This is a genomic window from Levilactobacillus tongjiangensis (assembly GCF_003946345.1).
Taxonomy (GTDB): domain Bacteria; phylum Bacillota; class Bacilli; order Lactobacillales; family Lactobacillaceae; genus Levilactobacillus; species Levilactobacillus tongjiangensis.
Map to the genome: position 1 here is coordinate 56,151 of NZ_RHNY01000007.1, position 57,671 is coordinate 113,821.

A 57,671-nucleotide genomic window follows, 5' to 3' on the forward strand; every position below is an offset into this window, starting at 1 on the left:
GGAATATCTTGCGAGTTGTTGTAACTTAATTGATTACGGTAACCATAGGCAAATGGACCGGCAAGGTAGAGGACTGCCAGAACGGCAATCCAAGGTTGCCAAAGACCAAAGCGGGCAAGACTATGCCAAAGCTTGTGGTCCTTGAGTGCTGGCCGCGTTTTCTTTGGCCAGAACAGGCTGTTACCCAGCATTCCAGTAAAGACAGGAATCAGAGTGACACTGGCGATCCCAGTAATGGCAAAACCAATCCCGAGTAAGCCAAAGGCCCGAATGGTTGAGAAGTCGAAGAGCATTAAGCTCCCAAATGCTAAGGTTAATGTCAGGGTACTGATCAGAATCCGGTAACCCAGGTTCTGAACAACTTCTGTCGTAGCAACCTGACTTGCTTCACCATCGTCAACGCGGTTCCGTAGTTCGCGGAAGAACCAGAAGCTCGTCAAAAGGGTGAAGAGGCTGATGCCCATCAACAGGAAAATCGGCGTAAATTCAGAGTACGCAAAGTTCCAGTGGTAAGCCAGGTTAGTTGCCAAGCTCAGTGTGGAGATATAACTGATTAAAATGGCTAGGAACGTGATGATAGGGGCAATGATTGAGGCGAATAAAATCCCCATGGCAACTAAGGCAATCAGTAACGTCATCAGGATAACAATTAACGTGTATGATGCAATGTGTTCATTGGCTGCGTCACTAACGATTTCAGGACTTGTTACGTAGGTGTTCAAGCCAATGGTCGAAATCTGACTGGAAAGTTGATCGGTGATTTGCCGAACAGTTCCCTGATTATGACTGACCTCTAGCTGAACAACTTCGGTCGACTGGTCCTTAGAGAAAAGTTGCGGTCTTGCGGTTGGTGTATTCGTCATCGTGGTAACTTTCTTGACGCCGTAATACGTCGAACGCTTTTGCAATTCCGTTACAGACTTGTCAATTGCACTAAGTTGCTTAGCGGTTAACTTGCCGTCCGGGTTATTGTAGACCGCATTCACGGTGTAGGTCCCGTTTAAATTACGCCCCCAAGTGTTCTTGATCTGGGTCGCTTTTACGGGTTGACTCGTATTTGCCAATTGTGGCTGGCCATCATACTGAATGATGGTGCTGACGTTTGGTAGGGTAATAATGGCCGCGAAGACCACGATCAACCAGAATACGAGTGCAAAGATTCGGTTGTGGTGAAGCTTTCTTATCCGTTCTTGCATATGTAGTCTGAGTCCTCTCTATGTAATCAATTTCCCGCCGTGCAAGCAGGGTGTAGTCCATGTTTAATTTTACCATAATAGGAAAAATTGGGGCTGTTTTCAGGTGGATTTAAGAAAAGTTAAGAAACTCTTTAGTTGACTTAAAATTCTCAACCGGTAAAGTAGGGAATCGCGAATTCAATTAGAAAGAAGCGAACACCATGTCAAAACACCATCAATCTTATCAAAGTCCGTTCGCAGCAATGTTGACGGAACAACGTTTTCCCTTTGCCAGTCAATTGGCAGCTAAGGCCCACCTTGACCCCAGCCAAGTTATGTTCGCTTACTTACAGATCACAGCAAACGTGCCCACGACGTTAGCAGCCGTTCCCCGCCAAAAAGAAATTGACCGACGGTTCCAGCAATTTTTGACGGACGCTGCTAAGCCGGTGACTGACGATTAACTAGAGGCGAAATGGTTGAAGCGGTCCGTTGATTCGCGTAAACTGGATTAACCATTAAAAAGTTACTTAACAAACTAGGCCAGCTGATCAAATAATTGTGAGCTTATCGAAGTTCGGGTAGCCATGAAGGAGGAAGATACCTGTGTGTACCAGCATTTTACAGATTGCGAAGGACGGTAGCCACATTTTGGCGCGAACCATGGACTGGCACGCATTGTACGTGCAGCCGCTGTTTGTTCCGCGGGATTATCAGTGGGAGAGTGTGTACGATAATCACGTACACACCAACAAATACGCCATGATTGGTGGCGGTGGCGCCCACCATCACGAAATTGATGTGTCCGATGGCGTCAACGAGATGGGGTTGAGCGTGCAAAAGTTAACGTTCGCTAATGGCTCCAACTTAGTTGATAAACCCACTTACGGCCAAGTTCACTTGGCACCTTACGAATTTTCCTTCTACTTGCTGGGACATTACGCTTCCGTTGCTGACATTGAGGAACACATTGATGAAATTCAATTGATGAGCGGCAAATACGCTGTCAATGAGATTGGTGATTCCGAACTCCATTTTGCAGTGGTCGACCGGACGGGCCGGACCGTGGTTATTGAACCGACCCATTTTCCCATGCGTGTGCGGGAGAATCCGTTAGGCGTGGTGACCAACAGTAAAGACTTTGAGCTTCAACTTGAGCGCCTCGGTCAGTACGTTAACTATACCGATGACTTTGAAGCCGGGACGTTACCGCTTAACGCGACGCGGGTCTCCACTGGGCGTTTTTCTGGCAAGCCAGTTCCCAGCGGGTCCTTTACGCCGGGTGGCCGGTTTGTCCGGGCGGCTTATTATAAAGAACGTGCCGACTTACCAACCGATGAACCAGGAGCAATCGTCAGCGCGTGGCACCTCTTGAACAGTGTCACGGTACCGAAGAGTCATCAATACCGGCCAACCTACTCGGTTTATCGAGCGGCAACTTGTTGTGAGTCATTGACGTATTACTTTCAACCATACAATCGACTCGGTTTAGTTCAGTTAAAATTGACCCCAGAGATGTTGACTTGGACGGAGCCTAAGTTCTACAAAGTTGCCAATCAACTGACGGTCACACCGCTCAACTGATCAGTAGGAGCCACAGCACATTAGCAGTCAAGAAACCTACCAACACTCCCCGATGTAAGCGAGGATGCAACATGATGATGGCTAAAAATTCACGAGCCCAGGCACCCGGTAAATAAGACCAGCGGACGTGGGCTGGGTAGCCACCAATTCGAAGGCCGAGTTCACTAGCCAGATGTTCTGCACGGAATAAGTGATAGTTACTGGTGACGATGATGACTTTCCCACCGCCATCGGGTAATTGGGACCATAGCCGCTGACTGTACAAGACATTGGACAGGGTGTTCGTGGCTTGTTTTTCTTCGATAATGTCCTTGGCATCCCAGCCACGGGCGACTAGATAGGCTGCCATCGCCGTTGACTCGGGACACGTTTCATCAGGACCCTGCCCACCAGAAACAATCATGGTGGGCTTTTTGGTTTGACGTTGAGCAAACGCTAGTGCCGTATCCAAGCGACTGCCGAGCACCCGGCCAATCTGGTCACCATGCTGGAGGCCGGCTCCTAAGACGAGCAGGGTATCCGCCCGTTTAGCCCGCCACCAATCAGCGCGCAAGGCGCCCAAGACGCTAGCGGCGAAGAGAATTCCCAGGTAGGTACTGAAGGCGGGGATGAAGGTTAACCACGGCCAGAATGAGGAGCCAAAGTGGCCGCTGTTTAGGCTGTACCCCCAACCCACTGCAAGAATTACCCATAGCCAGATGCCAGCAATTAGACCGTACGTGAGGTGTTCTTGTTTGCGGAAGACCAGGTGTGGGGCATTGAGAATCAAAAGTAGGGTGAAGATTCCCAGACCACCGACCAGCGCGATTAATGTCCAGCCGACGTGCGCCAATACCTGTGCCCAGAGATGCTTCGAAAAACTGGCAACGATGATGATCAGCGCGCAACTGACCGTGGTGACCACAGCACTGGTTAAGCCGCGGGGTTGCCAAAAGGTAAAGAGCGCGGTGAGACAGACTAGCAAAACGATGGTACTAAGAACCATTTTGACACCCCCTTAAAGGTTAAGATTTATTGACACTTTCAGATTCTTCTATTTCTGGTGAGAATCTTGTTATAATGAGAAATACTGGCCTGCGTTCGCTGAATGCAGGGCAGACACAATTAAGTCTATTATAACGGAATTGGAGGGACCAAGGTGGCTAAACGGCGAAGAAAACCTAGGAATGCAAGAAAACGACGACCAAGCTCTGCTAGAGCAACCTGGATTTTTGTCCTGGTCCTGCTGGTCTTGGGTGGTGGCATGTTGATGAAGGACCACATTCAAGCGGTGGTACAGCCACAACCAACCGCTCATCAAGTGACGGTTAAACCGGTTTCTGGTGAGACGCCAGCGCAACAAGCGTTTATTCAGAAGGTCGCCACGCCGGCCGTAAAGGTTTATCGCAAAAATGGCCAGGTCCTGCCCAGCATCGTGATTGCCCAGAGCATTCTGGAGTCGAGTTGGGGAACGTCCAAAATCTTTCAGCAGGCGAATAATCCCTTTGGTATCAAGGGAAGTTATCATGGTAAGACCGGGTCGTTCGTGACACACGAGTACGTGAATGGGGAACGGATCAAGATTCACGCTAACTTCCGAATTTATCCCAATCTAACGGTTGCCATCCAGGATCACGACAATGTCTTAAAAAGCCGCTATCTACCGCAACCAGCGAAGAATTATCAAGAAGCTTCGCAGAAATTGCAGGCCGGTGGGTACGCCACTGATCCCGATTACGCGCAAAAGCTCAATAGCTTGATTGTCAGCTATAAATTAAATCAATTTGATAAATGATGCGGCGTTGTTTGCCGCTTAGCTTAACTAAGAAGGACCTGAGATACGTATGTATCCCAGGTCCTTTTGAACTTTAGTATGGTTTGACGCTCTCCGGACGCCAGGGATTCCGCCAGCTGTGGGGACGCTTCAGCCAAAAAGCGAGCTTCTCGCTCGATTTGAAGCTACGAAGAACCCGTATCTTCAAATGCGTCCGTGGTGTAAACTGGCAAAAATCACCAGTTACCGCCACTTTCACAGCTGACTATATCCCTGGCCTCCTCCGGCTTCGATTGCGTTTAACACGGTAGCTGCTGAAAATTTTACACGCACTGTTTTATTTACAAACCAATCGATGGTAGCGGAATACCGTGTAAGCCGAGAGGTCGCCAGATATGGGCTCAGGCGCGTCCGCACCGTTCCAGCCCATATCTGGCGACCGGTAAGGTGGGAGGGTACACACAGTTTCTTAATTCTCGTTGTAGTACCGGGCCAAATCATAGAGGGTGGTGGCCAACGTGTTGATTGACTTAGTTGGGCCCTGGTTGGCAAAGAGAATCACACCAGACTTATTGCCTTCTGAACCGTAGAGAATAGTGTTGTAGCCGGAACCACTGAGAGCGCCGCGGACACGCTTGATACCACCACTGTAGTGGTACAGGCCGCCGGCGTAACTTAATTTGTAGTTGTCCGAGAGGGCGTAATATTGGCTCTTGGTTAAGATTTTGCCATTACGGAGACCCTTTTGAATCTTGTAGTAATCCTCTGTCGTTGAGTAATAGTTACCCGCACCCAACAGTGAGGACATGAGTTTTTGTGAGACACCATTGGCAACATTGTTTTGGCCATTGGTGTAGCTGTATCCGCTGGCAACAACACTCGCACTAGGTAAGTTATCCCAGGCAAAGGTATGCTTGAGCTTTAAGGGTTGAATAATCCTTTTTTGAACTAATGTATCGTAGTTCTGACCGGTGACCTTGGAAGCCACGCCAGCTAACAGGGTGTAGTTGGCGTTGGTGTAGTTAAAGCCTTGGGTTCCGGTGACTTTGAGCTGCCCCAACGTATAGTTGATTTCTGAAGCTTGGGTAGTGAGTAGCGAACCAGGTGTCGATTCGTCCATGTCGATGCCGGAACGGTGATTTAAAAGTTGGCGTAATGTGATACTGCCGCTGCTTCGAACGCTGGGGTAGTATTTACTGAGCTTGTCATTGAGGGAAAGCTTACCACTTGCCGCCAATTGTTCGATGATGGCCCCCGTCATGACTTTCTGAAGGGAGGCAATTGGGAACAAAGTATTGGCGTTATTGGCGAGCTTACTAGTGGCGTCGGCATAACCCACGCTGACGTGACTGGCCCCACTCGAGTAGTTGTTAAAGAGCATCGCGCGCCCTTGAACATGGTAATTCTGCAGCAAAGCCGCTGCGTTTTGCGAACGACTGTACTTTTGGAGGGCCTTTTGATTGACCCAACCAATCGTTTTGCCGTACCAGGCAAACTTGACGTAAGTACTCCCATCGGATAGCTTGGCGGTCTGGGTCACCTTGACGAACCGGTGCTGCCAGTTCTTACCACTAGCATCGCGGGTCTTTGCAGACCGTTGCGTGTAATAAGGCGCGTAGTAATAAATACCGTCATTCCGGCTACCTTGATTGACGAACCGGGCGTTATAACTGGTCTTGGTCGTCGCTGTAATCTGTAAGTAGCTCTTCGCAAATACTGATTGGGCGGGTAAGCAGCCAGCAACCAGTAAGATTGTCCCGATAAGTAATACAAGCTTTTTCAAAGTAATCATCCATTTCCCCTTAGAGTATCTTTCATCTTACCGCGATTTAGTTGCGGTTGCGTAACAGATACGTAGCGGTTTGGTAACATTTTGAACGTTTTAAGCTATATATGAGTAAATTCAACTTACTAATAGGGCAAGTTAGTTTGCGAATGATTGACTTAATGTGTCGCATGTTAACGGAGAGTGTGGTAAACTAATGCAAAATAATTTATGCAGTTTAAGGAGCTGACGCAAGCGTTGCTACATTTTCTTGGCCAATTGTACGGGCCATTCTTTGATATTCACAATTGGGAAACAGTGATTACTTCGGGAAACGACTGGCTCATCATCTTTTCATTGGTGTTGATCGAGTGTTTGTTGTCCGTGGACAATGCTGTGGTCCTTGCCGCGCAGACACAGTCCTTGCCTACCAAAAAGGAGCAGGAAGAATCCCTGTTCTATGGGATTTGGGGGGCATATATCTTCCGGTTCATCATCATTGGACTGGGAACTTACCTGATTAATTTCTGGGAAATCAAGGTCATCGGGGCTTTGTACCTAGTCTTCCTAGTCTTCCAGTACTTCACTAAGACGCGGGTAAAACATACGCGCAAATTAGTGAAGGATAAAAAACGTCGATTACTACCACTGTTTTGGTCGGTAGTCTTACAGATTGAAATGATGGATATTATTTTCTCCGTCGATTCTGTCTTGGCCTCACTGGCCATCTCGAATAACCCGGTTATTGTCTTAATTGGGGGCTTGATTGGAATCCTAGCGATGCGGGGTGTGGCTGAGGTCATCATGAAGTTGATGCGCCGGATTCCTGAGCTGGAACCCATGGCCTACATTTTAATCGGCATCATTGCTGTGAAGTTGTTTGTGTCCATTCCGGCAATTGATATTGAGATTCCCGCCACGCTGTTTGGTATCATCGTCTTGGGAGCCATCGTGTTGACGCTATTGATCCACGTGATTCGCAAGCGGCGGCATCCACAGACACAGACCAGTAAGCCAACTAAGAAGACGTCCAATTCAACTGAATCGTAAGTAATTGAGGTGGCCTTGCGGGGCCTCCTTTTTTTTCGCGGATAAGTGGATTCAGGGGTATACTATAGAAAAAATAATAAAATGGGGTTGGTGGCTATGAGTAAGAAATGGCGTAGTTGGTGGTTATTATTGGGCGTGATGGCTCTCGGAATTGCTGGGTTCACAGTGACAGGACAGGCGGCAACCACGGGGAAAGTGGTCGTGACCTATAAAGTGGCTGATGGGACCGTATTGGCACGGAAGACGCTGAAGGGTAAGGTTGGTCATCAGTATAAAACCTCTAAGAAGAACCGGTGGGTGAATCCCCAAATGTACGCGTGGAATCAAAAGCAGCCGCGGCATTATCGGGGGAAGTTTACCAAGAAGACAATACGGGTAACGTATAAATTTCTGACACCAACGGCCTTCTTCCGGCTCTGGGGTGGGGATGGCACACAGATGACCAATATTCAGATGGATGGCAATCATTTGATTTTTGACGTCTCAACCAGTCTGAAGGGCGCCCATTTCTTGCGGGCAACGAACTTCACTAAGGGGAAAGTCACGGTGAACAACAAGTACCGACTGACCCGGGGGAAAGTTTTCAAAGGAAAAATCAGTGATACGACGTTTAAGTCGTTGGTGATTACCAGAAAACGGGTCCAGGCGACATTCTGGGCATATAATAAGCTGTATACGTATAAGTTTACTGCGAAGCCGCTTAAATTAGTGCACCCGTAGTCAAAAAGCTATGTAAAAAGGGAGGTAGCGTTTATGCAAATTGGATTTATTGGGACGGGCGTCATGGGAACTGGGATTGTGAAAAATCTCTTGCAGGCTGGTCGGTCAGTGGTTGTCTTCAACAGAACCAAGGCGCACGCCCAAGCCGTTTTGGACGCCGGGGCAACCTGGGCTGATACGCCGCAAGCTGTCGCTACCCAATCTGATATCGTCATGACGATGGTGGGTTATCCCAGTGATGTGGAAGCCGTTTATACCGGTGATCACGGAATCTTTGCCGGAATTCAAGCTGGCAGTGTGGTGGTCGATATGACGACGAGTACGCCAGCCTTAGCCGTCAAATTAACTGAAATTGCCCATGACCACGATGCTCAAGCACTGGACGCCCCCGTTTCTGGTGGCGACGTCGGGGCTAAGAACGCGACGTTAACGGTCATGGTCGGAGGCGACCAGACCGCATACGACCGGGTCTTGCCAGTCTTTGAACAGTTAGGGCAACGCGTGAGTTATTTTGGCGGCGCAGGTAAGGGTCAGCATACCAAGATGGCCAATCAAATCATGATTGCTGGGACGATGACTGGGCTGACGGAAATGTTGGTCTACGCCAAGGCGGCCGGCTTGAATCTGCCACAGGTGCTCGCCACGTTGAGCAGTGGTGGCGCCGACAACTGGAGCATGGACAATTACGTTCCCCGAATTTTGAAGGGGGATTACACCCCCGGTTTCTTTGCCAAGCATTTCCTCAAGGACTTGCGAATTGCCTTGCAGGAAGCTGATCGGATGGCCCTCGATTTGCCCGCTACCAAGCAAGCCAAGTTGCTCTATGAAGCTATGGTAGAAGACTTTGACCTTGGCGACGATGGGACACAAGGACTGATCAAAACTTACGAACAGAAATAATGACATCAATGTTATTATAATTATATGCAAGAAAGGGTTTGAGACAAAAGTCTCAAACCCTTTCTTGCGCTCCAAACGTATATGGCCGAAACGTGTGACAACAGGCAGTCAACTCCGCTTAACCCCGATAGACAAACAATCCAAGACCGGGATTATTCGTCTATCGACGTTAATGCTCATTGACTAACCGCCTTTTGTCGCACTCTTTCTATTGGTCAAATCTTAACGCAGCCTGCCCACTTTGGTTGAATTAAAAGGTCTTTTTAAGGGTCACCACTGGTGCACCATCTTCATCGAAGGGGTCACCAATTACTTGATAGCCACAGCGTTCGTAGAAACTTTTGGCTGTCAGTTCGCCGTCAATCAGGCCGGAGAGAAAGCCGTGTTTCTTTGCCCAAGCTTCACCGGCTTGAAGAACTTGCCGGCCAATACCCTGACCGCGAAGTTGCTGGCTGGTACAGACCCGGCCGAAACGCATTTCCGTGGCTGACTGGGGTTCTAAGCGCAATGTACCAACGGGCAGTTCTGGCCGTTGGTATGCTACGACGTACAAGCGTTCAGGCGTGTCGCGGTCGTCGAACTCAACGTCGCGGGGGATGCCCCGTTCAGTGACGAAGGTGGCCTGACGTAGGGCCAGAGCGGCTGCTCGATTGAAGGGGGCGTTTGAAATCACAATTTCCATGATGAGCTCCTATTCGATCTCAGCGAAGAAGCTGTAGAGTTGTTCGCTAGTCAGGGCTTGTTTCTTGTCGCCCGCCACGTCGTAAGTGACCTTGCCGTGGTGTAGGACAATCAGTCGGTTACCGTAGGTCAGGGCGTCTTCCATGTGATGGGTGATCATTAAACAGGTCAGATTGTCTTGGGAGACCCGCTCGTTGGTTAGGTGCATCAAATCCTGGCCAGTCCGGGGGTCAAGAGCCGCTGTATGTTCGTCCAGTAACAGGATTTCAGGACGCTTGAGGGTGGCCATCAGGAAGCTCAATGCTTGGCGTTGACCACCGGAGAGGTTACCGGTGGCCGTCGTCAACCGTTCATCGAGGCCGTTGTGCATGGTGGCCGTCAGTTCCTTGTAGTGGGCCATGTGCCGGTTTAAATTACGGGGTATGAGGCCCCGCCGCTGTCCCCGGCGTTCAGCAAGCAACAGGTTTTCGGCAACGGTCATTCGAGGAGCTGTTCCTAGTTTTGGGTCCTGGAAGACGCGACCGAGAAAACTAGTCCGCTTTTCCACGGAATCGTGGGAGATGTCTTTACCGTTGAGAAGAATCTGACCGCTGTCGATACTGAGGTCGCCCCCAATGGCGTTAAACAGGGTTGACTTTCCCGCTCCGTTAGAACCCAGCACGGTGATGAAATCGCCGGCATTAATGGTGAGGTTGAGGTGGTCCAGAATCGTAATTTCTTCTGGTGTGTTGCGATTAACCTTTAAGACCACGTTTTTAAGCTCTAGTAATGGTTTAGTCATTGGTATCCAACCCCCGTTTCAAAATGTGCTTGAAGTTGAAAATGTTCTTGAAGACTGGCAGCATCATGCAGATGGCCAGAATGATGGAAGAAATCAGGTTGAGGTCGTTGGCGCTGAAACCCAGCTTGAGAACCAGCAGGAGGACGAATCGGTAAAGAATACTCCCCAGGGTGACCGCAACCAGTCGTTGATTCAGAGTCAAGTCACCGAAGGCCACTTCACCAATGATGATGGAGGCCAGGGCGATAACGATGATGCCGATACCCATGTTGACGTCAGAGTAGCCGTTGTTTTGAGCAACTAGGGCGCCCCCGAAGGCGATTAACCCGTTGGAGACCATCAGTCCCCTGATTTTCATGTTGTCGGTGTTGATGCCGAGTGACCGGGCCATCGTCTGGTTATCACCAGTGGCGATGAAACCTTGGCCGAGTTCCGTTTGTAGGAAGTAGATGACCAGGGTCGTGATGACGATCATGACGACCGCACCTAACACAACGCTGTCGAAGTATTGGGGCAGGGAGGCCAAGAAGTGGTTCTTAAACAACGTGGATTTCCCTAACAAGGAAACGTTGGCCCGACCCATGATTCGTAAGTTAACTGAGTAGCAGGCGGTCATGACTAAGATGCCGGCCAACAAAATAGGAATGTGACCCTTGGTGTAGAGCAGACCGGTGATGAACCCAGCAATGGCGCCAATGGCGAAGGCCAATAATGTGGCGAGGAGCGGGTTCATCCCGTTACTAATGGCAGCAACAGCCGTAGCCGCTCCCAAGGGGAACGTGCCTTCAACGGTCATGTCAGCAAAATCTAGAATTCTAAAGGTCAGGTATAACCCAACCCCGAGGACGGCCCAGAGTAGGCCTTGCCCGATTGCGGATACTGCTAAACTCATTTGAAGACCTCCCCATGTTCTTTAGCTTCTTTAACAACTGATGCTGGCAACGTGATACCCAGCTTCTTGGCTTGTGATAAGTTAATGGTCATTTCACCCTTGCGTTCAAACTCGATTGGTGTGTCAGCAGGTTTCTTACCCTTTAAAATAGCGGCAGTCATCTTACCCGTTTGAACGCCGAGCTTGTATTGGTTGATACTCAACGTTGCTAATCCACCGGCCTTGACCATCGTATCGACGGCTGGGAAAACGGGGACCTTCTTGGCATTGGCCGTGGAGACCAACGTCTGCATGGCACTGGCCACGGTGTTGTCGGTTGGCACGTAAACGGCGTCGACTTGGCTGACCATCTGTTGGGCAACTTGGTTTAAGTCGTTGGTGTTCGCGATGGAGTAGGCCTTCAGCGTCACGTGTTGTTGTTTACAAAGCGCTGCGAATTGGTGATATTGCGCGGTGGCTGAGTCATCAGATGAAGTGTAGATGATACCTAACGTCTTCATATTTGGCATGATTTTTTGAATCAATTTTAATTGTGACTTGAGTGGTGCTTGGTCAGAGACCCCGGTGACATTATTACCAGGATGTTCATTGCTCTTGACCAGGTGGGCACCCTCAGGGTCGGTGATGGCTCCGAGAACGACGGGGATGTTAGAACTGGCATTGGCCAGCGCTTGCGCGGATGGTGTGGCAATGCCGATCATGGCATCGGCGTTCTCGTTGACGAAGCGGGCGCTCATCGTTTTCAGATTACTCTGATCATTTTGCGCGTTTTGAAAGTCGATCTTCACGTTCTTACCAACGTGGTAACCCTCTTCAGCTAACCCGTGAATGATCCCTTTATGAATGGCATCCAGGGCCGGGTGGGAAAGGAGTTGTAAGATACCGACTGTTGGTACCTTGGCTTTCTGAGCTGTTTGGTGTTTCTCTTGAACAAAGGCGAAACCGAGAAAAACAAGTAAAATGGCAATGAGTCCGTATAGTCGTTTCATTTTCTAATCAACCTCACTTATTCTGGAATTGGCAGTCGATACAAAAAGGGCACCCAGTCCGGCCGGGTGCCCAAAGAAAAAGGCCCGCAAAACCGGATAGTAAACATCCGTGCGGGCTATTGCATCAGAAAGTTAGCCGGCGCAGATGCGAGAATCGCTCTGGGAGCTCAAGTCGCATCAACACTGATGAGACTTGATTACCGGCTTTGCCAACGTCCATTAAGTTCAATCGCAGACATTTGCATATAACTTTCCTTCCTTCCGTTTTGATTAAATTTAGTGTACGGCATTGCTTAAAGACCGTCAACCTTAATTTTCATTTTTTTGAAAGTGGTGTTGGTGGGGTGGCTGAGTTGCCCGCCTCCGGTGGCCGGGACTGGGGACCGCTGTGGGGACCGGCGCAAGCCTGAGAAGCGGTCTTGCCCCTCGGTTAGAAGCCTCGGATAATGCCCCGAGTCTCCTAGCCGTCCCACAGTGTAACCTGGCCCAAAACGCCAGGCAACACTGTTGTCACTGCGGTCCCCAGTCCCAGTCACCTGCGGCTACTTTGAGCTGATGACAATTAGTTATGCGTTGAAAATTACGGGCCATCGTGATGATTGTTTCTATAACAGTAAGCTGCATTGATGGATGAAGGGAATACTGACTGCCTTTCAGAGGTGTCTGTGCTGACAAATGTGCTGTTACCCGGTTGCACTAAACCGCTCTGAAATTATTGTTGGTCGTCACCCAATTTTTGGTATACTGGACGATAACGGTTGATGGTTAAGCACAAGTTAAGCCGGAGGCGGGCAGGTTGGGGCCAAATGTGAAAATGGCGTTAGTTAGTGGGTTGCTAGCTTACGGCATGGGCGACTTTGAAGACAGGTGGGTTCTCCTGGCTTCAAATCGAGCGAGAAGCCCGGTTCTCAGGCTGAAGCGTCCCCACCGCAGGCCCCAACCTGTCCGCCGGAGCGCGACCATTACAATTACAATACTTAAAACAATTTTGAATCAGTACAGCAAGGAGGCTGCTCATGAAGATTGCAATCCTGACGGACACGTCGGCCGGTATTGCCTTTGATGAGGCTAAACAACGACACATCCACCTGTTATCAGCACCAATCATGTTTGGTAACCGGCAGTATCACGAGTACGAAGACTTGAGTACCGCGGATTATTATCGGTTGATGCGGCTATCTAAGTCTAAAAAAATGGTGCCAACCGCACCGCAATTGTCCATGCAGACGATTCAGGCGGCTTGTGCTGAGTTAGCTCAAAATGGGGTGACTGACGTCATCATCATTGGGCCATCACTTGGTATTTCGGGCTTTGTGAATACGCTGGCCGCGTTCGTGGAAAACATCACTAGCGTCCACGTGCATCCCTGGGATTCACGCGGTATCTTAACCACCATGGGTGAACAGGTTCGCTTAGTTGCGGCTTTGGCCGACCGGGGGGCTACCATCGATGAAATCTTTGAGCAGTTGACGAAGCTGCGGGCCACCACCCACAGTGCCTTTGTGATTGACTCCATTAAGCCACTGTTACGGACCGGTGCGGTAAATCCTAGCCATAGTCCTGGTCCGGCACCAATTTTACCCGGCAAACCGATTCTGGTCTTCGAATCGAACGGGAAAATGCGGGTCGCTGGGAGTGCTTTGCGGTTGAAAGGGGCTCTCAGCGATTTCTTAGATGATTTGGCAACCGACATTGCTGGGGTCGCTCCGGTCAAGGCAACAATTCTGAACGCTGACCAACCGGAGACCACCGCACAATGGGTAGAGACCGCTCAAGAACGCTTTCCTACCGTGACTTTCGAGACGGCTTTGATTGGCCCTAGTTTTGGTGTTCACGTCGGTGATGGTGCCATGGGCCTTGCTTGGTGCCAAGATTATCGCAGCCTGCTAGCTCCTGAAAATGAGAATTAAATTAAAATTAGGGTTGACAGGCCCATTTCAAAATGGTTAACTGGTAATTGTAAATTGATAAATGAAAGGGATTATGACTTATGAAATTAATCAGCCTAACTCATTTAAATAACCAGTTTGCCTTTAGCTTTTTCTTTAGATAGCGTTTGTATTCATTTCGTTGGATACGAACGCACCGCACAATTGCGTTTGTATCTATCGATTAGCTAAAGTTTTTCAGCATGACTTAGCGCCAGATAGATACGGGTTAATCTATCTGGAGAAATAATATCGGGCCCGATATACACCAGGTAGATTCTACTCAGAATCTATCTGGTGTTTTTTGTTTTTCTGGCAGCCCTGGACGCAGGGTTACCGCACTGGAAACTGGTTATAAATTTACCAATTAGTCTTAACTAAATAACGTTCCGTGACCGGGACGACAACGAAATCACATATTCTTGGAGGAATTGATTATGAAAAAATTACTTATGAGTGGCATTGCCTTATTAGGTTTAGGATTGGTTTTAGCAGGGTGTTCCAGCAAGTCGACCGCCAGCAACGGCAACTTAAAGGTTGGGATGTTGCAGGTCGTGCAGCACGGGTCACTCGACGAGGCTCGGCAAGGATTCAAAGCCGGTTTGAAGCAGGAATTGAAGGCCCATCACAAGTCGACTAAGGTGACCTACCACTACTTAAACGCACAGGGTGATCAAGCTAACTTGAATACCATGAGTCAACAATTGGTTCAACAAAAGAATGATTTATTAGTTGGTATCGCCACCCCGGCCGCTCAAGCCTTAGCCAAGAAGACGAAGACCACACCAACGTTGGTCACCGCTGTGACTGATTTAAAGTCAGCTGGGCTGGTCAAATCTAACAGCAAGCCGCAGACCAACGTCAGTGGAACGAGTGATATGACGCCGGTGGGCCTGCAACTCAAGTTATTGGCTAGCATGGCCAAAGGCAACAAGCCACTGGGGGTGATGTATAACTCTTCGGAAGAAAATTCCGTCCTACAAGTGAAGATTGCTAAGGCGTACGCCAAGAAACATCATTTGAATTTGAAAATTGTCAGCGCCACTAGCACCAACGATGTTACCAGTGTGTTGGCTGGCTTGACCGGCAAGGTATCCGGTCTCTACTTACCAACCGACAACTTGATGGCAAGTGCCATGAAGACCATCGGCCAAAAGGCTAAGGCTGCCAAGTTACCAGTCGTCACTGGATCGATTGAAATGGCGCAAGATGGTGGGACCGCTACTTACGGCATCAACTACTACGACTTGGGCAAGCAGACCGGGAAGATGGCCTACGACGTCTTAGTCAACAAAAAGAAGCCACAAAACATGGCCGTTCAAGAATCTAAGAAATTGCACTTATACATTAACCAGACCAACACCAAAGCAATTGGCATGAAGCCTAGTCAAATTACGAAACCTTAGAAAGGGGTAACTTCTATGTTAATCACCAGTATCGGGCAGGGCCTCCTGTGGGCACCCCTAGTCATCGGCGTTTTCATCACGTTCCGCATCTTAGATATTCCCGATTTAACCACCGAGGGGAGCTTCCCTTTGGGGGCGGCTGTGACGGTCAGCGCCATGTTGAGTGGTCAGTCCGCAGTCACTGCCAGTTTACTGGGCTTCCTCGCTGGTTGTGTGGCCGGTTGGGTCACCGGTATCCTCGACACCAAGCTACACATGCCATCCTTACTCGCCGGTATTTTGACGATGACCGGGCTGTACTCTGTCAACATGCACATCATGGGTAAGTCTAACGTGCCGCTGTTATCACAGAAAGTGTTGACCAACTACTTACCAGCGACGTGGTCGGTCGATTTGCAAACGATTGTCGTCGGCGCACTGGTCACGGGGGTCGTGGTGGCTGTCTTGATCTGGTTGTTCAAGACGCGGTTAGGATTGTCCTTAATGGCCACTGGGAACAACGCGGCTATGAGCTCAGCCAACGGAATTTACACGGACCGGATGGTCATTATTGGCTACATGGTTTCCAACGGGTGTATCGCCTTATCCGGTGCCCTGATTGCGCAAAGCAACGGCTACGCTGATATCGGGATGGGAATTGGGACCATCGTGATTGGCCTGGCCTCGGTCTTGGTCGGTGAAATCTTCTTACGGGGCCGGCAGATTTGGTTACGGCTGTCCGCCATGGTTCTGGGGGCCATCATCTACCGCTACTTATTGACAGTGGCGATGGGGTTAGGTTTTCCAGTCGACGACCTCAAAATTCTTTCGGCGGGAATCTTAGTCATTGTCATTTGCCTGCCGATCATTCGTAACAAGTACCGGACGCGTCAACAACTTAAACGTTACCTCAAACAGTTAGGAGCCGATGAACATGAAGCAGAACCAATCAGCAGTCTTAAGCGTCAAGCATCTCCAGAAGGTCTTCTTTCCCGGGACACCAAATGAACGGCACGTCTTAAAGAACGTGAGCCTGACGATTGAGCCGGGAGACTTTGTTTCAGTCATTGGGAATAATGGGGCTGGGAAATCAACCCTCCTGAACACGATTGCGGGGACGTTAACGGCAGATGCGGGGGACCTCACGTTGGCCGGACACAGCGTGACCAAAAAGTCTGTGGCATACCGGGCCAAATGGTTATCCCGTGTCTTCCAGGACCCTAAGATGGGGACGGCGGGTGAGCTGAGTGTGGCACAGAATTTAACACTGGCTCAGCGGCATACACATAGTATGAGTCTCCATTTGTACCGCAACGCGAAGCAAGAGGCCGCGTATCAGGACCTATTACGGCCCTTACAAATGGGCTTGGAAGACCGACTGACGACGCAGGTGAAGTACTTATCTGGTGGGCAACGTCAGGCGCTATCCCTGTTAATGGCAACATTGAGTCATCCGGAATTGCTGCTGCTAGATGAACACACGGCGGCGTTAGATCCACAAACCAGTGCTAAGGTGATGGAGCTGACACAAAAGATTGTCGAAACGAATCATTTAACAACCATGATGATTACCCATAAAATGAGTGACGCATTGACCTATGGCAACCGACTCGTCATGGTACAAGATGGGCAGGTCAAGCTAGATGTCCGCGGTGCCGAGAAGCAAAATCTTCGGCAAGACGAACTGATGGCCCTGTTTGCTGAATAGTTGTGGTGTTAGTGGTGGGGAGCCGCCTGCGGCCGCCAGGTGCCACGCTGTTGGGCCCGGTCGAAGCCAAAGAGCGGTCTTCGACCTCGCCTCGCAGCCTCGAAAACCCCGAGTCTGTGAGGTCGGCCCAGCTAGTAAGCCAGCCCAGAACGCTGACTAACTAGCTCGACACAGCGTAACATCTGGCTGCCTCCGACTTCAATGTGACTGTAGGTTCGTCAGTAGAGTGGGAACCGTGTCATGATTCTTACTTGGTGGCAGTGGGTGTGAGTGATGCTGGTACGATGAATTGGAGCTACTTGCCGGTGGATGTGTCAGGAGTTATTGGTAGTCACTCTTTTGTACGCGGTTGGCTGATTAGAACGGTTCAGACTATCGGTGGGCGTGGCCTGACCAAAAACATCTAGTAATGTTTTCTGCATGGTTGGCGACTGTAGCCAATTGTTTAAGATGTCGACAGCAAATTGTCTTTGATTTACAGTAAATCTTAGCCTGAGGTTGGCAGGGATGGTGGCGGCTGTGACGGTGATGTTGAAGCGGGTGGGATTCCCGGTTCTACATCACGGGACGAGCTTAAAGACCGCGCGTTCTTGGCGGGGGCTTTAAGTCGAGGAGCAAGACCGCCTTTTAGGCTTGCTCCGGTCCCCACAGCAGGCGCCATCCCTGCCAACCGGAAGCGATAATTTAAAGCAAACAAAAAGGTGAGGACCGCCAAGTGGCGACCTCACCTTTCATGTGTTTAGGGTTATATGAGCGACATTAAATTGTTGAGAAAATGCAACGCAGTACTATACCGAACGTCTTTGAAATGCAGGTACGCGATCCCCAGGACCCACCCGAGGGCGGAGTACATCAGCAGCGTAAATGAGATGTTGTTCGCGTGCATGAAGCCAAAGATGAGGCCCGAGACCAGGACGCCCAAGAAGTTCATGAGCCTGGTATTTTTGCTGAAAAAGTAGTTCAGGAAGATTCCGCGAAAAATCATTTCCTCGACGAATGGAGCGAAGAGAATTGCGTAGGCCAGGTTCCAAAATGGAAATTGCATGACCTGCTGATTGATGGCCGTTTGGTTGGCGGGACTACTCAGAATGTGGAGACTGGTCAGTACGATCCAAAGCCGTTGGATGGCCATCATCAGGACGAAGAATCCCATGAGTTGCCAGAATCGCTGGCTCGTCAGTTTGGTTCGGCCAAAGCCGCGAGGGTTATTAGCGCGCAGCTGTTTATTGTAGCGCCAGGCTAGAAAAGCTAGCAACAGAGCCGAATAAATCAGCATGGCACCGACCAACCGGTTGGCTAGGTTGGGTTGACTGGCGTGGGTGGTAGCCAGGTCGAGAATCAAGCTGTCGACCAGGTAAATAAAGATGAAGCCGATCCAACGCAGACTGCGTAAGAGCCAGTCACCCAGATCCCGCCCCATTTTCGTTAACGTATTCATCTAACTGAGGGGCCTCCTTATCACTTATTTATCGTATTTGCCGATTTCAATTAAGTTTTCATCTGGGTCGCGAACGTAGATAGAGGTCATGTTGCCAAGGGCCCCTTGCTTAGGCAGTGGACCGTCGATGATTTCCACCGCGTAGTTGGTCAGATGAGACAAAATGTTGGCCAATGGGTCCGTGGCGATGATGGCAAAGTCCGCAGCCCCAACCGTGGGATGCTTAGCGACTGGCAAGTGGGGTTCGTCGCTCTGTTGGAAATTGAGTTTTTGTTTGCCGATTTTGACCCCACGCCGACCGTCATCAAATTCAATGATGGGGAGGTCGAATACTTCGTGGTACCAACGCACGGAGCGTTCAATATCACTCACGGTGAGGGTGAGGTGATCAATGTTACGAATATTCATAGATAGTCAGTCCTTAGGCAATAAATTTCACCCATTATAGCATAGATTGCCATCGGTCCCTAAACCATCAAGTTGACGTAACTGGGCTTTTCGTGGTAAATTACTACCAATATATGTTATGAATAAAGGCCTTGACCGTGTCAGGGCTTTTTTCTGCGTGAGAGAAGAAGGGAAGGGACTAAACGTGCCATTATTAGAAGTCGACGACTTAAGCATGAGCTTCGCCGACAAGAAGCTCTACGAAAACGCCAGTTTCACCTTGAACAAGGGTGAACACATGGGTGTTGTGGGGCAAAACGGTGTGGGAAAATCCACATTGATCAAGATTATTACGGGCCAGGAGCTCCCATTGACTGGCTCAGTGAAATGGCAAAAGAAGACCCACATTGGGTACTTGGACCAATACGCTGACATTCCTGAAGGCATGCAGCTGATTGATTTCCTCCATACAGCCTACGCTGACCTGTACGAAATGAATGACCGGATGACGGCCATGTACACGGAATATGCGGAAACTATGGAAGACAAGCTACTGGAGCGGGCCGGCCGGATTCAAGAACAGCTGGACGCCCGGAACTTTTACGACATTGAAACGGAAATTGAACGGGTCATCTCCGGACTAGGACTCGATGACATTGGTCGGGACCACGAAGTCGCTAAGATGTCTGGTGGGCAACGGTCCAAAATTATTTTGGCCAAATTGTTGTTGGAAAATCCAGATGTGATTCTTTTGGACGAACCGACCAACTACCTGGACGTTGCCCACATTTCCTGGTTGGAAGACTACCTTAATAACTTTGACGGGGCAGCGTTGATCATCTCCCATGATTATGACTTCCTGCAAAACGTGACGAACTGCATCATCAACGTGGCATTTGGGGCAATCACGAAATACCGGGGGAACTTCAAGCAGGCCATGCGGCAACGGGGCGAACGCGAAAAGGCTCAACAGCGTGAGTTTGACAAGCAACAGGTCGTAATCGAGAAGGCCGAACGTTTTATTCGAAAGAACAAGGCCGGGTCGAAGTCGACCATGGCTAAGTCACGTGAAAAGATGCTGAACCGGATCGACCGGGTCGATCCACCTTCGACGAACGTGCAAGCCCATTTCGATTTCCCTTATCAGGAAACGGGCTCGCAAAACGCCTTGGTGGTTGACCAACTTTCCGTTGGGTACGAGCTGCCACTGTTGAAACCCGTAACGTTCTCCGTGACGACTAACCAAAAGGTTGGCCTGACCGGGTTCAACGGGGTTGGTAAATCAACTCTGATCAAGTCCATTCTGGGGCTGATCAAAGCCAAGGGTGGAGAAGCACATTTCTCACCTTCCGCTAAAATCAGTTACTTCAGCCAGGACTTAGTTTGGGATAACAATCAACAGACCCCCTTACAAATTATCCAAGCCAAGTACGAAAAGTTGCCTCAAAAGGCAATTCGGACTAAGCTTTCTAAGTGTGGGTTAGATTCGGCCAACGCCATGAAACCAATCGGGGAACTTTCCGGTGGGGAACAGACCAAGGTCAAGCTGGCCATGATGGAATTCGAGCCCGCTAACTTCTTGATCATGGACGAACCGACGAACCATTTGGACGATGAAACCAAGCAGGCGCTGAAGCAGGCTATCCTGAACTTTAACGGTAATGCCATCATCGTTAGCCATGAGGCCAGTTTCTACACCGGCTTAGTGGATAAGATTTTAAACGTTGAAAAGCTCAGTTTAAAAAATTCCGCTGAAAATTAGGTTGCGGGCTTATTACGTTTTCGTAAAAGGCGTTCCCTTTTTCAGAAAAATCCGTTACAGTTAACTGTGGTTAAGAAAATCGAAGGATAAAGGACGGAAAATCATGAGACGATTTAGGCAGCTCCTCGTCATTGTCGTGTTAGTGATTGCGGCGGGTGTCGGCATCAGTCGCATCTTCCACAAGGCTACGAACACTGCCACGGTTCGCACCACGCAGACCGCGGCCAAACAGCCTAGCGCAGAAGCAAAAACAATTAACTGGCGTGAACCGTCAGAAGATAAGGCTTATCCCAATCTGAAACAGCATCCGAATGCTTGGCTAGATGTCGATACTGGCCGGCAACGGGTGTACGTTAAGGATGGCAGTCAGGTGCTCTACACCATGTACTGTTCGACGGGAACCGGTAAGAAGAATGGCACGCCGCACGGAACTTTTGCAATTCAGGAGGAACGGGGCAAGTTCTTCTACAACCAGTCTTCCGGGGAAGGCGCCAAGTATTGGGTCTCCTGGAAGGACCATGGTATCTACCTGTTCCATACAGTGCCAACGGACGCAAACGGAAATTATATTAAGAGTGAAGCCGAAGAATTAGGTAAGTCGGCCGCCTCACACGGGTGTGTGCGGTTGTCGGTTGCCGATGCGAAGTGGGTCTACAACAACGTTCCTACTGGAATGAAAGTTGTGGTGCACTAGTCAGCAACGACTGAAAGTCTGGACATTTTGTCCAGGCTTTTTTGTTTATGCGGTTGGCCGTGTACGCCCCCCGTTCGTCCGGACTGGTGGTTTATATTGATGTCAGTGCTTACGGAAGAGCGAGATGTGCGGGATGGCTATTATAAATTCATCTGGTCGCTGAGCTTAATATACGTGAAGTTCAGCGGTCAAAGTCGTACTGTTTAGACTTCGGTGTGGATGTCAGTTTTGATTAAGTTAAATACAAATTAGCGTTATAAACTCTTTTCCGAGTTTATAGCGCTTTTTCTTTTACAGGCTTTAGAAACTTTCAGCGATAGTGCCAGATTAACAAGACTTTGTAGCCGGAAGAAGTCAGGGATGACGCCCGCGGCAGAGAAACTAAAAAAGGCTCGAGACCCAAACAGTCCCGAACCTTCATAACAAAGAAATTAAGCGTTAAAATTATCAGATTCAACGTCGCGGATGAACGTTGCCAAATGGTCATAGTAAACCGGTGCGTTGTCGATCATGTGATGGTGACCACCCTCAGGCGTCGTTACGAAACGTGAGTGGGGGATGAGTTCAGCCATTTTCTTACCAGTAGCGATTGGCATGGTTTCGTGTTCACCAAAGGTCAACAGGGTTGGAACCTTGATTTCCTTCAAGTGTTCACGGAAGTTCCATTCCTTCAGCTTACCCTTGATGACGAATTCGTTATCACCTTGGAAAGCACCGTAAACGTCGGTAGCCATCGTGCTGATCAAATGGGAAATGGCAGCGGGCTTCTTCCGGTCCACGTAGCCATCGTTTAAGATGTCCACGTAACTCTGATACTTAGGGTCGTCGTAGTTGCCATCAGCTTCAACCTGTTTCATGTAAGCAACTTGGTCGGCAGACAGTGCGGTTTCTCGAATATGGTTGATGCTTTCAACGTATTCATCGATGTTATCAACCATGGACGAAATGATGGCACCCTTTAAATGTTGACCATACTTGGCAGCGTACATTTGAACTAAAGCGCCACCCCATGATTGGCCAATCAGGTAAAATTTGTCGATACCTAATTTTTGACGAACTTCTTCAACTTCGTCCAAGAAGTAGTCGTAAGTCAGGTACTTCTTAGCGGTTTCAGGGTCACTGAAGTCAGGTTGGTCTGAGTACCATGAGCCAAGTTGGTCGTACATGTGGACCTGAACGTTAAGTCCCTGTTTAGCTAATTGTTTCGCGGTATCTTCCCAGTATTCGTGGTTACCACCAGGGCCACCGTGTAGTGCCAGCAGGTGAATATCACCGGTGCCTTGGGTGTTGGTCCAGAGATGGTAGCCGTTGTCTAACGTAATAATCGTGGTGCCTTGTTTCATGGAAGATCCCCCGTTTCTAATTAAGTTATTATTATTCTATCACTGTTGTCTCAAAATCGAAACCGACTTCTCTGTAATGAATGAGAGTGGGACAGAAGGCGGTTAGTCAATGAGCATTAACGTCGATAGACGAATAATCCCGATTTTGGATTGTTTGTCTATCGGGGTTAAGCGGAGTTGACTGCCTGTTGTCGCACGTTTCGACCATAGACGTTCGGAGTGCAAAATGGGCCTGGGACTTTTGTCCCAGACCCATTCATGATTGAAAACTGATTATTCAGCCAAATGGGGTAATTCCAGCGCTGCGTGTTCCAAGTTGATGGAGTACTGCAGGTCCTGGTTTCCCCGCACAGTCATACCAAAGTCCGTAGCGTAGATGACCAATCCTAACTGGTGACCCGCTAACAAACGGTAGTGAGTTGGCTGAAGGGTTACCCGTAAGCGATAGAACTGGTTCGGTTTCAGCTCATCAATCTGGTAGGCGTTGGTCCGATTTTGTAGGTTGCGGTGACCCTTGGTAATCATCTTCCAGGGCGTAGGGGCTGTCGTCTGAAATTCACGCAGGCTATCTTCGCGCCAGTGGAATCCTTCGTCTAATGATACGCGAAGTGGGGTGGGTGAAACGCCTAGCCGCTTAGCCTCGCCATAGTCGACCAGCTGAAAACTCAGGAGACCAACGGGTTGGTTAACGGCGACCTCTAAGGTGATGGTTGGCTTTCCATCGAGGACTTGATCCTTGGTCAGGACGGCCGACTTGAACCGTAACCGGTGGCCCTTCAGTGGGGAATCGTCGTTTAACAGGTCTCGTTGCCAACTGGTAACGTCGTGGGTGTACGCTTGATACTGTGCATCTGGCAATTGGTCGTTAAAGCTGACCGCTGCCTTGAGGGGGGCGTTGGTCGTGGCGACCAATTCCTCTGGCTGCAGGTTCAACGTGGTGACGGGGTTAGTTGGCGCGTCCCAGTCTTCATAACTGTGCCAAGTTTCGGGTTGCACGTTGTCTTGAATAATGACGTTTGGCAACAATGTTTCAGCCTGATTGTCGACGTCCAGCAGCTCGTGGGTCAGCCACAGGTTGACGATGTCGGTGTAGTCGATCGAGCGAAAGGCGTTGATATAAATGTGTTGGCCCTGGTGAAGAATCAGCTTCTTGGTAACGGGCAAGTCGCGAACAGCGTTCCACAAGTTGTTCACGTTGCGGGGTTTCACGTTCCAGTCGTTCAGGCCATGGACCAGTAACAAATCAGCCTTGATATTCTTCGCGTTCTTCAGGTAGTTGCGGGCGTCCCAGAAGCGATTGTAGCTGCCAGTCGTCCGGTCTTGGCCGCTGGTAATGGCAGCCAGGTCAGCCTGCCACTTGGCCTGAATGCGGTGGTAGTCGCCAGCTTGCAGTTGACGGCTGAACGTTTCCTCGGCCAGTACATCCGCATCCTCACCGGGGAAACCGCCGGGGGCAACGACCAAACCACCATCACGGTAGTAGTCGTACCAGTTGGAAATAGCAGCTTCACTGATGACCGTCTTCAGACCGGCTACTCCGGTCGTCGCGGCGGCCGTGGCCAGCGTTCCCAGGTAGGAACGGCCGGTCATGGCGATGGCGTGATTGCTCCACCAAGCGGGAATCGCCTGGGTGGCTTCTCTGCTGGTAAAGGCAGTGCGATTACCCGCTAACCATTCGATGATTGCTATGGTGGATGTGGTTTCCTCAGGGTCCCCAGTGGTGCGGAGGCCGTCAGAATCCAGCGTACCAATTCCAGCAGCGTAGACGATGGCAAATCCACGAGCCAAGAAGTAGTCGTTTAACGTGTAGGAACTTTCCCGGGCAAAGCTTTCCGTGGCCGTGGTGGTCGAAGTCGTCACGGGACGAGGAGCGGGAATTGGCGTCGTATCTGGTTCAGCTAACACATCCTCACGCGTTAGATGGTTGGGTTCTTGCGGTGTCAGGGGTACGTTGACATCGTGCATCATCTGGTCACCAGCCTCGTCGTTTGTCCCCTGATTGTAAGGACTAGCAGTGTAGAGAACGGGGACCTTTAACCCAGCGGCAGTTTCCGCCGGCCGCAAGATTTCGGCCTTTAGCAGGTCCCGTTTACCATCGTGGTCCGTATCCTGGGGACTTTCGACGTAAACGACTTCACGAATCAACTGAGTCGTGTCGAAGACGGCCTGGGCTTTACCATTAAAAATCAGTGGCTTGGTGACAGCGGCATCGTGGAGGAATGGTGCAAAGTAGCCGTGGGTCGTCAGGTGGTCTAAGAAAGACTGACCATTTTTAGTGTGGGTCGTTAGAAGCAGGTACCAAGCTTGCTTCAACTCGGCCATCGTAAAATTAGCGGCCTGGTGATCACTGACGGGCAGCTGGATTTTCGCCATAGCTACCAGCGGGTCAGCGAGGTCAAAGTCGTCGCCGACAGTGAAGCCCAGCCGTTGCAGAGCTAAGTTGTAAAATACGGTGACGGGAACGGCATCGTGCTGGCTTAAGAAGTCAGCACCGTCCCTGTCAGGGGTGGCCATTAGGTTGTGGAGCTGTTGGCTTACCCGTTGATCGGTGGTAAATTCTGGCCAGCTACGATCATAGAAGTCCCAGAGCAGTTGACTGGGGGTCGTGAGGGTCTGATTGGTATCATCTAAAAAGTGAATCATGTGAAGTTCGTCGAGGGCCTGAGCAGGTGCTGTGGGCCGAATGGCAAATTGTTGGTTACGCATAAATTTCGCCTACCTTATCAATTTTGCAAAGTAACTATTAATCTTCTTGGTCGTTGAGTCGACTGTGGTGTAAACCATAGCTGAAGTAAATGACAAGTCCTAAGGCAAACCAAATCGTGGAGGCAATCCAAGTTTCAGCGGGTAATTGAAGCATCATGCCGAAACACAGTAAGCCAGAAATGATTGGTAGGACGGGATACCAGGGGACCTTGAATCCAGAGTTTTGGGGCAGGTTGGGCAGATGCCGCAGCCGAATGATCCCAAAGGAAACGAAGAGGAAGGCCACCAGAGTACCAATGTTGACCAGGTTGGTCAGCTGGGCCAGTGGCACGAAGCCACCTAGCAGGGCGATAACGATGGTGATGACCGCCAGACTGTTCTTGGGCGTTCCCGTTTGGTCGTCAATTTTGCCGAGGAACTTGGGCAGCAGGCCGTCTCGGCCAATCGAGTAGATCAATCGTGAAGAACTGTAGATCATCGTGACCATCATGGTGAACATCCCTGCGAGTGCACCCAAAGAAATGATCCCGGAGGTCCAGTTCTGGTGAACCAGGGTCAGCGCAAATGCGACCGGATCCGCCACGTTCAACCGGGTGTAGTGGACCATCCCGGTGAGAACCACAGCAACCAGCATGTAGAGCACGGACGCTACGATGAGGGTGCCGATGATTCCGATGGGCATGTTCTTCTTAGGATTTTTCACTTCGGCAGCTGAGGCAGAAACCACGTCAAAGCCGAGGTAAGCAAAGAAGACGGTTGAAGCGCCCCGCAGAATCCCCTTAGTCCCAAAGGGGGCAAAGGGTTGCCAGTTGCTGGGCTTAACGTAGAAAACGCCGACGATAACGAAGAGGATGATGATGGCAATCTTAACGAAGACAATCAGGTTGTTGATCCGCATGGATTCACGCATCCCCCGATTTAACAGCCAGCTGATGAAGAGTACCACTAAGATGGCGACCACGTTCCCGTACGTCCCGTGTGCGGGGTCGTAGGGGCCGGTGACGGCCGTGGGGAGGCTGAGGTGGAAGCCGGCTAGAAACGAATTAAAATAGGCACCAAACGAATTGGCGACCGCCGCGACGGCGAGGACGTACTCTAGGATCAACGCCCAGCCAAGAATCCAGCCGATGATTTCGCCGAAGACCAGGTTCCCGTAAGAATAGGCGGAACCAGCAACGGGTAGAACGGAGGCAAACTCGGCGTAGCACATGGCCGCGGTGGAACAGACGATGGCGGCCAACAGGAACGACAGGACAATGCCGGGCCCACTGTACTGGGCGGCGATTGTACCGGGGAGAATGAAAATCCCGGTCCCGATGACGGCCCCAATTCCGAGTGACATGAGATCCTTTGCTGACATGGTCTTGGCAAAGTGTTGGTCACTCTTTAAATAATTATCTAAGCGTTCGCGCCGAAAAATTCGCGAAATAGCCATTAAAAAGCCTCCTTATGTAGGTAACACGATGGGGTCATCTATCTAATGAAAGAATTAGTTTAAAAAAAGATGATAGCAAATTGTGGCCAAAGTTGATGTCACAATGGTTAAATGACCGGTTAAGTTAATAAAAAGAAAACGTTTTCTTCCATATTAATAGGTGAATCCCGTCCGTGTCAAAACGGTGATATCTCGGATAGTGTACCCTAGACTTAAATTAAAAGTCAATGAGAGTTGGGTAGACTTTTACCGAAAGTCAGATAAAATTACCCCACGCGCTTCGTTTTCGTTCTAAAATAGAGCCAGTATGAGTGAAATGAGGAGGCAAATAGCCATGATTACCGAAAGAGCCAGCGGTGCAGTGGTCTACCGTTTGGAAAACGACCAACCGCAATATTTATTATTAAAGAGTGCCACCAGTAATTTCTGGGGATTTCCCAAGGGCCACGTCGAAGGTACTGAGAGTGACATTGAAACGGCCGTTCGAGAGATTCGGGAGGAGACTAGTTTAGAGGTCGCCATCAATCCGGAATTCCACGCGGACTTAGATTACGATATGAAAAACGGTCATCACAAACACGTGGTTCTCTACACGGCGCTAGTTCCTGGCGACGTACAGATCAAACGGCAGGTGGAAGAAATCAGTGAATATGGCTGGTTTGACTTTGCCACGGCCCATGATAAGTTGACTTTTGATAATTTGAAGAGCCTGTTATCAATGGCGAATGACTATCTGACGGGGGACGCGCAGGATGGAGAATAAGGTCATCGTGATTACCGGTGCAACTGGGACCGGTAAGACGACCGTCCAAGATTATTTGGTCAGTCACTATCCAGTTACCAAGATCATTACCCACACCACCCGACCACCCCGTCAGGGCGAAGTTGATGGGACGGACTACTACTTTGAAACGGAAGAAAGTTTTCCCAAGAATCACTACCTGGAATCGGTGGTGTATGCAGGTTATCACTATGGTTCCTCGCGGGAGGGCATCACGGCGGGATTCAAACGCGCACCGTTCACGGCCATTGTTTTGGATGGCAAGGGTGCCATCACCTACGCGCAACAACTGGGTGAACAGGCAGTGATCCTCTTCCTAACGGTCAGCGACTCGGCCAAGTTGGCTCACCGCCTTTCCAAGCGGGGGGATGATGAGACCATGATGGCGCAACGGCTAGCCAGTCCGGAATACCATCGGGATCTGACCATGCCACTGGCGCTGCGAGGCCACGCTATTCAGCTGAACAATGACAACTGGGCACAGACTCAGGTGAAGCTGGATGAGCTGATGGCAGGGCTTCAGCGGTCTGAGGCAGCTGATAGTTGAGTTTCATCCTAAGTATGCTAAACTAACAAGGAATTCGGCAAAATATTGTTACCTTGGGTGTGTTAGGTTTACGCCTTACCGGGCAAGGAAAATAGGCTGGAACACTGTGAACACGATTTTGAGCCAAAGAGCGGTCTCAAAACTCGGTTCTACCTAACCACGGGAAAGCACCGTGCTAAGGTAGTGCCACGGCTGAGCCTATTTCCCTCGCCCTCACGGCTAACGGTGGTGGTATAATTTTTTGCCGGTTACTGGTGAATTAAGTAATCATTGAACTTAGTTAATTTTGTAATTGTGGCTAGTTTCAGCCTAGAGGGCGTCAAATATGGGCTCAGGCGCTTCGTTGTTCTTAGCCGTTTACGGCTTAGAACAAGGCCAAGCTTTGAGACTCACGTTGTTGGTGAGGCTCAAAGTTGTGCCGGCACCGTTCCAGCCCATATTTGGCGCCCGGCAAGGCGGACACACCCACAGTAAAAGAACAAGTAATCAATCAATGAAGGAGGCCGCCCATCATGGCAGAATCTTTAACCGCCGCTGTGACCATTTTGCGGAACAATAAATTGAAGCTGACCAAGCAACGGCACGCACTCTTAGAGTTTTTGCTGACCAACCAGGGCCACTACACGGATGTGGTGGCTGTGGATGCTTACATGCGGACGGAATTTCCGGGGATGAGTCATAACACGGTGTACCGCAACCTCAAGGAATTTGAAGAGGTGGGCATCGTTGAACAGAACACCGAACAAGAACGCGCGCGGGTCAAGTATCAGTGTGACTTCCATCACCAACATCATCACCACTTTATTTGTCAGCATTGTGGGAAGGTTATCGAGTTACAAATGTGCCCGATGGACTTTTTTACGGATCAATTACCTGGCGCTGAAATCACGGGACACAGCTTCGAATTGTATGGTCTGTGTGCCGAATGCAAAGCAGCTGGTGTGAGTGACCAAGACTTAGTCAAAAATTAAGAGAATTTTGAGAGATTTTTGGCTTAAATGTGGGACAATGAAGTCTAATTAGGTAAAGACGTAAGGAGGAATGACACATGGCGTACCGGACACCACCTTTTATCACGCCATTTGCAATTGTTTCGATGGCCCTGGCTCTCGGAGCAACGAACGTGGTGACGAACACGGTCACCAAGTCTAATGAAGGGGCCTCGCGGGTTTCCAACACCAGTTCATCATTAGTTAGTGGCCTATCATCGAACGATTCTAAAAAGAAAGACAGCGATGACAGTAGTAAGAAGGAGTCTGATTCTTCTAAGAAGGACAGCAGTAGCGATGAATCATCAGACAGTTCATCCACGGACACGCAAAGTTCTTCGGCGGACACGACTTCTGATACGGAATCATCCCACGCGACAACAACGGGGAATACTGGGACGACGTCTAAGAAGAAAAACTCTAGTTCAACGGCGACTAACAACAATAACAACACCAATGATACGACGGATGACACCACCGACAGTGGCAGCACGACTGGTGATACGACTGACGACACGCAGAGTGCCCAGACGTACAGTCATTCGGCGGCTAATACGACCGACGGCACAACCAGTGCAGGTCAATAAGAGAGGAGGGCGAATCATTTATGTTAAGTTTTCTTGATATGGTCAACCATTACTTGGGCTACATCAACGTCAGCGTAAAGATCAAGAACCGCATCTACGTTATTTTGGGGATGCTGGGGGATATTTACCTGTTCTATATCGGGATTCGTTACCTTCAAAATGGTCACCCGTTCTGGGGACTGTTGATTCTATTGATTGCGTTGGCCCTGTTATACTTTGAGTATTTAAACACCATCTATTATTTCACGGATAAAAAGGCACCGTTTGATATTTCGCCCAAGATTGAAAAGCTATTGCATATCAAACCCAAGGAAGCTGAGTTGGAAGATAGCAAGCATCACGCCATGCGTGGTGGGCGGAATATTCCGGCCAACGGCTACTTCGATGAGAAGAAAATTTTACCTGGTAAGTTAAAGTCTTCTGCTGTGGAAACACAAAATATCCAGACGTTGGCAACGCGCTTGCAGCAGAATCAGTTGCTAGCTATGGATTACTCTGGCTTAGGTGAACGTGAAATTATGGAACAGACGCAAAAGAACGGCAAACCCGTTTACGCGTCCGGTCCTGGTGCCATGATTCCTTACTTTGAGATGCAATCTGAAGGTAACCAACTGGTGGTCTATGCTGGGATGAATCAGGCCGAGAAACAACGGGTCGGTTCGGTTAGCACGGTGGGGCTGCAAGATGTCCAGGATGTGCGTGACCAATTCGAACTGTACTTAGCCAACGCAACCTTGGTTGGTGGGCCGTTCAAGGTCTTGGGACGGACCTCCCTGATTGAACAGCCCAATGACTTCCAAGTGGCGGTTCAGTTGGCCTACAAGCACAGCGATGATGTCTCAGCGACTGGTGACACCACGGTGTCAAGTCGGCGGCAACGTTATGATGAACCGTCAGCGGCCACGTCGAATGACGATGAGCCCATGACGCGGACATCGCGGTACCATCATTAAGTTTAGCTAGTTAATTAAAATATGACTGATTAGAGCACGTAACCGTGAAAGCGGGGACGGGCTCTTTTTTATTAGCAGTTGAAGGCTGAACTTGCTATGGCAAAAATATGAGCGTGTCTTTTCGCCTTACTGGCCGCTGGATTTGGGCTCACCCAGTATTTTGCAGTCGGCTGTCTGTTATCTATGGTACCGCCATAAGTGGCTCAACTGCCCCCAGGCAGGGACAAGCATGGTCACACTACAATTAGAGCTGGAGGAGGGCAGGGATGTAGCCAGCCGTGAAAGTGGTGTTGGCTGGTGACTTTCCAGCTTACAGCACGGGCGACTTTGAAGACACGTGGTTTTCGTGGCTTCAAATCGAGCGAGAAGACTGGTGTTCTGCCAGTCTGAAGCGTCCCCACAGCGGGTGGAATCCCTACCCTCCTCCGGCGGATGTCCAATTCACCAGCTTTAGGAGAATTATCATTGAAAACGGTCCCGTTGAGATAGTCACCGCACAATTTTTTTCAGACGAACCAAACCCGTGGTGGGGCTAAATTTTGGTAGGTTTAATCGTTAGCGGGGGTGGCCATCTTAAAGCTGTTTACTTTGACCGAGTAATTTTTTTGGTTTAAACTAAATTTTAGACACTATTATATCTGGTGGTCAAAACCAGTACAGGGCGCTAGTATACGGGCCTGACGGCGATACTTTAGCTAGTGGAGGGAATACTTATGTCAATGATTGAATTTCACAACGTGGAAAAGTACTACGGCAGCTTTCACGCCTTGCATAACATTAATTTGACGATTGAAGCCGGTGAAACCGTTGTTCTGATTGGACCTTCAGGGTCTGGGAAGTCAACGCTGATTCGGACCGTGAATGGTCTGGAACAGATTCGTCACGGGCAACTGATCGTTAACGGACAAGACCTGGCCAACCCCAAGACGGATATTAATCGAATCCGGAAAAACGTGGGAATGGTGTTCCAACACTTTAATTTGTACGCGAACAAGACGATTCTCGAAAACATTATGCTTTCGCCACGCATTGTTTTACACCGTGGTGAAGCGGAAAACAAAAAGGTCGCTATGGAAATGCTCGACCGAGTTGGTTTAGCAGACCAGGCACCGAAGATGCCATCTCAGCTTTCAGGGGGGCAACAGCAACGGATCGCCATTGCGCGTTCACTGGCCATGAAGCCTAAGTGTCTGTTGTTCGATGAACCAACCAGTGCGTTGGATCCTGAAATGATTGATGATGTGTTGAACGTTATGAAGACTATCGCCCGCGACTCCAGTATGACGTCCCTCGTGGTGACCCACGAAATGGGCTTTGCTCGTGAAGTGGCCAACCGGGTTATCTTTATGGCTGACGGGCGGATTCTGGAAGATGATAGCAAGGAGACTTTCTTTGACGGTGAGCCAACCAACGAACGTGCTCGTCAATTCTTAAGCAAGATCATCACACACTAATCAGGGGAGGAATTTAGCTATGAAAAGATTGATTCGAAATCTTGGCCTCTTGCTGACTCTGGTGGCGGTCTCCGTGATGGTGACGGCATGTGGCAGTCAGTCACTGGCGTCCAAAAACGTGCTGAAGACCGATCAACAATCTAAGACCGTTACCTGGGGTGTCAAAGCAGATACCCGGTTGTTTGGATTGTTAGACACGAAGGATGGCAAAATCAAAGGGTTTGAAATTGATTTGGCTAAGGCGTTGACCAAGCAAATGTTAGGCAAGAATGCCAAGGCAAAGTTTATTCAAGTAACGAGTTCGACACGGATCCCAATGCTGAAGAACGGTAACATTGATGCCATTATGGCCACCATGACCCCTTCACCAGAACGGCGGAAGCAAGTGTCTTTCTCAGATCAATATTTCCTGGCGGGCCAATCATTACTGGTCAAGAAGGGCAGTAGCATCAAAAACGTTAAAGATTTAAATGAACAAAAGGCCACCGTCTTAGGGGTCGTGGGTTCTGACTCCGTGCAAAACGTGGCCAAGGTCGCGCCGAACGCCAAGGTCCTACAACTGACTGACTACGCCCAAGCAATGACGGCGTTGAAGTCCGGTCAAGGCCAAGCATTGACGACTGATAATGGGATTCTGTATGGGATGTCCATTCAGAACCCGGGTTATGAAGTTACCAAGGGATCATTCGTTTCCGAACCTTATGGCATTGCCATCAATAAGAACCAAACGCAGTTCAGACTGGCTGTCAATCAAGCGTTGAAACAGGTCCGGGCTAGCGGCGAATACAACAAGATTCTTCACAAATGGTTCCACAACGTGAAGGGCTTCGACTACGAGGAGGCGGCTAAAGAATGATTCATATCTTTCAAGCATACGGAGGAACACTCCTCTATGGCCTAGGGCAAACGCTGTTATGTAGTGTGATTGCACTGGTCTTCAGTCTGATTCTTGGGACGTTCTTTGCTTTACTGGAAGAATCCCCTAATAAGTTTGGTCGCGCCGTTGCACGGATCTACATCGAGGTTTTCCGGAACATTCCGTTGCTGGTTATCACGATGTTCTTCTACGTGGTGTTCCCGCTCTACGTCATCAAAATGAACGGGTTTACTGCCGGCACGATTGGGTTAACACTCTATACGTCAGCGTTCATTGCTGAAACGGTCCGGGCCGGAATTGGGTCGGTTGACCCTGGTCAGATGGAAGGGGCCCGCGCCAACGGGTTATCTTTCTGGCAGGCCATGCGGTTCATTATTTTGCCGCAAGCCTTTCGCTACGTGATTCCGCCACTGGGCAATCAATTTGTGAACCTGGTCAAGAACTCCTCAACGTTGGCCTTTGTCGGCGGTTTCGATTTGATGTATCAGGGGAACGTGATTGCGTCTAATTCCTTGCAGACTATCGCGGCGTACGCCTCAGTTGGGGTGCTCTACCTGATTATCACGTTGCCTATCAGTTACTACATGCGCTACCTAGAAAAGCGTTTGGCTTAAGGGGAGGAGAATAAATATGCTGCAAAACTTTATTGGCGCTTACTCCCCAGATAACCTGCATTACCTGTTCGGGGGCCTGGGAATCACGTTGCTGGTTTCCATCGTGTCCATCGTTGGTAGCTTTATCATTGGCTCCATTCTGGGTATTATTCGCTACGTTAAAATTAAATATGTGTCCGCCATCATCGGGGTCATTATCGATGTCATTCGGAACTTACCGTTGATTTTAATCTTGTTCTTCACGTACTTTGGCCTGCCAAACCTGGGGGTCAAACCGGAAATTATTCCAGCGGCCATCTTGGCCATGACCATCTTTGAATCCACCATGTTAGCAGAAATTGTGCGTTCAGGGATTCAGGCTGTTGATCCCGGCCAGATGGAAGGGGCCCGAGCCAATGGGCTGACTTACTGGCAGGGACTCTGGTACATTGTGCTCCCACAGGCGTTGAACAAGATGATTCCCGCTATCGTGAGTCAGTTTATCTCGTTGGTGAAGGATACGTCCCTGGCAACGATTATTCTGTTACCAGAAATGTTGTACCGTTCACAGATCATTTACGGGCAGAACACCAATTACATCATTCCGATGTTCGTGGCTATTGCGGTGATGTACTTTATCGTTTGTTACCTGCTGTCCGTTCTTGCCCGTTACTTAGAAAAACGTCAGGCTTAATTTTTAGTCTTTGATTACGCCTCCAGGTTCCAGGGCAGGCGTGGGGATCGCCTGCGGCCTGAGAAGCGGTCCTCCGGATCGACTTGAAGCTTTGCTCAACCCGCAAATCTCCAAGCTTGTCCCGTGGTGTAACCTCGGAAAAAGCGCCGAGATAACACCACTTTCACTGCTGAAACCCGCCCTGACAACTTCCGGCTTATGTAGTGCTGAACTTCAGCCAACTGATTGTCCGACTGTTTGATTATCCAAGTTTTAAGCCGAGTAGTTGGATTTGTTAGCATTTAATCTATGTTTGATAAAATTTCGTCTAGCTTAGCCGAGAGGTCACAGCGGATGGGCTCAGGCGCCTCGTTCTTCTTAGCCGTTTACGGCTTAGAAGAAGACCAAGTTTTAAGAATCGTGTTTTTCGAGGCTTAAAATTGTGTCGGCACCGTTCCAGCCCATCCGGTGTGACCGGTAGGCGGTAATAGGACGCAAAAATGGCTTCCCAATCAAACCAGATTGGAAAGCCATTTTTTAATACGCTAGATTATTCAGTAACCACGTAGCGCTTAAATCGGTCGAAATCAGCCGATTGTAGTTCGACTCGTAAGGCCGTTCCTTCAGCCTCATAGTCCGTACTGAGGACGTTAGCGTGGTCGTTCAAGTACGCCACGACGTCGCCATCTGCGAACGGTACTAAGAAGTTAGCCGTTACGTAGTTGTGGAAGACCTTTTCCTTCATGGCCTGAACTAACAGGTCAACGGAGGCAGGGTCCTGCGCCGAGAGGACGAGTTGATCGCCTACGCGACTAGGGAATTCGGCATCCGTTAAGTCAGCCTTGTTGAAGACCGTGATCATTGGCACGTCAGTTACACCAATGTCCATCAGCGTCTTTTCCGTCGTGGCCATCATCGCTTCACGGTTCGGGTCAGCGTAGTCCACCACTTGAACCAACAGATCAGCATTCGCTGCTTCAGCCAGCGTTGAGCGGAAGGCTTTGACCAGTTGCGTTGGCAATTGGCTAACGAATCCGACCGTGTCACTCAGCAACAGTTTCTTTTGGTCGGGGAAGGTTAGTTGTCGCACGCTGGTGTCCAACGTGGCAAACAGCATGTTCTTGACGAAGACCTGTTTCTCTTCGCTCTTTCCAAATTCACGAACCAGGGCGTTCATCAACGTGGACTTGCCGGCGTTGGTATATCCAACCAAGGCCACGGAAGGGAGTTGATTACGTTCCCGTTGTTGGCGTTGGGTTGCGGCCGCTTGATTGATTTCTTTGAGTTCATGGTTGACGTGGTTGATGGACCGTTGAATGGTCCGCCGACTCATTTCAGTTTGAGATTCACCGGCACCACGGTTGGTAAAGCCACCGCCACCACCGCTCCCAGTCTGCTGATCCAGTCGTTGAGAAGCGCTGGTATGCAGGCGGGGGAGTTGGTATTGAAGCATGGCCAACTGAACTTGGAGTTTGGCTTCGCGAGACTGGGCCCGGTTCGCAAAGATTTCGAGGATCAAGCCGGTACGGTCCATGATACGGGCTTTAGTACCAGCCTCAAGATTCCGGATCTGACTAGGCGTCAGTTCGTCGTTGACGACAATCGTGTCAACACCATCATCGGCGACGATGGTTGCCAATTCCTCGACCTTCCCGGTACCGAAGTAAGTCCCAGGATTGGGTTTTGGTAAAGCTTGCTGAACTTCCTCAGCAACTGTCATATTGTTGGCTTCAACCAAATTTTTAAGTTCGGTCATTGAGTAGCCAAACGTTGCCTGACCGGCATTTAAACCAATCGTTATGACTGGTGTTCGTGGGGTTTCTTCCAAGAGATCACCCTCCTTTAAAGGTTATACGTTGAGTATAACATGGCAATCATTATTTGAATAAATATTAGCTAGTAAAACCATTTAATTAAAATCACCTATTGATTCTCATTATTTTATCATTTAGAATAGTCCTCGTTGTCTTTTTAAGGCAGATTATAAACTTAGAGGGGTCGGAATTTTTATGAAGGTTACCAGGATTGTCAAGCTAGGGGCAGTGGCCACGTTTGCCACGGTATTATTAGCCGCATGTGGCACTTCTTCCAGCAGTAGCAGTCAGGCTAAGGATCAAACCTTAACCTGGATGGAGAACTCAGCATTACCCACGATGGATATTTCTAAAGCAGTCGACAACGTGTCTGCTGAGACGCTGAACAACACGGGTGAGGGCCTATTGCGGGTCGGCAAAAAGAGCAGTTTACACCCTGGGGTTGCCAAAAGCTACAGTAAATCTAAAGACGGCAAGACGTACACGTTTAATCTTCGAAAATCTAAGTGGAGTAACGGCGATCCAGTAACGGCTAAGGATTTTGTCTATTCCTGGCAACGGACCGTTAATCCTAAGACGGCTTCCGAATACGCCTATCTCTTTGCGGACGTCGAGAATGCGAATGCCATTATGAAGAGTAAAAAGGCGGTGTCCACGCTGGGGGTCAAGGCAGTGGGAAAGTACCAATTCGTCGTTCACCTGACGCATCCAGTCAGCTACTTTCCTAACCTGGTTGCGGGGACCACGTTCTTCCCACAGGACCAGAAAGTTGTTGAAAAGTACGGCAAGCAGTACGCCGGCAATGCCCAACAAAATGTGTATAACGGGCCATTTAAGCTGACCTACTGGACGGGGACTTCTGACAACTGGACGTTAACTAAGAACGCGTCTTATTGGAACGCCAAGCGGGTGAAGTTGCATCACGTTAAATTTGAGGCCGTCAAGGATCCTCAGACGGCGCTGAGTCAGTACCAGAGTGGCAAGCTGGACGCCATTTATTTGAGCGGTCAACAACCAAAGAACTATAAAAACAGTAAGGAATACGTCTCACGGACTAGTGCCCGGGCGACGTACATTGAAGTCAATCAACGTAAAGATACCATGATGAAGAACAAGAAGACACGTCAAGCACTTTCACTGGCCATCAACCGGCAACAATTTACCAACAAGGTGATGGACGATGGGTCAGTCGCTCCAACTGGTTTGGTTACCGATGGTCTGGCTTCATACAAGGGCAAGGACTTTGCGGCGTCAGCCAAGGTACCAGCTGGTACTAGCCAGAACTTGAAGAAGGCTAAGCGGTTGTGGCAAGAAGCCTTGAAGGAAACCGGTCGCAAGAGTTATAGCATGACCTTGACCGCAGATGATACGGCCGCAGGGAAGAATTCGACCGAGTTTGTCCAAAGTCAGTGGGCGAAGTTACCTGGACTGAAGGTCACCAACGCTAACGTCCCATACAAGACGGTGCTAGCGCGGTGTGCCAGTGGGGACTTTGATTCCATTGTCACCGCTTGGGGCGCCGACTTTGCTGACCCAATCACGTTCCTTCAGCTCTTTACGACTGGGAACTCCTACAACGAAGGCAAGTGGTCCAACAAGTCCTATGACCGTCTGATCAAGGCAGCAACTGGTTCAGATGCCAACCGGGCTGGTCAACGTTGGCAAGATTTGATCAAGGCACAGAAGGTTCTGTTAAACGATCAAGGCATCATTCCGTTCTATCAGAACGGGAAGCCACAGCTGGTGAAGTCTAGTGTGAAGGGTGTCGTTTACTTCCCAGTTGGCGCTAACTGGGACTTCAGCCGGGCTTACATTGCTAAGTAATCATTGCTTGTCGCCTTACCGGGCGGAGAAAATAGGCTGGAACGCTGTGAACACGATTTCGAGCCGAAGGACGGTCTCGAAACACGGTTCTGCCTAACCACAGGAAATCCCGTGCTAAGGCAGTGCCACGGCTGAGCCTATTTTCCCTGCCCTCCCGGCTAACATAGTGATGGTTTAGCAGATGAGCTGTTGGATTGTGTCTTTCCTAGCTAACATGAATTAGTAAACTAAGTTACCCGTAAGTTGTGCCACCAACACCCAGCAGACAGCGCCCCGTGGGGCAGACCTGAAGCCTGAGAATCGGTCTTCAGGGCACCTTCGAACCTCACCAAAATCGTGCGTTTCAAAGATTGACCGCGCTCTAAGCAGGGCTAGTTCACCCAGCTAAAACCGCCGACACGGGGCACTATCTGCTAGGTGCTGGCTCGATGTGGGTCATTGTACGCATACTGGTTATGTTAAGGTGGAATTGTCAGCTTGAGTATGATCAACCTAAAATTTAATCAGATAAAAGGTCACGGGAAATAGCTTTCCGTGACCTTTTTGTCTGATTTCAGTTATCTAAATCTAAAGGTTTAAGCCGTGACACACACTATGCCTGATACAGCAAGAATTGGGGTTTAGTCAAACGTAGTGGGAAATTGCCGCCTTACCGTTCGCCAAATTTGGACTGGAACGCGGTGGGAAGGACGGGACAAGCCAAAGGGCGGTCTTGCCCCTCGCTTGAAGCCGCAAAGCACGTCTTCAAGTCGCCATTTTCAAGAAAATCACTTAAAAATCCCACGGCTTAGTCCAAATTTGGTTCACTCTCGGCTACCTAGTTGAGCGTCAATAATATTGCGTAAGTGCTGTCATTTAAGCTAGCCTAGTTTTCTAAGAACCCGTTTAACCGGAGGCAGTCAGAGGTGGAGCTTGCTGTGTCGACGCTGTTAGCCGATTTTCGGCTTACAGCGTGGGACGTGTTTGAAGACTGGTGGTTTTTCCAGGCTTCAAACCGAGCCGAAGGACCGCTTTTCAGGCCGGAGGCGTTCCCCACAGCAGGTGGAACCTCTGACCGCCGCAGGTGGCAGGGTGAGGCTATTTTTAAGTCGATAATGGTTTTCGAACTTTCAATTTTTAGTGATTAAAATGACTAAACCTTAGAAAATCCTTAGAATTTCTAATTGAAATTAAATATTTTATTTGGCCTGGTAAGGGCGGTATTAAAGTATTTGCAATGACCTGAACAAATTAATATTAAATTTCGCTATTGATTCTAATTGTTTTATCATTTAATATATCCTCAACGCTTAGTTTCCTAAGTATTTACATAGAGGGGTCGGAATTGTATGAAGGTTAAGTCAATTGTTAAGTTAGGGACGGTGGCGTCGCTGGCGACTGTGTTACTCGCAGCGTGCGGCACCTCCTCAAGCAGTAGTAAGGCTAAGGATCAAACCTTACACCTCATGGAGACGTCATCACTGTCCTCCATGGATAACGCCAAGGCCACGGATATTATTTCCGGTGAAACGCTGAACAACACAGGTGAGGGCCTGTTACGATTTGGCAAGAACAGCAAGACGTTACCAGGACTAGCGAAGAGTTATTCCAAATCCAAAGACGGATTGACTTACACGTTTAACCTGCGGAAGTCACAATGGAGTAATGGTGAGAAGGTCACTGCACAAGACTTCGTTTACTCATGGCAGCGGACGATTGCCCCTAAAACGGGTTCACAGTACGCTTACCTGTACGCAGATATCAAGAATGCCAACGCTATCATGAAGAACAAGAAGCCAGCTTCAGCCTTAGGGGTCAAGAAGGACGGCGACTACAAGTTGGTTGTCACACTGGAACACCCAGTTAGTTACTTCCCAACGCTGGTTGCCCAACAATGTTTCTACCCCGTTAACAAGAAAGCCGTTGATAAGTACGGCAAGAAGTTTGCGACGGATGCTAAGCACAACGTCTACAATGGGCCGTTCAAGTTGACCAAGTGGTCCGGAACCTCCGACGACTGGACTTTAACCAAGAACCCGAAGTACTGGGATGCTAAGGTCGTCAAATTACAACACGTTAAGTACAGCGCTGTGAAGGACCCACAAACTGCTTTGAGTCAGTACCAAAGTGGCAAGTTAGACGCTATCTTCCTGAGTGGGCAACAACCTAAGAACTACAAGAATAACAAGGACTTCCACTCACGGGTCAGCTCACGGATCACCTACGTTGAACTGAACCAACGGAAGGATACCATGCTCAAAAACAAGAAGGCGCGTCAAGCCTTATCCATGGTCATCAACCGGCAACAATATGTCAACAAAGTTATGCAAGATGGTTCAAAGGCAGCCACGGGGATCGTTTCCTCTGGGTTAGCTATCCGTAACGGCAAGGACTTCTCTAAGACGGCCTCCGTTCCATCAGCCACCTCGTACAACTTAGACAAGGCGAAGACCCTTTGGAAGCAAGCCTTAAAGGAAACTGGTCGGAAGAGCTACTCGATTACCTTGTTAGCTGACGATACGCCAGCCGGTAAGAGTGCGACTGAGTACATTCAAAGTCAGTGGGCTAAATTGGATAACTTCAAGGTTACCAACTCCAACATTCCTTACAAGACACGGTTATCTCGCTCACAAAATGGTCAATTTGAAGCCGTTGTCAGTGGGTGGAGTGCCGACTTCCCAGACCCAATCACCGACCTGTCCCTGTTCACAACCGGGAACACGTACAACAACGGGAGATGGTCTTCCAAGTCTTACGACAAGTTGATCGACGAAGCAACGACGACCAACGCCAACAAGCCTAGTGCTCGGTGGCAGAACCTGGTTGACGCCCAGAAGGTTATGCTGAAGGACCAAGGGATCATTCCAGTTTACCAGACGGGGATGCCACAATTGATGAAGTCTAAGGTCAAGGGTGTCGTCTACTTCCCAGTTGGCGCTAACTGGGATTACAGCCGGGCCTACATCGCTAAGTAACTGATTAGCGTAAAGATAGACGGTGTCATCAGCAATTGCCTTACACGGCCATTTAGAGGCCCTCTGGCCGATCCACTTTAATCGGTGGCTGAACTGACCTGATTGGGAGAACAACTTTAACAAAATTATGAGAGCGGTGAATCGGGGTGACCTGATTCACCGCTTTTTAGGCGGAAAATGGATATTAACCGTGTAGTGATTGTAAATTCCGGCTAATTGTTGTATATGTTATACAAGAAAAGGGTGTTTTACCTGTATAAAATGTGAAATCAAATTTTAATTTTTATTTTGAAACGCCTATGTATCAAGCTTTGTGAAAACTATTTTAAACTAAATTAGTAATTAGCATTGATTTTAATGGTTTTCTAATATACAATTGGAAACATCAAATTTGAGGTGTCAATTTATTTCTCAAACAACTAAGAGGGGTTGGATTTAAATGAAGATCAATTCGGCAGTCAAATTAGGGACAGTCGCAACGTTCGCCGCAGTATTGTTGGCAGCGTGTGGCTCATCCTCAAGCAGTTCCAGCGAGGCAAGTAAACAAACCTTAAACTGGATGGAAAACTCAGCATTACCATCAATGGACTTATCTACGTCCACCGACGTTGTTTCAGGGGAAACAGAAAACAACACCAACGAAGGTTTACTGCGTTTCGGTAAGAACAGTAAGACTCTTCCTGGTGTCGCCAAGAGTTATACCAAGTCTAAAGACGGTAAGACCTACACCTTCAACTTACGTAAGTCTAACTGGAGTAACGGTGACAAAGTAACCGCTAAAGATTTCGTTTATGCCTGGCAACGCACCGTCAATCCTAAGACCGCTTCACAATATTCTTACATGTATGCGCAAGTTAAGAACGCTAACGCCATCATTGCCAAGAAGAAGCCTGTCTCTAGTTTAGGGGTTAAGGCGGTTGGCAATTACAAGCTGGTCGTTACCTTAACGCAAGCAACTAGTTACTTCCCAGCACTGGTTGCTAGCCCAATGTTCTTCCCACAAAACCAATCAGTTGTTCAAAAGTACGGTAAGAAATACGCTACGAACGCTGCCAGCAACGTCTACAACGGCCCATTCAAATTGACTTACTGGACCGGGACGTCTGATAACTGGACCTTGAGCAAAAACACTAAGTACTGGAACGCAAAGAATGTTAAACTAAAGAAGATCAACTTCAAGACGATGAAGGATCCACAAACTTCATTGAGCCAGTACCAGAGTGGCAAGCTTGACGCAACTTACTTGAGTGGTCAACAACCAAAGAACTACAAGAACAGTAAGCAATACGTTGAACGGAAGAGTGCTTCAACCTTCTACATTGAATTGAACGAAAAGAAAGATTCAATGATGAAGAACAAGAAGGCTCGTCAAGCCTTATCATTAGCTATCAACCGGAACCAATTCGTCAACAAGGTCTTAGCCGATGGCTCAACTGCTGCGAAGGGCTTAGTATCAACTGGTTTAGCTTCTAAGAATGGCAAAGACTTCAACACTGCAGCCGCCGTTCCTTCCGCTACCACCCAAGACTTGACCAAGGCTAAGAAGCTTTGGAAGCAAGCTTTGAAGGAAACCGGTCGGAAGAGCTACTCACTTACCTTAATGGCTGACGATACGCCAGCTGGTAAGAACTCTGCTGAATTCATCCAAAGTCAATGGGCTAAGTTGGACGGCTTGAAGGTTACCAACAGTAACTTACCATTCAAGACGCGGCTTGCTCGTTCACAAGATGGGCAATTCGATGCCGTTATCTCCGCATGGGGTGCCGACTTCCCAGACCCAATCTCATTCTTGTCCCTGTTTACTTCTGGTAACTCATACAACAACGGGAAATGGGCTTCAAAGAGCTACGACAAGTACGTCAAGGCTGCATCTGGTAAGGATGCGAACAACGCTGACGCTCGTTGGAGTGACATGGTCAACGCACAAAAGACCATCTTGAACGACCAAGGAATCATCCCCGTTTACCAACAAGGTAAAGCACAATTGGTTAAATCCAATGTTAAGGGCTTGATCTACTTCCCAACCGGCGCTAACTGGGACTTCAGTTCAGCTTACATTTCTAAGTAAGTCACGTATTAATCAGTTATTACTCGTTGGGTGAGAGCCCAACATAATAAGCTTTATCGGAGAGTAAGGATTGACGCGAAGTTGGTCCTTACTTTTCGGTATTATTGCAATCATTTATCATCTTGTTGTTTTCGTGGAGTTTTTGTTAAGTTCAACAACTTAACGGTAACGAATAAGTCTACTGATTGAGAGGTAAACAAATGGCAAAGTACCTAGCAAAGCGGATCTTTTATCTGGTCCTGACCTTATTCATCGTTATTACCGTGACGTTCTTCCTAATGAAGTTGTTACCCGGGACGCCACTGACCAACCAAGCTAAATTGTCCAAGAGTCAGATTGCTCTGATTTATGAACAATATGGCTTGAACAAGCCAGTTTGGCAACAGTACCTGCTGTACCTAGCGGGTGCCGTCCGAGGCAACTTCGGAACGTCCTTCCAATTCAGTGACCAACCCGTTTCCTACCTGTTATCAAGTCGGATCGGACCATCCTTGCAGATTGGGCTGCAAGCCATGATCTTTGGGGTTATCATTGGGATCATCGTTGGTTCATTTGGGGCGATGAAACAAAACACGTGGGTTGATACTTCAGCCACGTTCGTATCCATCTTAGGGATTTCTATTCCTTCCTTCGTCTTGGCCGTCTTACTCCAGTACTACCTGGGGTTAAAGCTCGGCTGGTTCCCCATTGCTGAATGGGGTGGCTTCATCTACACGGTGCTGCCAACCTTAGCGTTGGGCGCGACGCCGTTAGCTGAGTCGGCCCGGTTCGTCCGAACCGAAATGGTCGACGTGCTCAGTTCGGATTACATCGAACTGGCCAAGGCCAAGGGACTGAGTCGCACGGGGGTTATTTACCACCATGCGCTGCGGAACAGTTTGATTCCTTTGATTACGATTGTTGGACCGTTAGCCGTAAACATCATGACTGGGTCGATGGTTGTTGAAAACATCTTCTCCATTCCTGGTATCGGGGAACAATTCGTCAAGTCCGTCTTGACCAACGATTACCCAACCATCATGGGACTGACCATCATCTATTCATTTATGCTCTGTGTCGTTCTGTTGTTCACCGATATCCTTTACGGAATCGTTGACCCACGGATTCGGATCACAGGAAAGGCTAACTAGGAGGTAAATAAATGGCAGATACAGTAAAACTCCCTGAAGATAGCTTTAAGCCGATTTCGGCCGATGACCGGACGGCGTTAGACAGTGAAAAAATCGCGGCGCCTTCTTTAACCTTCGCCCAAGATGCATGGCGGCGGTTACGGAAGAACAAAGGGGCTTGGATCTCATTGATTGTGCTGGCCATCGTCTTCATCATGGCTTTCGGTTCAATCTTTGTCTCACCACACGATCCCAACGCCGTTAATCCTTCCTACGCCAACTTACCATCTAAGATTCCCGGTATTGGTATCAACGGATTCAACGGGACCTTAGTGCAAGCTGGTCAACGGGTCGACGCCTACAAACAAGCAGGCGCTTCAAACTTACATTACATCATGGGGACCGACTACTTAGGTCGGGACCTGTTCTCTCGGGTCCTTTACGGGACACGGATTTCTCTGATCATCGCGTTAGTCGCGACCCTCTTTGACTTAACGATTGGGGTCACGTATGGGATGTTCTCAGGATGGAAGGGTGGTCGCATTGATACCATCATGCAACGGATCATTGAAATCATCCTGTCCATCCCTAACTTAGTTGTGATTGTGTTACTGATCTTGATCCTGAAACCAGGGATGACCTCGATCATCATCGCCATCGCGCTGACGTCCTGGACCAACATGGCCCGGCTAGTTCGAGCGCAGACGATGGAGTTAAAGGAGCAGGAGTTCATCCTAGCGGCGAGAACGCTGGGAGAACGGCCGATGCAGATTGCCTTTAAACACTTGCTCCCGAACTTGTCGAGTGTGATCATCATCAACACGATGTTCACGATCCCCAACGCCATCTTCTTCGAAGCCACCCTGTCCTACATTGGGATTGGGATTTCCTCACCACAGGCTTCACTAGGGACGTTGTTGAACGATGGGCAGAAGAACTTCCAGTTCTTACCATATCAAATGTGGTGGCCAGCTCTGGTCCTTTCCATCATCATGTTAGCCTTTAACCTCTTAGGTGATGGCTTGCGGGATGCCTTTGACCCACGGACGAAAGAGTAGGTGAAGTAACGTCATGGAGAACGAAAAAAACATTTTGGAAGTACGTAACCTTCAAGTAAATTTCAAAACCTATGCCGGTGACGTTAAGGCTATTCGGGACGTGAGTTTTGATTTACGTAAAGGTGAGACCCTGGCTATCGTTGGTGAATCTGGTTCTGGTAAGTCCGTTACAACGCGGACTATCATGGGATTGAACGCCTCCAACGCTGACATTGCTAGTGGGACGATCAAGTACAAGGGTGACGACCTCTTAAAGAAGTCGGAAAAGGAAATGGAAGCCATTCGGGGACAAGATATCGCCGAAATCTTCCAAGACCCAATGACGTCCTTGGACCCAACCATGAAGATCGGTCGGCAAATTGCTGAACCCTTGATGGTTCATAAGGGTATGAAGAAAGAAAAAGCCTTGGCGCAAGCCTTGGAAATGATGAAATTAGTTGGGATCACTGACGCCGAAAACCGGATCAATGATTATCCGCACCAATTCTCTGGTGGGATGCGGCAACGGATCGTGATTGCGATTGCGTTGGTCAACTACCCAGAAATTCTGATTGCCGATGAACCCACGACCGCTTTGGACGTGACGATTCAGGCACAAATCTTGAACTTGATGAAGGAACTGCAAGACAAGATTTCAACCTCCATCATCTTCATCACTCATGACTTGGGTGTTGTGGCCGGGATGGCTGACCGAGTTGCCGTTATGTACGCGGGTAAAATCGTGGAATACGGAACGGTCGACGAAATCTTCTACAACCCGAAGCACCCGTACACGTGGGGTCTGTTAAGCTCGATGCCAACCATGGATACTGGTGGCGATGAATTGCCATCAATTCCTGGGACGCCACCTGACTTATTGGACCCACCAAAGGGGGACGCTTTTGCCGCCCGGAACGCGTACGCTTTGAAGATCGATACCGAGAAGGAACCACCTTTCTTCAAGGTCTCCGACACGCACTACGCTGCCACTTGGTTGATGCATCCAGATGCGCCTGAAGTCACTCCACCTGCACAAATCGTGGAGCGGCAAAAGAAGTACGCTGACATGCAATCTAAGTTGGTACAAACACAACGGACAACTGGTCCGGTTGAAGAAGAGGAGGAACAGCAATAATGGATTACGAAAATGCCGAGAAAATCCTCGAGGTCAAGCACCTCAAACAATACTTCAACGTGGGCAAGAAGGATGAAGTCCGGGCCGTTGACGATATCTCCTTTGATATCTACAAGGGTGAAACCTTTGGGTTAGTTGGTGAATCCGGTTCTGGGAAGACCACGACCGGTCGGGCCATCATTCACTTGTACGAACCAACGTCTGGTGAAATCCTGTTCAACGGGAAGAACGTCGATAACTTTAAGAGTAAGTCTGACCAACGTGAATTCCGTCAGGACATGCAGATGATCTTTCAAGATCCCTACGCTTCATTGAACCCTCGGATGAAGGTCAAGGACATCGTGGCCGAAGGGATCGATATCAACCATTTGGCTAAAGATGATGCCGACCGTTCCAAGCGGGTAGAAGACCTGTTGGAAACCGTTGGGTTGAACAAAGACCATTCTAGTCGTTACCCCCACGAATTCTCTGGTGGGCAGCGGCAACGGATCGGGATTGCACGGGCTTTGGCCGTGGATCCTAAGTTCGTGATCGCCGATGAACCGATCTCCGCTTTGGACGTTTCCATTCAAGCCCAAGTGGTTAACTTGATGAAGAAGCTCCAGCGGGAGCAGGGCTTAACGTACCTGTTCATCGCCCATGACCTCTCCATGGTGAAGTACATCTCCGATCGGATCGGGGTTATGCACTACGGCCGGATGTTGGAAATCGCCGACTCTGACGAAATCTACGCCCACCCACTGCACGACTACACCAAGAGTTTACTGTCTGCCGTCCCAATTCCTGATCCAGAGTTCGAACGGACTCGTGAGGAAATTTCGTACGACGGTTCCGGTGAAAATGATGGGAAGGAACGTCACTTGGTTGAAATTTCTCCTCGTCACTGGGTTCGAGCTGCCGAAGATGAAATCGACATGTATACCAAGCGGGCACATGCCGCATCCTTAATTCACGATTAGTCTTTAAAAGACAACCAGCATTCTTTGTTGGTTGTCTTTTTTGTTTTGTGGAGATATTTGTGAGTGTCCGCCTTCGGTGGCCAAGATTGGGGCCTGCTGTGGGGACCGGAGCGAGCCAGAGTGCGGTCTCGCTCCTCGACTGGAAGCCACGGACAACCCACCGCGTCTCCCAGCTCGTCCCACGGTGTAATCGCGCTTAGAACGCGCGATAACACCGTCGACACAGCTGCCCCCAATCTTGACCACCTGCGGCTTACACGTGTCGCTGACTTTGAACGTGGTGGCTGGTTAGTTTTTAAAGACAACGTTGGCTGATAGGTGTGGGAGAGACGGCAGAGCTAATACCGGCACCTGCTGTGGGAACCGGCTCGTCCCACGGTGTAATCGCGCTTAGAACGCGCTAGCACCGTCGACACAACTGGCACTAATCTCGGTCACTTGCGGCTTACATTTGTCGGTGAACTTGAGAGGGTGACTCGTTGGCTTTTGAAGTTGGTGTTGCCAACTTAAGTGTGATTATGTAACGGTTAGTAAAGTGATTGGCCGCGTCGCTGGTGTGTGTAGACAATTACAATAGGAGTATTAACAGATGCAAAAAAACAGCTACCCATTCACAAGTATTTTATGAGTGGATAGCTGTTCGTGCGTATTTTCTAAAAATAGCGGACTCGTGCACAAGCTGATAGTTGATTATCGGCCTGACAATTTGGTGGTCATCATCAATGTTGCTTGTAGGAACTAACGTAGCCGCAGGCCGTCAGGGCGGGTGGCCGCAGTGACGGTGGCGTTAGCTCGGTGGTTTTTGCCGAGGTTACGCCACGGGACGAGCTTGGAAACTCGGTGGTCTTCCGAGGTTTCAAGTCGAGCCGGAGGACCGGTTTTCAGGCCAGAGGCGGTCCCCACAGCGGCCACCCGCCCTGACGGCCGAAGGCGGCCACTTTCATTCCAGCTAAGCTACTTAAGTTTACCCTCAGTATTGTTGTAGAAATCAACGTGATACTGGCCGTCGGTAACCGTCAACTTGGTAATACTACCGTTGTCAACGGGAACGGAGATGTCAATCGTGTCGGAAAACTTCGACACAATACTTCGGATGGTCGTACTGTGCGTCGCAATCAGCACCTTGTCGCCGTCCGTGGCATTGGCCACGGCACGGTCTAAACCAGGTTGGAGGCGAGCCCAGTAGGTGGCGTTATCTTCGGCGTCACCGTAAGGGTCTTGTGCGCGAAACATGTCCTTGGTCTTTTCAATGGTCAGCTTAGCAATCATGGCGTTGAAAGAATCTAACCCGACTGGTGAGCCTAACGTGTGCCAGGTGAAGCTGGTGTCAAGGCCTTCAAAGAAACCAAAGTTTTCTTCCCGAAAGGCGGGTTCCGTGGTCAATGTCACTGGTGTCTCGTTAGCAGCTAAAATGCTCTTAGCCGTGTTTTGCGCTCGCGTTGTGTCACTAGCGTAAGCTGCAGCGAACGGAATGTGTGCTAACCGCTCGCCGGCGCGCTTGGCGTCTGCGATTCCCTTATCGGTCAGCGGGGAGTCGGACCACCCTTGAATTCGGTGGTATTTATTTAAAAAGGTTTGGCCGTGCCGCACCAAATATAGGTCAACTGTTGCCATCTCAATCTCTCCTTTGCGTGTCTTGAAGCTGAAGCGGGTGGCCTACTGGTCACTCTAGGGCCTGGCAAGTAAAACTGCCAAGCTCACACTGGTTAATATCTTACCAGTTCTAGTTGAGGATGCCTAGTTCGCGCCGAATTTCACGAGCCTTTTCCGGCGTACTGGTGAAGATGATGCGGTCATTGAATTTCAAAGTGGTAGCGCCAGTTGGTCGGACAAAGTGACCGTCCCGGAAAATCTGGCTGATGGTCACGGCGCCGACAAAGTCCAGACTGTGGATGGCTTGGTCCGTGTAGCGGCGGTTGCGGAGCGCCACTTCGTAGACGGCCGAGGTCGAGGAGGTCAGTAGGCGTAACGTCGTTGGCGTTTCAATCAGGCTTCTGAGCATTGCGATATTAACGTTGGGTGTGTTGTAGACTTCGATCCCTAAGTCGATTAGCTCGTCTTCCCGTTCATCTAAAATGTTGCGGTCTTCAAAGCGGGCAATGACCCGGTTGACACCATAGGCTTTAGCAGCCTTGGACAATTCGAAATTCTTGGTGGCGTTGAAGTGGCCGAGCACCACGATGTCCGCGTCGAAGGCGTCTTTTTGCTCGGCATCGGCGACCTCTAAGGAGTCTAAGAGTTCAACGTTGACTTCAGAGTTGTAAGTCTTGTAGTTGGCGGCCTTATCGGTGTACATGGTGATATCGTACCAACTATCGGCTAACTGCTGGGCCACAGGTACCGTGAGCAGGTTGGTGCCAATGAAGTGGACCGTTGATTTTTTAAGATCTTCGGCTTCGGCGGAGTAACCGGTGTTGAACAGAAGTGGTCCCAGAACACAGGTCAGGATAGCTGCCAGCAGGAAGGCACCGGACTGCTGGGTCGTGACGACCTTCATCGTTTTAGCGACTTGTAAGACGGCCAGCACCATGGTGATCGTCGTGGCGGTAATTGCGGTACCAGCGAAAGCATTGCCCCGTTTGAAACGCAATCGGAGGACAAAGTAGACTCCGATCTTGGCTAACAGATAGGCGGCAAAGAATGCCGGAATCAGTAAGAGGGTGGCTGGGTCTGCCAATAGCGTGCGCAGGTTCAGCTCGGCTCCGCTCATCATGAAGAAGATGGGAATGAAGAAGCCGTAGCCAATTCCATCTAGGCGTACCCGGGTGTCCTCCTGCGGCTGGAGCAGCTTCATCACAATACCAGCCACGAAAGCGCCCAGAATTCCTTCTGCCCCTACGGATTCGGCAATGACGACCATACTAAAGATGAGGAAGAAGGCCAGCCGAATGTCGAGCTGGGTGGTGGACTTGTTGATGGACTCGAAAAAGGTAAAAAACGGCTTGAACCGGCGGAATAGGACCCCGGCGGCCAAGAAGACTAACAGGAGGAGCCACAGGGATTTACTGCTATTCCCGAAGACTGAGGCGTAGATGGTCAACGAAAACAGAGGAACGATTTCCCCTAAGGCAGCAATCAAGAGGACGGTCTGGCCGAAGGGCTTACTCAGGAGTTCCTTTTCCTTGAGCGTGGCAATGACGATGCCTAATGAAATGGTCATGAAGATGATGGCGGCCAACCACGGGTCCTTGAAAAGGCCAGTCCACTGGCAAATGAAACCCAGTAGCAGGGCACAGACGACGATGGCCGCGTAACTGGTGACCGCTAAGAAAACGGGTGAATAGCGCGGGGCGCTCCCGGCAACTTTGGCGGCCAACGGGGTTTGCGGGCGTTTGCGACGACCGAATAGGCTGAAGTCAATTTCCATCCCACTCAGAAACATCAGGAAGATGACCCCCGTGTTTGATAAGAGACTTAACGTATTGTTGCTGTGGACAACGTTTAGAATGCTTGGTCCTAACAGGATACCCACGAGGATTTCCACGACGGCGGTCGGTAGTACGGTGAGCTTGAATTTCGCCATGACTAGCGGCGTGACCAACGCGGCGGTTAAGATAATTAACAAGGAAACTTGGTCCATAGTTTCACCTCCGAAAAAAGTTCTCTCTTATTATAGCAAACCTGGGGAAAACTAACTGGATTCACGCCGGGCGGAATGCTTTATTTATAGGCTGAATTAGTGTAAAATTGAAAGTCGAATTATCATGGATAACGTCTGCAATGGTGCGGTGGGGCCAGTGCCGCTGGCCGGGCGGTTGGGTGGACTTTTGCTTAACCGACACGCAATTTGCGGCCAACAATGATGTGACCACTTAGGGATTGACCCGGTGGGAGGATCAGTGGGCTCACCACAGCTTAAGCGGCGTATCCCGTTTCAACGTTTGTTGTTTAGTTAATCGAGGAGGGATTGGCTTGCCAGATTCAATCAAGTCCCAAGAGCAGAAACATTTAGATAAGGTCGTCCAGAAGATTCAAACCGCCGAAGAGGAAGCCAAGCAACGGATCGACGTTGCTGAGACCGACGAGGCAGGAATCCGGAAGAACTTTGTGAATGACTTGCGGATTAAAACGGATAGCTACGAGGGCTTGTTAGAGACGGCGCTTTCTGTTCGGCAACAGCAACAGCTGCTGGCCGAACGGCAGAACAGTTGGCAACATGCCACGACTGAACTGAGCACGTTAAAACGCCTGGAGCAGAAGGCCTACTTCGCCCGGATCGACTTTCAGGAAGGTCCCAAGTCGAAGGTCGAAACCATTTACATTGGCCTGGGGTCCTTCTCTGACACCCCCGATCATTTTCTGATTTACGATTGGCGGGCACCCATCTCCAGCATTTACTATGATGGGGAACTGGGCAATGTCAGCTACCAGACGCCCGACGGAGAACAAACCGTTGACGTCAAATTAAAACGGCAATTTCAAATTGAAGACGGCACTATTGTGACCCTGTACGATACGGATCAGACGGTGACCGACCAGATGCTGTTGTCTGCGTTGAGTGAACATTCCGATACGAAGATGAAGAGTATTGTCACGACCATTCAAAAGGAACAAAACCAAATTATTCGAGACACCAAGTCCGACCTGTTGTTTGTCCAGGGGGCCGCGGGTTCCGGGAAGACGGCCGCCATTTTACAACGGGTGGCGTTCCTACTGTACCGTTACCGGGGCCATCTGAACGCTGGACAAGTCATGCTGTTCTCGCCGAACCAGTTGTTCAACGACTACATCGACCAAGTGTTGCCTGAACTCGGGGAGCACAACATGGTCCAGATGACGTACTACCAGTACGCCGGTCGTCGGTTGCCGAAGATCGACGTGGAAACGCTGGCGCAACGGTTTGACGAATCCAATACGCCGGCACAAAAGGCCATCAACCAGCTGAAGGGAAGCTTGAACTTCTTTGATGCGGTGACCGATTACGCCGACCATTTGGAAAGTGCGGACATGGTGTTCCGCAACATCAAATTCAAGGGCGACGTCTTTATTCCTAAGGAAAAGATTCAAGAGATCTACTACGGCTTTAACCGTAACTACCACCTGGGTAATCGACTCCAGGCCACTAAGGAAGCCCTGATTCGGATCTTGAACCGGCGGATTTCTAGTGAAATGAAGACCAAGTGGGTTGAAGATACCATTCAGGACCTGAGTAAGGAAGAGTTGGATTCACTGTATGGGGATGACCCAAGAGAGTTCGATTCAGCTGAAAAGGAAACCCAATTCTTATCACGGAAAGTTGTGATGAAGGCCTTCGATCCGATTCGAAAGGCTATCGTCCGGGCACGGTTCCTGAGCATCAACAACCAGTACGTGCACATGCTGCGCGATATGCCGAACCGCGTGGACTTGAAGCGGGCAGGTATCTCCGTGGCGGACTGGAATGCTAGCGTGGAGGAATCCATTGACAAGCTGAAGGATCACCGGATGCAACTGGTGGATACTACGCCGTACCTGTACCTCTATGACAAGATGACTGGTAAGGGTGGCGAGCGCGATATGCGTTACGTCTTTATGGATGAAATTCAGGACTACAACGCCTTTCAACTGGCGTTTCTGAAGTTTAGCTTCCCCCGGGCACGTTTCACGATGCTAGGGGACCTGAACCAGGCCATCTTTACCAAAGAAAACAGTCGGACGCTCTTGCAAGAACTCAGCACGATGTTCGACCCTGACAAGACGCGGGTCGTGCAGTTGACGCAGTCGTATCGGTCAACCCAGCAGGTGACTGACTTCACCAAGCACATCCTGAAGAACGGAGAAGCCGTTACGGCGTTCGCGCGTGAAGGAGAACTGCCAACCGTGACGGTCGCAGCTGATGAGACGGCCGGGATTCAACAAGTCATTGCACAGTTGAAACAAAACGATGAGGAACAAGAGACGACGGCCATCATCGGTAAGGACCTGGCAGATTGTCGGGACCTGACCGAGAAGCTGAAAGCCGCTGGCGTTGCGGTGACGTTGATTCAATCTGAAAACCAGCGCTTGGCGCCCGGAACCATCGTGGTGCCATCGTTTCTGGCCAAAGGATTGGAATTCGATGCCGTTATCGTTTGGCAGGCATCGAAGAGTCGGTATGCGGCTGAGGATGAACGGCAATTGCTATACACCATCTGTTCGCGGGCGATGCACCGGTTGACGGTCATCGGAATCGATGAGTTGTCACCATTGTTGAGCGACGTACCTGAATCTGAGTTTGAACTGGTCTAGTTTGGCTGGAGCTGGATTGGCCGCCTTCGGCCGCCAGGGCGGGTGCCCGCTGTGGGGAACGCCTACGGCCTGAGGGGCGGTCCTCCGGCTCGGTTGGCAGCCTCGGAAAATCACCGAGTCTGTCAACTCGTCCCGTGGCCTAACCTCGGTAACCCACCGAGCTAACGCCACTTTCACTGTGGCCACCCGCCCTGGCGTCCTGCGGCTACGATTGGCTGTTCAATCACAGATTGGTGATTGGGCAACAATTAGGTTAGCAGTAGGTTGTTCAGGTTCGTGGTGTTTTAACAGATTAATTTGATGAGAGGCCTCGGACATATTGTGTCCGGGGCCTCTTTTGTGTGGGTGTTGGTGATTGCTTGCGCTGATGTAGTAGGGTGAAGCTCTTGTAAGTAGAACTGTGGTTAATCGCGTTGGACCAGTATGAAGTATGCTACGGAGCTTGGCGGGACACTGGAGATGCAATAGCTCGCAACTTCAGTGGAGGTGGCCAGGGGTGGGGGCAGCCGTGACAATGGCGTTAGCTAGTGGGTTGCTAGCTTATGCCATGGGCGACTTTGAAGACAGGTGGGCTGGCCTGGCTTCAAATCGAGCGAGAAGCCCGTACTTTGGCTGAAGCGTCCCCACAGCAGGCCCCGCCCCTGGCCGCCGGAACGCGCCAATAAGAGAACGCTTCCATTCACGGCGTACTTTGTGAAATCTCTCCCCGAAAACCGTAGAATTTGCGGTATAATGGTGGGTAATTATTCCTGACTAGAGTTGAGGTGTCTTCATGAGTGATCCGATTAATTACAATGCATTTACCCGAGCACAGTGGCGGGCGTTTTCGGACGATGCCACGTTGCCATTGACCCAAGAGAGTCTACGGCAGATCAAGGCGTTTAACGACCGCATTTCCCTGCAAGATGTGCAGGATATTTATATTCCGTTGATTCACTTGTTACACCTACAGTTTGATCACTATCAAAAACTGCAACGGGACAAGGCAGAATTTCTGCAACAGAAACCTCACCGAGTACCGTTTATTATCGGCATCGCTGGTAGTGTGGCGGTGGGGAAGACCACGGCGGCCCGGCTGTTAGAGGTTCTACTGAATCACTACTTTACTGGCCAACGGATCCAATTGATCACGACCGACGGGTTTCTCTACAGCAATGAGGAGCTGAAAAAGCGTAATCTCATGGCGCGTAAAGGGTTCCCGGAAAGTTATAACATGGGGGCGCTGATTCAATTCTTAAACGACGTCAAGGCGGGCAAAAAGCTCATTAAGTCGCCGGTCTATTCGCATAAGGTTTATGACATTGTGCCGGACCGCTACGACTATATCATGCATCCAGACGTGCTGATTGTTGAGGGTATTAACACGCTGCAACTGCCAACCAACGAGCAGATTTACGTCAGTGACTTTACGGACTTTTCCGTGTACGTGGATGCGGACCCGGCCTTGATTGAGGACTGGTTCTTAGAACGGTTTAAATTGTTGCTGGAAACGTCCTTCCAAGATCCTAGCAACTACTACTACCCGTATGCCATTGGCGACCGGGACGTGGCTTTGGAAAAGGGAAAACAGGTCTGGCGCGACATTGATCTGAAGAACCTGACTGAGTACATCTTGCCGACGCGAAACCGGGCGGACATGATTATTCACAAGACGTTCCATCACCGAATCGATCGACTCCTGTTGCGGAAATACTAGGAGGAATCAGGATGTTAAGAGATGCCACGATTGTGGACGCGGATGCGGTGGCCATGTTGGTCTTACATGAGTTGGAGCGGCGTCAACTGCGGCGGTTGCGGCGACTCAGCAAGGAACAGCTGTCACAGTTGTTATTCGTGGGCTATCACCAGGAAAACTTTCGCTACGGTTATCCCCAGGCGCGCGTTTATCAGAATCAAGGAGTTGCGGTGGGTGTCGCTTATGGCTACCCGGCGGCGGTTGAACCAACGTTGGATAATCAGTGGGCGTCACTATTTTCACGGCTTCAGGAGACACCACCACAACAGCTGGTGGTGACGCCACGGGCATTGCCGGATGAATGGTACCTGGATCTGTTAACGGTTCGAAATCGTTCGAAGCGTAAGACGTTTCAGCAGAAATGGTTTGATGAGTGGCTGCTGGGCGATGCGTTACATCAGGCACGACTAAGTGGTCAATCGGTCGTGGGGATGGACGTTCGACCCGGGAGTTCTAATGCCAAATTGGCCGCGGAGTTTGGCTTTGTAGCAACGATGTGGCGACGATTGGACCGGCAAAATTATCTGCATTTACGTTATCGGGTGAACTAGTCCTGCGGGAATTACCCAGGATTTAGATTGACCCGCGTTTGAGAAATCTGTATGATATAAGCAATGTTGAAAAAGAAGAAAGGGTGAATGGCTTGGCAAACGTTGATATGTCCAAATTCGATAAAATCATCGTCTTGGACTTCGGAAGTCAATACAACCAGTTGATTACGCGCCGGATTCGTGACTTAGGCGTTTACTCCGAACTGAAGGCACACACGATGAGTGCTGCTGAAATCAAGGCTTGGGGCCCTAAGGGGATCGTATTCTCCGGGGGACCAAACAGTGTTTACGACAGTAGTGCCTTTAACGTTGATCCTGAGATTTTTAATCTGGGTATTCCCATCTTAGGAATCTGTTACGGGATGCAACTCATGGCGCACCATCTGGCTGGTGGGAAGGTCGAATCCGCGGATAACCGCGAATACGGCCGCGCAGACATCACCGTTTTGAGTGATGACGCCAAACTATTCAAGGATACGCCAAAGGAACAGACCGTTTGGATGAGTCACGGGGACCTGGTTACCCAGGTTCCGGATGGCTTTGAACGGGTCGCTACCAGTGAAAACTGCCCAATTTCCGCGATGCAGGACGTGGACCGCAACTTTTACGGGATTCAATTCCACGCGGAGGTACGCAACTCGGAATACGGGAACGATATCCTGAAGAACTTTACCTTTGACGTCTGTGGTGCGCAGGCCAACTGGTCAATGGATGACTTCATTGACTTACAGATTCAACACATTCGGGATATGGTTGGCGACAAGCGCGTCTTGCTCGGCCTGTCCGGTGGGGTTGATTCTTCCGTAGTTGGTGTGCTGTTGCATAAGGCCATTGGTACGCAACTGACCAGTATCTTCGTTGATCACGGCCTGTTGCGGAAGGGCGAAGCTGAACAAGTTATGGCTAGCCTGAAAGGGAAATTCGGCTTAAACATCGTGCAAGTCGACGCCCAGGACCGCTTCTTAAGCAAACTGGCTGGTGTGACTGAACCCGAAAAGAAACGTAAGATTATCGGTAATGAATTTATCCAAGTCTTTAATGACGAAGCTCAGAAGTTAGATGGTATCGACTTCTTGGCGCAAGGAACGTTGTATACCGACGTGATTGAAAGTGGGACTGACACGGCACAAACCATTAAGTCTCACCATAACGTAGGTGGGTTGCCGGAAGACATGCACTTCCAGCTGATTGAACCCCTGCGTTCATTGTTCAAGGATGAAGCCCGTGAGTTGGGTGAAAAGTTGGGGATGCCTAGCGACCTTGTGTGGCGGCAACCATTCCCTGGCCCTGGTCTAGGGATTCGGGTATTGGGTGAAATCACCCCCGAAAAGCTCCAAATCGTGCGAGACAGTGACTTGATTCTCCGTGAGGAAATCAAGAAGGCTGGTCTCGACCGTGATATCTGGCAATATTTCACCGTCCTACCAAACATCAAGAGTGTTGGGGTAATGGGCGATGGCCGGACCTACGACTATGCCGTGGGTATCCGGGCCGTAACGTCGATCGATGGGATGACGGCGGACTTCGCTCACATTCCATGGGATGTCTTACAGGGGATTTCCGTCCGCATTGTCAACGAAGTGGACCACGTTAACCGTATCCTGTACGATGTTACGAGTAAGCCGCCTTCGACTATTGAGTGGGAATAAGGCAGGTATAAATTAAAGGCATTGGGTGACAACCCATGACAACGATACCGCTATTTGTTAGCAATTGTTGTTTTAAAAGTTGTCACTCAATGTCTTTAT

Annotated in this window: 46 protein-coding genes and 1 pseudogene (1 of these 47 only partly in view); 32 read left to right on the plus strand and 15 right to left on the minus strand. The window is 49.7% G+C overall.

The features are described 5' to 3' along the window. Window positions 1-1,196, minus strand: the start of a protein-coding gene (locus tag EKM75_RS05490) for an MMPL family transporter (protein ID WP_125692787.1). Its footprint begins 1,558 nt before the window's first position; 1,196 of the gene's 2,754 nt are visible here — the first part of the coding sequence; the start codon lies at window positions 1,194-1,196; the stop codon falls past the left edge of the window. Between the two features lie 200 nt (window positions 1,197-1,396). Between EKM75_RS05490 and EKM75_RS05495 the strand changes: the two genes are divergently transcribed. Then, on the plus strand, window positions 1,397-1,639 hold the full coding sequence (locus EKM75_RS05495; RefSeq protein WP_125683113.1) for a hypothetical protein: 243 nt from the start codon (window positions 1,397-1,399) through the stop codon (window positions 1,637-1,639). A gap of 142 nt (window positions 1,640-1,781) precedes the next feature. Further along, window positions 1,782-2,759, plus strand: coding sequence for a linear amide C-N hydrolase (locus tag EKM75_RS05500; RefSeq protein WP_125692789.1), 978 nt, complete (start codon window positions 1,782-1,784; stop codon window positions 2,757-2,759). Here the strand turns inward: EKM75_RS05500 and EKM75_RS05505 are convergent. Continuing rightward, window positions 2,752-3,744, minus strand: a complete 993-nt coding sequence (locus tag EKM75_RS05505; protein ID WP_125692791.1) for a YdcF family protein — start codon at window positions 3,742-3,744, stop codon at window positions 2,752-2,754. The two genes, EKM75_RS05500 and EKM75_RS05505, sit on opposite strands and share 8 nt — an antisense overlap. A gap of 153 nt (window positions 3,745-3,897) precedes the next feature. On the opposite strand from EKM75_RS05505, the gene EKM75_RS05510 reads away from it, so the two are divergent. After that, the gene (locus EKM75_RS05510; protein ID WP_125692793.1) at window positions 3,898-4,533 is read left to right on the plus strand and encodes a glycoside hydrolase family 73 protein; all 636 of its coding nucleotides are present in this window, start codon (window positions 3,898-3,900) and stop codon (window positions 4,531-4,533) included. A gap of 448 nt (window positions 4,534-4,981) precedes the next feature. On the opposite strand, the gene EKM75_RS05515 is transcribed toward EKM75_RS05510, so the two are convergent. Further along, the gene (locus EKM75_RS05515; RefSeq protein ID WP_125692795.1) at window positions 4,982-6,295 is read right to left on the minus strand and encodes a serine hydrolase; all 1,314 of its coding nucleotides are present in this window, start codon (window positions 6,293-6,295) and stop codon (window positions 4,982-4,984) included. Between the two features lie 213 nt (window positions 6,296-6,508). On the opposite strand from EKM75_RS05515, the gene EKM75_RS05520 reads away from it, so the two are divergent. From EKM75_RS05520 to EKM75_RS05530, 3 genes and pseudogenes are all read left to right on the plus strand, one after another. Then, the gene (locus EKM75_RS05520; RefSeq protein ID WP_125692797.1) at window positions 6,509-7,327 is read left to right on the plus strand and encodes a TerC family protein; all 819 of its coding nucleotides are present in this window, start codon (window positions 6,509-6,511) and stop codon (window positions 7,325-7,327) included. 96 nt (window positions 7,328-7,423) lie between these two features. After that, window positions 7,424-8,047 (plus strand): MucBP domain-containing protein, encoded by a 624-nt coding sequence (locus EKM75_RS05525; RefSeq protein ID WP_125692799.1) that lies wholly within the window; start codon window positions 7,424-7,426, stop codon window positions 8,045-8,047. 15 nt (window positions 8,048-8,062) lie between these two features. Then, window positions 8,063-8,947: pseudogene (locus tag EKM75_RS05530) on the plus strand (NAD(P)-dependent oxidoreductase); the annotation flags it as partial. 250 nt (window positions 8,948-9,197) lie between these two features. On the opposite strand, the gene EKM75_RS05535 reads toward EKM75_RS05530, so the two are convergent. The 4 genes from EKM75_RS05535 to trpX are packed head-to-tail and all read right to left on the minus strand — an operon-like array spanning window position 9,198 to window position 12,290. Beyond that, the gene (locus EKM75_RS05535) at window positions 9,198-9,629 is read right to left on the minus strand and encodes a GNAT family N-acetyltransferase (protein ID WP_125692803.1); all 432 of its coding nucleotides are present in this window, start codon (window positions 9,627-9,629) and stop codon (window positions 9,198-9,200) included. A gap of 9 nt (window positions 9,630-9,638) precedes the next feature. Further along, window positions 9,639-10,409 (minus strand): ABC transporter ATP-binding protein, encoded by a 771-nt coding sequence (locus EKM75_RS05540; RefSeq protein ID WP_125692805.1) that lies wholly within the window; start codon window positions 10,407-10,409, stop codon window positions 9,639-9,641. After that, complete coding sequence (locus EKM75_RS05545) at window positions 10,402-11,301, minus strand: ABC transporter permease (RefSeq protein ID WP_125692807.1); 900 nt, start codon at window positions 11,299-11,301, stop codon at window positions 10,402-10,404. The genes EKM75_RS05540 and EKM75_RS05545 overlap by 8 nt, the downstream gene beginning before the upstream one ends. Beyond that, window positions 11,298-12,290, minus strand: a complete 993-nt coding sequence (gene trpX / locus EKM75_RS05550; protein ID WP_125692809.1) for a tryptophan ABC transporter substrate-binding protein — start codon at window positions 12,288-12,290, stop codon at window positions 11,298-11,300. Before trpX ends, EKM75_RS05545 begins: the two co-directional genes overlap by 4 nt. 1,016 nt (window positions 12,291-13,306) lie before the next feature. On the opposite strand from trpX, the gene EKM75_RS05555 reads away from it, so the two are divergent. From EKM75_RS05555 to EKM75_RS05570, 4 genes are all read left to right on the plus strand, one after another. After that, the gene (locus EKM75_RS05555; RefSeq protein WP_125692811.1) at window positions 13,307-14,200 is read left to right on the plus strand and encodes a DegV family protein; all 894 of its coding nucleotides are present in this window, start codon (window positions 13,307-13,309) and stop codon (window positions 14,198-14,200) included. A gap of 455 nt (window positions 14,201-14,655) precedes the next feature. After that, entirely contained in the window at window positions 14,656-15,624 is a 969-nt protein-coding gene (locus EKM75_RS05560) for an ABC transporter substrate-binding protein (protein WP_125692813.1), read from the plus strand. A 15-nt stretch (window positions 15,625-15,639) separates the two neighbouring features. Beyond that, window positions 15,640-16,611 (plus strand): ABC transporter permease, encoded by a 972-nt coding sequence (locus EKM75_RS05565; RefSeq protein ID WP_125683139.1) that lies wholly within the window; start codon window positions 15,640-15,642, stop codon window positions 16,609-16,611. Next, window positions 16,538-17,311, plus strand: coding sequence for an ABC transporter ATP-binding protein (locus EKM75_RS05570; protein WP_125692815.1), 774 nt, complete (start codon window positions 16,538-16,540; stop codon window positions 17,309-17,311). Before EKM75_RS05565 ends, EKM75_RS05570 begins: the two co-directional genes overlap by 74 nt. 745 nt (window positions 17,312-18,056) lie before the next feature. On the opposite strand, the gene EKM75_RS05575 is transcribed toward EKM75_RS05570, so the two are convergent. Together EKM75_RS05575 and EKM75_RS05580 are read right to left on the minus strand one after the other, a co-directional pair. Then, window positions 18,057-18,749 carry a CPBP family intramembrane glutamic endopeptidase gene (locus tag EKM75_RS05575; protein WP_225426665.1) on the minus strand — a complete coding sequence of 231 codons (693 nt, stop codon included), beginning with the start codon at window positions 18,747-18,749 and terminating at the stop codon, window positions 18,057-18,059. Window positions 18,750-18,773: 24 nt separating this feature from the next. Next, entirely contained in the window at window positions 18,774-19,157 is a 384-nt protein-coding gene (locus EKM75_RS05580; protein ID WP_125692817.1) for a VOC family protein, read from the minus strand. Between the two features lie 184 nt (window positions 19,158-19,341). On the opposite strand from EKM75_RS05580, the gene EKM75_RS05585 reads away from it, so the two are divergent. Both EKM75_RS05585 and EKM75_RS05590 read left to right on the plus strand, forming a co-directional pair. Beyond that, window positions 19,342-20,898 (plus strand): ABC-F family ATP-binding cassette domain-containing protein, encoded by a 1,557-nt coding sequence (locus tag EKM75_RS05585; protein WP_125692819.1) that lies wholly within the window; start codon window positions 19,342-19,344, stop codon window positions 20,896-20,898. Between the two features lie 103 nt (window positions 20,899-21,001). Further along, window positions 21,002-21,592 carry a L,D-transpeptidase gene (locus EKM75_RS05590; RefSeq protein WP_125683145.1) on the plus strand — a complete coding sequence of 197 codons (591 nt, stop codon included), beginning with the start codon at window positions 21,002-21,004 and terminating at the stop codon, window positions 21,590-21,592. Window positions 21,593-22,023: 431 nt separating this feature from the next. Here the strand turns inward: EKM75_RS05590 and EKM75_RS05595 are convergent, their stop codons facing one another. From EKM75_RS05595 to EKM75_RS05605, 3 genes are all read right to left on the minus strand, one after another. Next, window positions 22,024-22,935, minus strand: coding sequence for a proline-specific peptidase family protein (locus EKM75_RS05595; protein WP_125692821.1), 912 nt, complete (start codon window positions 22,933-22,935; stop codon window positions 22,024-22,026). A 273-nt stretch (window positions 22,936-23,208) separates the two neighbouring features. Further along, on the minus strand, window positions 23,209-25,641 hold the full coding sequence (locus EKM75_RS05600) for a Xaa-Pro dipeptidyl-peptidase (RefSeq protein WP_125692823.1): 2,433 nt from the start codon (window positions 25,639-25,641) through the stop codon (window positions 23,209-23,211). Window positions 25,642-25,678: 37 nt separating this feature from the next. Beyond that, window positions 25,679-27,076, minus strand: coding sequence for an APC family permease (locus EKM75_RS05605; protein WP_125692825.1), 1,398 nt, complete (start codon window positions 27,074-27,076; stop codon window positions 25,679-25,681). A 334-nt stretch (window positions 27,077-27,410) separates the two neighbouring features. On the opposite strand from EKM75_RS05605, the gene EKM75_RS05610 reads away from it, so the two are divergent. The 9 genes from EKM75_RS05610 to EKM75_RS05650 all read left to right on the plus strand — a co-directional run bounded on the left by EKM75_RS05610 (window position 27,411) and on the right by EKM75_RS05650 (window position 34,551). Beyond that, window positions 27,411-27,839: a bis(5'-nucleosyl)-tetraphosphatase gene (locus EKM75_RS05610; protein ID WP_125692827.1), complete on the plus strand. Its 429-nt coding sequence runs from the start codon at window positions 27,411-27,413 to the stop codon at window positions 27,837-27,839. After that, window positions 27,829-28,404 carry a nucleoside/nucleotide kinase family protein gene (locus EKM75_RS05615; protein ID WP_125692829.1) on the plus strand — a complete coding sequence of 192 codons (576 nt, stop codon included), beginning with the start codon at window positions 27,829-27,831 and terminating at the stop codon, window positions 28,402-28,404. Before EKM75_RS05610 ends, EKM75_RS05615 begins: the two co-directional genes overlap by 11 nt. Window positions 28,405-28,916: 512 nt before the next feature. After that, the gene (locus EKM75_RS05620) at window positions 28,917-29,375 is read left to right on the plus strand and encodes a Fur family transcriptional regulator (protein WP_125683157.1); all 459 of its coding nucleotides are present in this window, start codon (window positions 28,917-28,919) and stop codon (window positions 29,373-29,375) included. 77 nt (window positions 29,376-29,452) lie between these two features. After that, window positions 29,453-29,980: a hypothetical protein gene (locus EKM75_RS05625; protein WP_125692831.1), complete on the plus strand. Its 528-nt coding sequence runs from the start codon at window positions 29,453-29,455 to the stop codon at window positions 29,978-29,980. Between the two features lie 20 nt (window positions 29,981-30,000). Further along, on the plus strand, window positions 30,001-30,933 hold the full coding sequence (locus tag EKM75_RS05630) for a DUF6681 family protein (RefSeq protein ID WP_125692833.1): 933 nt from the start codon (window positions 30,001-30,003) through the stop codon (window positions 30,931-30,933). Window positions 30,934-31,646: 713 nt separating this feature from the next. Then, entirely contained in the window at window positions 31,647-32,387 is a 741-nt protein-coding gene (locus EKM75_RS05635; protein WP_125683163.1) for an amino acid ABC transporter ATP-binding protein, read from the plus strand. A gap of 19 nt (window positions 32,388-32,406) precedes the next feature. After that, window positions 32,407-33,243: a transporter substrate-binding domain-containing protein gene (locus tag EKM75_RS05640; RefSeq protein WP_125692836.1), complete on the plus strand. Its 837-nt coding sequence runs from the start codon at window positions 32,407-32,409 to the stop codon at window positions 33,241-33,243. Further along, window positions 33,240-33,878: an amino acid ABC transporter permease gene (locus tag EKM75_RS05645; RefSeq protein ID WP_125692838.1), complete on the plus strand. Its 639-nt coding sequence runs from the start codon at window positions 33,240-33,242 to the stop codon at window positions 33,876-33,878. The genes EKM75_RS05640 and EKM75_RS05645 overlap by 4 nt, the downstream gene beginning before the upstream one ends. A gap of 19 nt (window positions 33,879-33,897) precedes the next feature. Continuing rightward, on the plus strand, window positions 33,898-34,551 hold the full coding sequence (locus EKM75_RS05650) for an amino acid ABC transporter permease (protein WP_191988796.1): 654 nt from the start codon (window positions 33,898-33,900) through the stop codon (window positions 34,549-34,551). 529 nt (window positions 34,552-35,080) lie between these two features. Here the strand turns inward: EKM75_RS05650 and hflX are convergent. Further along, window positions 35,081-36,358, minus strand: coding sequence for a GTPase HflX (gene hflX / locus EKM75_RS05655; protein ID WP_125692842.1), 1,278 nt, complete (start codon window positions 36,356-36,358; stop codon window positions 35,081-35,083). Between the two features lie 181 nt (window positions 36,359-36,539). Here hflX and EKM75_RS05660 point away from each other — a divergent pair, with 181 nt between their 5' ends. The 7 genes from EKM75_RS05660 (at window position 36,540) to EKM75_RS05690 (ending at window position 47,430) form a co-directional block, all read left to right on the plus strand. Then, window positions 36,540-38,168: a peptide ABC transporter substrate-binding protein gene (locus EKM75_RS05660; protein WP_125692844.1), complete on the plus strand. Its 1,629-nt coding sequence runs from the start codon at window positions 36,540-36,542 to the stop codon at window positions 38,166-38,168. Window positions 38,169-39,496: 1,328 nt separating this feature from the next. Then, window positions 39,497-41,122, plus strand: coding sequence for a peptide ABC transporter substrate-binding protein (locus EKM75_RS05665; protein ID WP_125683177.1), 1,626 nt, complete (start codon window positions 39,497-39,499; stop codon window positions 41,120-41,122). A gap of 439 nt (window positions 41,123-41,561) precedes the next feature. Beyond that, complete coding sequence (locus tag EKM75_RS05670) at window positions 41,562-43,190, plus strand: peptide ABC transporter substrate-binding protein (protein ID WP_125692846.1); 1,629 nt, start codon at window positions 41,562-41,564, stop codon at window positions 43,188-43,190. A 200-nt stretch (window positions 43,191-43,390) separates the two neighbouring features. Continuing rightward, entirely contained in the window at window positions 43,391-44,320 is a 930-nt protein-coding gene (gene opp3b / locus EKM75_RS05675; RefSeq protein ID WP_125683181.1) for an oligopeptide ABC transporter permease, read from the plus strand. An 11-nt stretch (window positions 44,321-44,331) separates the two neighbouring features. Next, a complete protein-coding gene (locus EKM75_RS05680) occupies window positions 44,332-45,357 on the plus strand; it encodes an ABC transporter permease (RefSeq protein ID WP_125692848.1) in 1,026 nt (341 codons plus the stop codon). A gap of 13 nt (window positions 45,358-45,370) precedes the next feature. Beyond that, window positions 45,371-46,471 carry an ABC transporter ATP-binding protein gene (locus EKM75_RS05685; protein WP_125692850.1) on the plus strand — a complete coding sequence of 367 codons (1,101 nt, stop codon included), beginning with the start codon at window positions 45,371-45,373 and terminating at the stop codon, window positions 46,469-46,471. Then, the gene (locus tag EKM75_RS05690; RefSeq protein WP_125683187.1) at window positions 46,471-47,430 is read left to right on the plus strand and encodes an ABC transporter ATP-binding protein; all 960 of its coding nucleotides are present in this window, start codon (window positions 46,471-46,473) and stop codon (window positions 47,428-47,430) included. The genes EKM75_RS05685 and EKM75_RS05690 overlap by 1 nt, the downstream gene beginning before the upstream one ends. A 954-nt stretch (window positions 47,431-48,384) precedes the next feature. Here the strand turns inward: EKM75_RS05690 and EKM75_RS05695 are convergent. Together EKM75_RS05695 and EKM75_RS05700 are read right to left on the minus strand one after the other, a co-directional pair. Then, entirely contained in the window at window positions 48,385-49,044 is a 660-nt protein-coding gene (locus EKM75_RS05695; protein ID WP_125692852.1) for a histidine phosphatase family protein, read from the minus strand. A gap of 109 nt (window positions 49,045-49,153) precedes the next feature. After that, the gene (locus EKM75_RS05700; RefSeq protein WP_125692854.1) at window positions 49,154-51,010 is read right to left on the minus strand and encodes a cation:proton antiporter family protein; all 1,857 of its coding nucleotides are present in this window, start codon (window positions 51,008-51,010) and stop codon (window positions 49,154-49,156) included. A gap of 332 nt (window positions 51,011-51,342) precedes the next feature. Here EKM75_RS05700 and helD point away from each other — a divergent pair, with 332 nt between their 5' ends. The 4 genes from helD to guaA all read left to right on the plus strand — a co-directional run bounded on the left by helD (window position 51,343) and on the right by guaA (window position 57,572). Then, window positions 51,343-53,637: an RNA polymerase recycling motor HelD gene (gene helD, locus EKM75_RS05705; protein ID WP_125692856.1), complete on the plus strand. Its 2,295-nt coding sequence runs from the start codon at window positions 51,343-51,345 to the stop codon at window positions 53,635-53,637. A gap of 772 nt (window positions 53,638-54,409) precedes the next feature. Then, the gene (gene coaA, locus EKM75_RS05710) at window positions 54,410-55,333 is read left to right on the plus strand and encodes a type I pantothenate kinase (protein WP_125683195.1); all 924 of its coding nucleotides are present in this window, start codon (window positions 54,410-54,412) and stop codon (window positions 55,331-55,333) included. 11 nt (window positions 55,334-55,344) lie between these two features. Next, complete coding sequence (locus EKM75_RS05715) at window positions 55,345-55,923, plus strand: hypothetical protein (RefSeq protein ID WP_125692858.1); 579 nt, start codon at window positions 55,345-55,347, stop codon at window positions 55,921-55,923. A gap of 107 nt (window positions 55,924-56,030) precedes the next feature. Then, complete coding sequence (gene guaA / locus EKM75_RS05720) at window positions 56,031-57,572, plus strand: glutamine-hydrolyzing GMP synthase (protein WP_191988797.1); 1,542 nt, start codon at window positions 56,031-56,033, stop codon at window positions 57,570-57,572. Window positions 57,573-57,671 lie beyond the last annotated feature (99 nt).

Coding starts and splice junctions, on each gene's coding strand:
- EKM75_RS05495 (WP_125683113.1), top strand. CDS start 1,397: ATGTCAAAACACCATCAATCTTATCAAAGTCCGTTCGCAGCAATGTTG.
- EKM75_RS05505 (WP_125692791.1), bottom strand. CDS start 3,744: ATGGTTCTTAGTACCATCGTTTTGCTAGTCTGTCTCACCGCGCTCTTT.
- EKM75_RS05520 (WP_125692797.1), top strand. CDS start 6,509: ATGCAGTTTAAGGAGCTGACGCAAGCGTTGCTACATTTTCTTGGCCAA.
- EKM75_RS05525 (WP_125692799.1), top strand. CDS start 7,424: ATGAGTAAGAAATGGCGTAGTTGGTGGTTATTATTGGGCGTGATGGCT.
- EKM75_RS05535 (WP_125692803.1), bottom strand. CDS start 9,629: ATGGAAATTGTGATTTCAAACGCCCCCTTCAATCGAGCAGCCGCTCTG.
- EKM75_RS05540 (WP_125692805.1), bottom strand. CDS start 10,409: ATGACTAAACCATTACTAGAGCTTAAAAACGTGGTCTTAAAGGTTAAT.
- EKM75_RS05545 (WP_125692807.1), bottom strand. CDS start 11,301: ATGAGTTTAGCAGTATCCGCAATCGGGCAAGGCCTACTCTGGGCCGTC.
- trpX (WP_125692809.1), bottom strand. CDS start 12,290: ATGAAACGACTATACGGACTCATTGCCATTTTACTTGTTTTTCTCGGT.
- EKM75_RS05555 (WP_125692811.1), top strand. CDS start 13,307: ATGAAGATTGCAATCCTGACGGACACGTCGGCCGGTATTGCCTTTGAT.
- EKM75_RS05560 (WP_125692813.1), top strand. CDS start 14,656: ATGAAAAAATTACTTATGAGTGGCATTGCCTTATTAGGTTTAGGATTG.
- EKM75_RS05565 (WP_125683139.1), top strand. CDS start 15,640: ATGTTAATCACCAGTATCGGGCAGGGCCTCCTGTGGGCACCCCTAGTC.
- EKM75_RS05570 (WP_125692815.1), top strand. CDS start 16,538: ATGAAGCAGAACCAATCAGCAGTCTTAAGCGTCAAGCATCTCCAGAAG.
- EKM75_RS05575 (WP_225426665.1), bottom strand. CDS start 18,749: ATGAATACGTTAACGAAAATGGGGCGGGATCTGGGTGACTGGCTCTTA.
- EKM75_RS05580 (WP_125692817.1), bottom strand. CDS start 19,157: ATGAATATTCGTAACATTGATCACCTCACCCTCACCGTGAGTGATATT.
- EKM75_RS05590 (WP_125683145.1), top strand. CDS start 21,002: ATGAGACGATTTAGGCAGCTCCTCGTCATTGTCGTGTTAGTGATTGCG.
- EKM75_RS05595 (WP_125692821.1), bottom strand. CDS start 22,935: ATGAAACAAGGCACCACGATTATTACGTTAGACAACGGCTACCATCTC.
- EKM75_RS05600 (WP_125692823.1), bottom strand. CDS start 25,641: ATGCGTAACCAACAATTTGCCATTCGGCCCACAGCACCTGCTCAGGCC.
- EKM75_RS05605 (WP_125692825.1), bottom strand. CDS start 27,076: ATGGCTATTTCGCGAATTTTTCGGCGCGAACGCTTAGATAATTATTTA.
- EKM75_RS05610 (WP_125692827.1), top strand. CDS start 27,411: ATGATTACCGAAAGAGCCAGCGGTGCAGTGGTCTACCGTTTGGAAAAC.
- EKM75_RS05615 (WP_125692829.1), top strand. CDS start 27,829: ATGGAGAATAAGGTCATCGTGATTACCGGTGCAACTGGGACCGGTAAG.
- EKM75_RS05620 (WP_125683157.1), top strand. CDS start 28,917: ATGGCAGAATCTTTAACCGCCGCTGTGACCATTTTGCGGAACAATAAA.
- EKM75_RS05625 (WP_125692831.1), top strand. CDS start 29,453: ATGGCGTACCGGACACCACCTTTTATCACGCCATTTGCAATTGTTTCG.
- EKM75_RS05630 (WP_125692833.1), top strand. CDS start 30,001: ATGTTAAGTTTTCTTGATATGGTCAACCATTACTTGGGCTACATCAAC.
- EKM75_RS05635 (WP_125683163.1), top strand. CDS start 31,647: ATGTCAATGATTGAATTTCACAACGTGGAAAAGTACTACGGCAGCTTT.
- EKM75_RS05640 (WP_125692836.1), top strand. CDS start 32,407: ATGAAAAGATTGATTCGAAATCTTGGCCTCTTGCTGACTCTGGTGGCG.
- EKM75_RS05645 (WP_125692838.1), top strand. CDS start 33,240: ATGATTCATATCTTTCAAGCATACGGAGGAACACTCCTCTATGGCCTA.
- EKM75_RS05660 (WP_125692844.1), top strand. CDS start 36,540: ATGAAGGTTACCAGGATTGTCAAGCTAGGGGCAGTGGCCACGTTTGCC.
- EKM75_RS05665 (WP_125683177.1), top strand. CDS start 39,497: ATGAAGGTTAAGTCAATTGTTAAGTTAGGGACGGTGGCGTCGCTGGCG.
- EKM75_RS05670 (WP_125692846.1), top strand. CDS start 41,562: ATGAAGATCAATTCGGCAGTCAAATTAGGGACAGTCGCAACGTTCGCC.
- opp3b (WP_125683181.1), top strand. CDS start 43,391: ATGGCAAAGTACCTAGCAAAGCGGATCTTTTATCTGGTCCTGACCTTA.
- EKM75_RS05680 (WP_125692848.1), top strand. CDS start 44,332: ATGGCAGATACAGTAAAACTCCCTGAAGATAGCTTTAAGCCGATTTCG.
- EKM75_RS05685 (WP_125692850.1), top strand. CDS start 45,371: ATGGAGAACGAAAAAAACATTTTGGAAGTACGTAACCTTCAAGTAAAT.
- EKM75_RS05690 (WP_125683187.1), top strand. CDS start 46,471: ATGGATTACGAAAATGCCGAGAAAATCCTCGAGGTCAAGCACCTCAAA.
- EKM75_RS05695 (WP_125692852.1), bottom strand. CDS start 49,044: ATGGCAACAGTTGACCTATATTTGGTGCGGCACGGCCAAACCTTTTTA.
- EKM75_RS05700 (WP_125692854.1), bottom strand. CDS start 51,010: ATGGACCAAGTTTCCTTGTTAATTATCTTAACCGCCGCGTTGGTCACG.
- coaA (WP_125683195.1), top strand. CDS start 54,410: ATGAGTGATCCGATTAATTACAATGCATTTACCCGAGCACAGTGGCGG.
- EKM75_RS05715 (WP_125692858.1), top strand. CDS start 55,345: ATGTTAAGAGATGCCACGATTGTGGACGCGGATGCGGTGGCCATGTTG.
- guaA (WP_191988797.1), top strand. CDS start 56,031: ATGTCCAAATTCGATAAAATCATCGTCTTGGACTTCGGAAGTCAATAC.